Here is a 44,239-nt window from a genome sequence, read left to right as displayed (position 1 = left end):
CCCCTGCTCCCCCGCCCGCGCCGCCTCCACCGCAGCATTCAGCGCAAGAATATTCGTCTGAAACGAGATACTGTCGATCATCACGATAATCTCGGAGATCCGCTGCGACGCGTTGCTGATCTGCGCCATCGTACTCACGACCTCACCCACCACCTGCCCACCACGCGCCGCCGTATCCGAAGCGCCATTGATCATCTTCGCAGCCGTCGTCGCCGTCTCGGTGTTATTCCGCACCACGGCCGTGATCTCTTCCATCGACGAAGCCGTCCGCTCCAGGTTGCTCGACTGCCCTTCCGTACGTTCGCTCAGATCCGCATTCCCCGAAGCAATCTGCGCCGACCCGGTCGCTATCGACGCGGAAGCCGCCCGAATCCGATGTACGAGCGTCGACAACGACGACACGAACCGGTTGAACGCATCCGACAACTGCCCGATCTCGTCCTGGCTCTCGACCGTCATTCGGCGCGTCAGATCACCCTGGCCGCTCGCAATCTCCGACAGCAGCGTCGCCGCACGCCGAATCGGCGCGGCAATCGCACGCCCGACCAGCCAGATCACGATCAGCGCAACCCCAAGCCCCACCACCGCCGCCACCAGCGCCGCACTACGAATCGCGCGCGTCACCGGCCCGAGCAGTTCCGCCTGCGGCACCTCGACGACGACATACGCATTCAGCTCCGGAATGAACGACGTCGCGATGAAGCGCGCGCCGCCGTCGCTGTTGTAGCTCAGGTACGCATACGGCTTGCCGGCCAGCAGCGTCGCCGACGCATCGTCAGGCAGCCCATGCTGATCCTTCAGAAAATGCTTGCCGTCGATCAGCGACGTATCGCGATGCATCATGATCGCGCCGTCGGGACGCACGAGATACGCGAACCCGGTCTCGCCGATCCGGTATGCGGAGATGCCCTTCGCGAGCGCATCGACGGACAGGCTCATGCTCGCCGCGCCGATCGGCACGCCGTCGAGTTCCACGCGGCTGTTGATGAACATCATGTAGCCGCCGACGGTCACCTCGCGATCCATGTTCACGTCGAACGCCTTACCGGACGACAGGAAGCTGGTCAGCCACTGATCCTTGTCGGTGACCTTCCGCTGCAGGCCGGCTTCGTTGTAGTAGTTGCCGCTCTTCACCGACACCCACTGCACGGACGCGGCCTTCTGCTCGTCCTTCACGTTCTTCGCGAGCTGGATCCAGTTGCGCGTGCCGGTGTCGGGTTCGCCGTCGGCTTCCCATTGCAGCAGGAACGCATCGCGCGCGAGAATGCGCGACGCGGCGATCGGCCCGGCCATCTGCCGCTGTACGTCGGCGCGGATGCCGTTCACGGCCGTCGGCAACTCTTCGCGGACGACGCGATCGCGCACCGCATTGCCGATCAGGCGAATGCTCAGCCCGCTCGAAATCGCGACGAACACGAGCAGGCAACTCGTCATGCTGAGAATCAGCTTGTTCTGAATGGAAAGCTTGCGCCAGAAATGCATGGGAACCCTCGGTAACCGCTCGGTCTGAGCCAGTTTGAGTTATCGGCATGCACGCACAGAAGCGCATCGCTGATTTCAGATATCTATCATTCGAAATTCGTTATGTCGTTGACAGGCGGGCATATGCGGCCGCCTATACGCGCAGGATCAGCGCAAATCAATACGCAACGAAGATCGTCACGCGCCGGTTCCGCGCCCGCGCAGCGGCATCGTCGCCCGCCACGAGCGGCTGCGTATCGGCCCGCCCGATCGCCGCGAGCCGATGCGGCGCCACGCCGCGTTCGGTCAGGTAGCGCACGACGCTCCCCGCGCGCGCCGACGAAAGCTCCCAGTTCGATTCGTATTTCGCGTTTGCGATCGGCACGCTGTCCGTATGCCCTTCGACGAGAATGTCGCCGGTCGCGTGCTCGCTCAGTGCCTGCGCGATCTGGTTCAGCACGGGCGACGAATCGGGCAGCAAGCGCGCATCGCCGACGTTGAACAGGATCTTCGCGTCGATGCCGATCTCGACGCCGTGCGGCGCCTTCACCAGCGAAATCCGGCCGTTCGTCTTCAACTTATCGAGCAACGCGAGCCAGGCCGGCGCGCGTTCGGGCACGGCAGCAGTACTCGCAGCGCCACCGGTGTGTCGCGCGAGCGTCTGGTATCGCGCATCGAGCGCGTTGTATTTCGCGAGCTGGAGCACGTACAGCGCGAGAAACAGCACCATCAGCGTCGTGATGAGATCCGCGTACGAAATCAGCCAGCGTCCGGACTGCGTGCCTTCGAGTTCGTGGTCATCGCGATCCGCGGCGGTCGTACCGTCAGCTCGGGCTGTCATACCGAAGCTCCCTGTTTGTCGTACCGCATACGCAGCACATCACGCGAGCGACTCGGCCGCACGCCCACGCACATCACCGGTCAGCCGCGTTTCGATCGTATGCGGCGACTCCTTGCGCGAGATCGCGAGCAAACCATCGAGATACAACTTGCGGAACCGCAGCTCGCTGTCGATCTGCGCGCGCAGCTTGCCGTAAAGCGGCAGAAACATGAGATTCGCAAACGCCAGCCCGTACAGCGTCGCGATGAACGCAACCGCGATGCCCGGCCCGAGCTGCGCCGGTTCGAGAATATGGCTCGTCACCTGCACGAGCCCGAGCACCGATCCGAGAATGCCGAACGTCGGCGCATAACCGCCCGCCTGCTGCCATACGCGCACGGCGGCCAGGCGGCTGCGCTCGTATGCGTCGAGTTCGCGCTGCAATGCATCCTCGAGCACGGCGGTCGACACGCCGTTCGCCAGCAGTTCGAGCCCGCGGCGCGCGAACGGATGGATGCCGCTCACGTCCATCGATTCGAACGCGAGCAGCCCGTCGAGCTTCGCGCGATCGCCCCATTCGAGCAGGTCGGACAGGTGCTTGCGATCGACCTCTCTCGCACGCACGAACGCGAGCCGCAACTGCTTCACCGCGTCGAAGAACCGCGCCCAGGTGTTCTGGATCATCACCGCGCCGAGCGTGCCGCCGAGCACGATGACGAGCGCCTCGAACTGGAACAGCATCGAAAAATGCCCGCCTTCCAGCGCGAAACCGAACACGATCGCCGCGCCGCCCAGCACCACACCGGCCAAGGTCAACAGATCCATACGCCTCCCCGTGTCACGCATCCGGCGCACCGGACGGCGCACCCGTCGCAGGCGCCTTGGCCGCTCTAACGGCATCCAGCACGCGCTGTTCGATATCCTCGATCTCGATCGGATCGAGCTTGAGCTCGCGACGCATCACCCACGACACCTCGTTGCGCCGCGCCTCGGTCATCACGGAAAACAGCTTGTCGGCCACCGCGCGATCGTCAAGGTTCGCGATCAGCTTCGCGAGATCGTACGTATCGAACGCGCTGATCACGTCGAACAGCGTGCGCTGGTCGACCCACACGAGATCCTCCAGCGCGCGCACGTCGCCACCGCGACGTCCGTTGCGTCGCGAGAAATACGCGACGCCCTTTTGCTCGACGTAACTGAGTACCTTCGATTTGCGGAACGCAAACACTTCGTCGGCAATCTCGCCGTTCGACAGCTTGTTGAGCAACAGCGTCTTCTCGACGCCGATCAGCGCTTCGAGATCGGCCAGCTCGATGAGCTCGAGTTCGCTGTTGATCGACAAGTCGAGATCGTGATCGGCAACCTGCTGCGCGCGATCGATCACGCGCGCGGCATCGAACGTGACGACCTGGCGCGCATCCGACGAAGCCGCATAGTCGGCTGCACCGCCGACATGGTCGGCCTGCGCGGCTTCGATCGTGACGAGGTTGAGCTTCTCCATGCGTCGCAGCATCGCGAGCACGTGCGGCCGCGAATGGCCGGCAATCGCGCGGCATTTGCGGATCACTTCGGCGAGCGGCACCGAGGTTTCGGTCGCATGGGCCTGCATCGGCCTGCGCGCCCACCCGTCGCCGGATTCGCGCGCATCGGCGCCGGCCATCAGCGACAGCACATGCGCATAAGACAGCACGCCGGGCATGAAGTCCGCATGCGTGTAGGTCGCGAGCTGGTCGTCCTTGCGCTTCACGCGCCGGATCATCGTTCGGACGATATGGCGCAGCAGCGCGGACACGCGCTCGATTTCTTCATCGAGCATGCCGGCCGGCACGACCGTGAGCTGACAGAATGAAAGCGCCTTCGCGGTATGGGCGCGAGGCTCGGCGGCAAGCAGCGCCGATTCGCCGAAGAACTCGCCGCGGCCGAGCGTCGCGACGATGACGCGCTTGTCGTCGCACCGCGTGGACAGCTCGACCTTGCCGTCGGTGATCAGAAAGATCACGGGCTCGCCCGCGAAGCCCTCCGAGTAAATGATTTCTCCGGGCGCCGCTGTACGCGTCCACGATTGCTGACGATTCACGTCGATTCCCCTGCTGCGCTGAATATTGCAGACTGCGCGCCGCACGTCGAAAGCATGCGTGTCGCGAGTCGTCCCCGTGACTCGTTTACGTCATCGGGCTCAACATCCTTTAGGGAATTCGCACTCGGTTTAACTCGAAATCAAGGTGAAACGTTTGCGGGCTGCACAGTCACATCGGGAATTTCATTTCTGTGCAGGCGCACGTAGTGCAATTGAAAGCACGCTGCGATGATGCGCATCAAAACTCCATGTCGAGTTCGTCGATGTCTTCCTGCTCCGCCTTCGCCGCGTCGATCCACTCGGCGACGAACGGATGCGCGAGCACGCGCATGCAGTACTCGGCGATTTCCGGCTCCAGCTTCACGTCGTAGGTCAGGAAGCGCGTGACGACCGGCGCATACATCGCGTCGGCGACGCCGATCTCCGCGCCGAACAGCCAGGGCCCGCCATACGCGGCCAGGCACTCGTGCCAGATCGTCACGATCCGCTGGATGTCGTGCTGCGCGCGCGACCAGATCCGGAAGCCGGGGAAATGCGCGCGCAGGTTCATCGGCAGCGCGGAGCGCAGCGCACTGAAACCGGAATGCATCTCGCCGCAGATCGACCGGCAATGCGCGCGCGCACGCCGGCCTTCAGGCAGCAGCCGCGCCTGCGGCCGGATTTCGTTCAGGTATTCGGCGATCGCGAGGGTATCCCACACCTTGTTGCCGTCGTGCGTCAGGCACGGCACGAGAATCGACGGCGACAGCAGCAGCAACTCCGCGCGCGATGCGGCATCGATCGGCACGCTGACGGTCTCGAACGGAAGCCCGCTAAGCTTCGTGAGCAGCCAGCCGCGCATCGACCACGACGAGTAATTGCGGCTGCTGATGGTCAGTGTCGTCTGTCCGGTTGATTCCATGTCGCTCCCCTGCTGAAAGCCGTTCGTGCCCCTGCACCGAAAGCGGACGCCGCACCCGTCACCCGCACCACGCCTGTGCGACGCATTCGCCGAACTGGCGCGGCGCCGCACCCTGTCGCGGCACGCGACGCTCGCGAGACCGGCGCGGCAACGCGTCGCGTTCGGCTGCCGGTCGTCGCGTGCCGCCTGAACCGCTGCACTCCCGAACCACGTGCAACGCGCGTGCCAGCTACGTGCTGGCACACGCCTTGCCTCGTTCAATGCAACGCAGCGCAACGAGCGATGGCCATGAACCTGCTTGCCTATCCGTTTTACCAATGGTCTGCCGAATGCCTGCGCCCGGCGCGCGCATGGGCTGCGACCACGCGCGCGACGATGTCGCTGTGGCCCCCGTCTACGTCAACGCCGACGGGCCGCATGCTCGACGCACTGTGCGAACTGCTCGAATGCTGCGCGTTCTCGCATCGGCGTCCGCCGTTCGGGATCGCGTCGATCGCCGTCGACGGGGAAACGGTGCCGATCGTCGAGGAAGCGGCAGCAGCCACGCCGTTCGGCACGCTGCTGCATTTCCGCAAGGCGCGGCCGGTCGCGCGCCAGCCGCGCGTGCTGATCGTCGCGCCGATGTCCGGGCATTTCGCGACACTGTTGCGCGGCACGGTGAACACGATGCTGGCCGACCACGACGTGTACATCACCGACTGGCACAACCCGCGCGACATCCCGCTGACGGCCGGGCGCTTCGGTTTCGACGAATACGTCACGCACGTGATCGACTTCATCCGCCAGATCGGCCCGGACACGCATGTGCTCGCAATCTGCCAGCCGACCGTCGCCGCGCTCGCGGCGGTCGCGCTGATGGCCGCCGGCGGCGATCCGGCGCAGCCCGCGAGCCTGACGCTGATGGCGGGCCCGATCGACTGCCGCGTGAATCCGACGAAGGTCAACACGCTCGCCACCAGCCAGCCGATCGAATGGTTCGCGAAGAACCTGATCAGCGTGGTGCCGGCCGGTTTCGTCGGCGCGCAGCGGTGCGTGTATCCGGGCTTCGTGCAGGTCGGCGCGTTCATGTCGATGAACCCCGACCGGCATGCGGCGTCGTTCGCCGACCTGTATTACGAGCGCGCAAAAGGCGACCCCTCGAAAGCGGACACGCTGCGGCACTTCTACGACGAATACTTCGCGACGGCCGACCTCACCGCGGAGTTCTATCTGGAAACGGTCGAGAAGGTGTTCCAGCAATACGCGCTCGCGCGCGGCGAACTGACGGTGGGCGACAGGCTCGTCGAACCGGCGGCGATTCACCGCACCGCGCTGCTGACGATCGAAGGCGAGAAGGACGATATCTGCGCAGTGGGCCAGACGGTGGCCGCGCAGGAGCTGTGTTCGGGGTTGCCGCCGTATCTGAAGACGCACCATGTGCAGACGGGCGCAGGCCACTACGGCGTGTTCAACGGCAGCCGCTGGGAAACGCAGATCTATCCGATCGTGCGCGCGACGATCCACGACAACGAACCGTACGATCGCACCGCGGATGCGGAAGGCAATGCGAGCGGCACGCACTACGTCACGCTGCGCGCGCTGCTCGATGCGCGCGCAACCGAACACGATGCGGGGACCGTCGAACCCTCATCGCATCACGCCCACTGAATCCGGGCAACGACGCAACGACCGGCATTGCAAATGAATCGCCCCGCCGGGATGGCGGGGCGTGATTTCCAGCAGCCTTCAAACGACGCGCGAGCGAATGAACCCGCGCGCCCGGCTTGCGTTACGAACAGGCCTTGCCGTGCGACGCGTGGTAGCCCTTGGCCTTCGCATCCGCTTCCGACATGTAGCTGCCGTGCTTCGTCTTGCCGTAGTACTTGTCGGTCGAGCAGTGATAGACCTTCGTGCTGTCGTTGGCCCACACCTTGCCCGCGCCGCCGCCCGGCGCAGCAGCGGTGGTCGTCGCAGACGCGCTCTTTGCGGGCGCGGCAGCGGACGCAGCGGCAGCGGAAGCCGCCGTTGCCGGCGCCATCGCGGCCGGCGCGCTGGCTGCTGCCGCCGACGATGCGCCGTACCAGGTCTTCACGCCCTTATGGCCCGCACACGCGCCCTTCTTCGATGCGCCCGAGTAGAACGAACCGTCCTTGCACAGACCGGTCGTGCCGGCCGGCGCGCTGGCCGGAACCTGCGCGAACGCACCGATCGACACACCCATGCCGGCGACCAGCGCGGCGATCAACATCGTCTTTTTCATATTCCTCTCCTGATTTGCCTGAATGATCAATGCGTCTCGGGCGTACCCGAGGGAAATCCCGGTTACCGCACCCAGCGGCACACGCGATGGTGGTGATGGTCGTAGTGGCATACACGGTGCGAATGAGCTTCGGCAAGCGCCGGAGCGAGAACGGCGCATGCCACTGCGGTGGCCGTCAGGATCTTCGCGATGCGCTTCATGGATTTCTCCCGGGTAGGTCAGCCGGTGATCCGGCTGGTACCTCCTTAACGCCCGCCGTCGACAGGCCGTGCACCGCGCAGCCCGTAATTGACGATCTTTGACACCGCGTAACAATCCGTCACGCGAAGCTGACGAATATCTTTCCTTTCTTTCCGGATCTTCAGCTTCGCGACCATTCGGAATTCGAATGAACGGATCGAAGGGGAAAGCTGGCCCGCTGGTGTCAGCGGAGCACGCGGAAACTTCCGGAAAGGATCAACAAAAAACCGCCCGAAGGCGGTTTGTCGCGAACGTGCGCACGATGCACGTCGGCCGGCGCATGCGCACCTCGGGAAATCGGGCAGCTACGCGCCCGTCTCGCCCCACGGCGTCGGCGCGGGCACGGCGCACGGCCCTTCGACGTCGATCGACTTGAAATCGGCGGGCCCGACGATCTCCAGATACTCCATGTCCGGCGAGTAGTCGAACAGGTAATGAACGATCCCCGGCGCCTGATGCACGCAGTCGCCGGCGGACACCAGCGTTTCCTGCTCGCCGTACATGAAGCGCGCCCAACCCTTCAGCATGTACACGATATGGAACTCGGCCTCGTGACGGTGCCAGCCGGTGCCCGCCGTCGGTGCATGATTCGCCCTGACGAGTTGCGCGACGACCTTGCCGTTCGTCGCGGCCGCGATGCCGAGATCGCGATACAGGAAGAAGTCGCGCAGGCCCTCGCCTTGATACGCGGTGTCCTGCGGCTTCACGTGGGAAAAACGGGTCGTTGTCGGCGTGCTCATCGCGGCGCTCCCTCATCGAAAGGATCACGCGTGACAAGCATTTAGCGTTCCAGCGCGTGGGGATCGACGGGGGCGAGCCCGAGCGCGGGACGCGACAATCTCGTGCGTGTCGCGCAGCGCGCCTTTGACGGACGCGCTCTCGCAACAGTAGGCGCTCTTCAACTCGCACACAACCCGCGACGCCGTTGCAGCGTGACGGGCGGTGTACAACGCCGACGGCTTACTTCAACCGCCCCGACAAGAACTGCCCGAGCCGTTCGCTCTTGGGATTCACGAGAATCTCCTGCGGATTCCCTTCCTCCTCGATCTTCCCCTGATGCAGGAAGATCACGTGATTCGACACGTTGCGCGCGAAACCCATCTCGTGCGTGACGACGACCATCGTGCGGCCCTCCTCGGCGAGCTTCTGCATCACCTTCAGCACTTCGCCGACGAGTTCCGGATCGAGCGCCGACGTCGGCTCGTCGAACAGCATCACTTCCGGCTCCATCGCGAGTGCTCGTGCAATTGCAACACGCTGCTGCTGGCCGCCCGACAGGTGCGACGGATACATGCCCTCGACGCGCGGCGCGAGGCCGACCTTCTCCAGATACTTGCGCGCCCGCGCGATCGCTTCATCCTTGCCGATCCCGAGCACGGCCATCGGCGCCTCGATCACGTTCTCCAGCACCGTCATGTGTGCCCACAGGTTGAAGTGCTGGAACACCATCGACAGCTTCGTGCGCATCCGCTGCAGCTGCTTCTGGTCGGCCACGCGCAGTGCCCCGTTGCGGTCGCGCGTGGTCTGGATCGGCTCGCTGCCGATCGTGATCTGCCCCGAGCACGGCTGCTCGAGGAAGTTGATGCAGCGCAGGAACGTGCTCTTGCCGGAGCCGCTCGAGCCGATGATGCTGATCACGTCGCCGGCCTTCGCCTTCATCGACACGCCCTTCAACACCTCGTTGTCGCCGAATTTCTTGTGCAGGTTGTCAACGGTGAGCTTGTACATGCTTGGTCCTTCGTTGCGAATGCATTAATGGCCGCGCGGCGAGAGGTACGCGAGCCAGCGCGTCTCGAGCTTGCGGAACGCCCAGATGAGCGCGAACACGACGGCGGCGTACAGCACGGCTGCGATGCCGTAGGCCTGGAACGACATGTACGTCGCCGAATTGACGTCGCGCGTGACCTTCAGGATGTCGGGCACGGTCGCGGTGAATGCGAGCGTGGTCGCGTGCAGCATCAGGATCACCTCGTTGCTGTAGCTCGGCAGCGAGCGGCGCAGCGCGGAAGGCACGATGATCCGCGTATAGAGCTTGAAGCGCGACATCCCGTACGCGAGCCCGGCCTCGATCTCACCGGCCGACGTGGCCTTGATCGCGCCCGCGAAGATCTCCGTCGCATACGCGCATTCGTTCAGCACGAACGCGAGCAGCGTACAGTTCATCGCGTTGCGGAAGAACGTATCGAGCAGCACGTGGTTGTGCACGACCTGCAGGCTGTAGATACCCGTGTAGCACATCAGCAGCTGCACGTAGAGCGGCGTGCCGCGGAACACATACGTATAGAGCCACACGGGGCCCGAGATCCAGCGGTTCGACGATGCGCGCGCGATCGCGAGCGGCACGGCGAGCGCGAAACCGAGCGCGATCGACACGACCAGCAGCCACAGCGTGATCGCGAGGCCGCTGAAGCGGTAGCCGTCGGTATACAGATAGCTTTGCCAGTACTGGCTGACGAGTTCGATCACAGTGCGAGCCTCCGGACGCCGACGGAATAACGCTTCTCGAGGTGATGCAGCACGACGTTGGACACCGTCGTGATCGCGAGGTAGATCGCGCCTGCGGCCAGCGTGAAGAAGAAGAAATCGAGCGTGCTCTTGCCCGCGTCCTGCGACGCCTTCACGACGTCGGCCAGGCCGATGATCGACACGAGCGCGGTGGCTTTCACGAGCACCTGCCAGTTGTTGCCGATGCCGGGCAGCGCAAAGCGCATCATCTGCGGGAACAGGATGCGGCGAAACACGCGCCAGCCGCCCATTCCGTACGCGAAGCCTGCTTCGAGCTGGCCGCGCGGCACCGCGAGGAACGCGCCGCGGAACGTCTCGGTGAAATACGCGCCGTAGATGAAGCCGAGCGTCACGACGCCGGCCACGAATGGGTCGATGTCGATCTGGTCCCAGCCGATCAGGTCGGTCACGTTGTTCAGCAGGATCTGGATCCCGTAGAACAGCAGCAGCATCAGCACGAGATCCGGCACCGCGCGGATCAGCGTCGTATAGAAGGTGCCGATCGACTTGAGCACGCGGTTGGTCGACAGTTTCGCGCCCGCACCGGCGAGCCCCAGCACGAGCGACGCGGCAAGCGACAGCACCGCGAGCTTCACGGTCTCGACCGTGCCGGCCCACAGCAGCGGGCCAAATCCTTGGAAGATCATATAAGGGATCCAGAACGATGTGGCTGGATTGTTAATAGCCATTAACCGCGCATCAAACGATATCTACGCACTACCTGATGCAACCTGCTCATCAAGCCCGACGCATCCAGTGACGCGGGCGGCGCCCGGCAACAGACGCGGCGCGCACCGCATCCGATGCGCGCCGCATGGACGGTCAGCCGCCGTAGACGTCGAACGCGAAGTACTTCTTCTCGAGCTTCTTGTACGTGCCGTCCTTGATGATGTCGGCGATCGCGTGGTCGATCTTCGCCTTCAGCTCGGCATCGTCCTTGCGCAGGCCGATGCCCGCGCCATTGCCCAGCGTCTTCGGATCGTCGATGTCCTTGCCGGCGAAATCGAAGTTCGCGCCGCGCGGCGTCTTCAGGAAACCGATGTCGGCCTGCACCGCGTCCTGCAGCGCCGCGTCGAGGCGGCCGGACATCAGGTCCTGGTACACGCCGTCCTGGTTCTGGTAAGGCACGACCTGCACGCCCTTCGGCGCCCAGTACGCCTTCGCGTAGGTTTCCTGAATGGTGCCCTGCTCGACGCCGACCGACTTGCCCTTCAGCGATTCAGCCGTCGGCTGCAGGTTCGCGCCTTTCTTCGCGACGAGGCGCGTCGGTGTGTTGAACAGCTTGTCGGAGAACGCGATCTGCTCGGCGCGCGCCGGCGTCATCGACATCGACGACAGCACGCCGTCGAACTTCTTCGCCTTCAGCGCCGGAATCATCCCGTCGAAGTCGTTCTCGATCCACACGCATTTCGCCTTCAGGCGAGCGCAGATCTCGTTGCCGAGATCGACGTCGAAGCCGACGACCTTGCCGCTTGCGTCCTTCGATTCGAACGGCGGATAGCTGGCGTCGACGCCGAACCGGATCGTCGACCAATCCTTGGCGTGGGCACCGACCGCGATGCAGGCAAGGGCAATACTGAGCGCGAGTTTCTTCATGGTGTTCCTGTCAGAGGCAAACTGGGCAGGGGTCCCGTCGGGCGGCCCGTACCGGCGATGCCGGCACGGCGAACTCCGCCGCGACCCCTTCCAACCCGGGAATCGCGCTGTCTAGCGACGCTCCAAGTTGTACATACAACTTTGCCTTTTCAGGGGTATCGCCAGCAATCCGTGTTTATCTCTAATTGTCGGACGATTAGGGTCGTTGGCCGTGAATTTCCTTAAATTTCAATTAATTATGGATTACGCGATGCTGAATTCCGGCTTTCTCGATGCGTACGCGAGCGGCCGGACGGCAAGCGTCACCTGTCTAGACCTCACGAGTCGCGCCGACCGTTTCCAGTCCGACCAGCCGGTAGCCGAACTGCAGTTCCGTCAGCAGGTGCCGTGGCCTCGCCGGCACGGGTTCGAGCTTCTGCCGCAGGTTCGTCATGTACACGCGCACGTAGTGCGCGCGATCCGCGTCGTGAACGCCCCAGACCTCGGCCAGCAGTTGCCGCGCGGCAATCACGCCGCCGCGCGCACGGATCAGCGCGGCGAGCAGCCGGAATTCGAGGCGCGTCAGATGGACGGGCTCGCCGCCGCGCACGACTTCATGCCGGCCGAGATCGACGGTCACGTCGCCGAACCGCACGATCGACGACGCTTGCCCGTCGGCCGACACGAACGCCGCGCGCCGCAACAGCGCACGCGCCCGCGCGAGCAGTTCGGGCACGCCGAACGGCTTCGCGAGGTAATCGTCCGCGCCCGCGTCGAGCGCCGCGACCTTCTCCACTTCCTGCTGCCGCGCCGACAGCACGATCACGGGCACCGTCGACCACTCGCGCAGTTCGCGAATGAACGCCTTGCCGTCGTCGTCCGGCAATCCGAGATCGACGATCACGAGATCGGGCTTGCTGCTCGACGCATACATTCGCGCCTCGCGGGCCGTGGACGCCTCGCAGGTGTCGAGCCCTTCCTGTTCCAGCGCCATCCGGACGAAACGGCGAATATCCGCTTCGTCTTCAACGATAAGTACGCGCGATCTGATCATGTCCGGCTCTCGTGTTCGATATCGGGCGGCGCACCCAATGGCAGGCGAATCTCGAACCGCGCGCCGTGCGGATCGAGCGGCACCGCGCGGATCGAACCGCCGTGCGCGTTGACGATGCTGCGGCACAGTGCGAGGCCGAGCCCCACGCCGCTGATCGACGATTCCTTGCGTTCGCGCTCGAACGGCTCGAACAACGGCTCGGTGTTGCGCGCGACGAAGCCGGGCCCGTCGTCCTCGACGAACACATACAGCGTTTCGCCGAACACGCGGGCCCGCACCGACACGGCCGCGTCCGCGCCCGCGTACTTCGCGGCGTTGTCGAGCAGGTTCATCAGCACGCGCTCGATCAGCAGCGCGTCGACGTCGATCAGCGGCAGGTCGGCGGGCAAGTCGGCACTTACGTCGCGGCCGGCCAGCACGCCGGCCGAATGCGCGAGCGCGCTGCCGACGATCTCGTCGAGCATGTGCCACTCGCGATTCAGCCGCACGCCTTCGCTCTGCATCCGCGCAAGGTCGAGCAGGTTCACGACGAGCCCGTGCAGCGCCTCGGCCTGGTTGCGAATGCCGCGCGCGAGCGCGGCCGGTTGCCCGTCCGCCAGACGTTCCGGACGCTCCAGCGTCTCGGCAAGCCCTCGAATCGCCGTCAACGGCGTCTTCAGGTCGTGCGACACGGCGGCCAGCAGCGCATTGCGCAACCGCTCGCCTTCGATCCGGACGAGCGTGTGCTGCGCGACGTCGACGTAGTGCACGCGTTCGAGCGCCATCGCGATCGACGAGCATAGCGCGTCGATCAGGCGGCGATCGTCGGGGTCCGTCGGCACCGGCTGCGCGTCGCCGAACAGCACGAGCACGCCGCGCACGCGCATCGGTGCCTTCAGCGGCAGGTATTGCGCGGCCGCGCGCTCGAACGGCGCCATCCCGCACCCGGCGCCGCGCGCCTGCTCGTACGCCCAGCGCGCGATCGGCGTTTCCACGAAGCCTGCGTGTTGTGTCGGCATCAGCCTGTCGTTCTCGTCGGGCAGTACGAGCGCAACGCGCACGCCGAGCAGCGGCGCAATCGTGCCGGTGCAGATCAATGCGATCTGCTCGGTCTCGATCGCCGCCGACAGATCGTGCGCGACCCGCGCGAGCGCGGCCGAGCGTTTCTCGTTCGCACGCGCGGCGCGCGCCTCCGCGCGCAGGCGCGCCGCGAGCTGGCCGATCGCGAGCGCGACGGCCAGCATCAGCGCGAACGTGAACACGTACTGCGTATCGGACACCGCGAACGACAGCCGCGGCTCGACGAAGAAAAAGTCGAAGCAGCCGACGCAGACGAACGCGGCCCACGCGCCGGCCAGCCTGCCGAGCCGCAGCGCGATCAGCACGACGGTCATCAGGAACAGCATTACGACGTTCGACAAATCGAACACGCGCAGCAGCGCGCTCGCCGCGAGCGTCGCCAGCGCGCAGACGAGCGTGGCCCACAGCAGCGGCACCGCGTACTGCGATACCCATACGTGCGTGCGCGAGTGCGCTTCCCGCACAGCGAGCCCCGGCCGCGTGTCGGGCCCGGCGCCCGCGATGCGTTCGGCGATGCCCGCGCACGCATGCAGCACGCGCCGCCAGCGGTCGCGGCCTGATGCGGTTTCCAGCGGCACCCTCGCCCGCCGATTCGCTTCGTTCACGTTCGCATTCACATCCATGATCGCTTCCGGCAATTGAAACGCCGAACGGCCCCGCGCACGCCGCGAGGGCGTGAGCGGGGCCGCAACGGCGCGTTCGGTCAGATAAACGGCGTCAGCAGCATGTCGATCAGCTTGATGCCGATGAACGGCGCGACGATCCCGCCCACCCCGTAAATCAGCAGGTTGCGCCCGAGCAGCTTCCCGGCGGGCTCCGCGCGATACTTCACGCCCTTCAGCGCGAGCGGAATCAGCGCGACGATGATCAGCGCATTGAAGATCACCGCCGACAGGATCGCCGACGTCGGGCTGTGCAGCCTCATCACGTTCAGCGCGCCGAGCGCCGGATACGTCGCGACGAACGCGGCCGGGATGATCGCGAAATACTTCGCGAGATCGTTGGCAACGCTGAACGTGGTCAGTGCGCCGCGCGTCATGATCATCTGCTTGCCGACTTCGACCACCTGCATCAGCTTCGTCGGGTTGCTGTCGAGGTCGACCATGTTGGCCGCTTCCTTCGCCGCCTGCGTGCCGCTGTGCATCGCGACGGCCACGTCGGCCTGCGCCAGCGCGGGCGCGTCGTTGGTGCCGTCGCCCGTCATCGCGACGAGATGTCCCTTCGCCTGGTGCTCGCGGATCAGCCACAGCTTGTCCTCGGGTGTCGCTTCGGCAAGGTAGTCGTCGACACCGGCTTCCGCCGCGATCGCGGCCGCGGTCAGCCGGTTGTCGCCGGTGATCATCACCGTCTTCACGCCGACCTTGCGCAGCTCCGCGAAGCGCGCGCCGATCCCGTGCTTGACGATGTCCTTCAGCTCGATCGTGCCGAGCACGCGCAAGCCGTCGGCGACGACGAGCGGCGTGCCGCCGCGCCGCGCGATGTCGTTCACGGCCGTCTCGACCGCGTGCGGAAACGCGCCGCCGAGCGCATCGACATGCGCACGGATCGCGGACGCCGCGCCCTTGCGCACCTGCCGTTCGCCGATATCGAGGCCGCTCATCCGCGTACGCGCGCTGAACGGCACCGCGATGCCGCCGTCGATCGCGGCAACCTCCAGCGAGAAGCGCTGCTTCGCGAGCGCGACGATCGAGCGCCCTTCGGGCGTCTCGTCGGCCAGCGACGACAGTTGCGCGGCCTCGGCCAGCGCGCGCTCGTCCACGCCGGGCGCCGGCCGAAACTGCACGGCCTCGCGATTGCCGAGGGTGATCGTGCCGGTCTTGTCGAGCAGCAGCACGTCGACGTCGCCGGCCGCCTCGATCGCGCGGCCCGACGTCGCGAGCACGTTCGCGCGCATCATGCGGCTCATCCCGGCGATGCCGATCGCCGACAACAGCGCGCCGATCGTCGTCGGAATCAGGCAAACGAGCAGCGCGATCAGCACGGTCAGGCTCACGGCCGCGCCCGACGCGTTCAGCAGCACGCTGAATTGCGAGAACGGCAGCAGCGTCACGCACACGAGCAGGAAGATGATCGTCAGCGCGACGAGCAGGATCGTCAGCGCGATCTCGTTCGGCGTCTTGCCGCGCTTCGCGCCTTCGACCATCGCGATCATCCGGTCGAGGAACGCTTCGCCGGGTTGCGCGGTGATCTTCACGACGATCCAGTCGGACAGCACGCGCGTGCCGCCCGTCACCGACGAGAAATCGCCGCCCGACTCGCGGATCACCGGCGCCGATTCGCCGGTGATCGCCGATTCGTCGACCGACGCGACGCCGTCGATCACTTCGCCGTCGGCCGGAATCGTGTCGCCGGCCTCGACGAGCACGATGCTGCCGGCGGCGAGCTCGTCGCTCGGCACGCGATGGCTGGTGCTGCCGTATTGCTTCGGCTCGTCGAGCACCTTCGCGTACACGCGCTTGCGCGCCGCGCGCAGCGCATCGGCCTGCGCCTTGCCGCGCCCTTCGGCCAGCGCCTCCGCCGCGTTCGCGAACAGCACGGTGAACCACAGCCAGCACGCGACCGCGAAGATGAAGCCGGCCGGCGCGTCAGCGGTGCCGGTCAGCGCCTGCAGCCACAGCGCGGTCGTGACGATGCTGCCGAGATAGACGACGAACATCACCGGGTTTTTGAGCTGCACCCGCGGTGCGAGCTTGCGGAACGCCTCGCGCAGCACGGCCGTCCAGCGCATCGGCGGCACGCCGCCGATCGGCATGGCCGCGTGGTTGATCGGGGTTTCGATATGGGACATGAGTGGCTCCGTTATTCCTGCTCTTTCTGAGCGCCGGCTGCGTGGCCGAATGCGCGGTCGAGCGCGAGATTCAGGTCGAGCACGCGCACGCGCGGTTCGCCGAGCACGCCGAGCTGGCGCGGCGATGCGATACGGTCGACCAGGGCCGCGACCTGCGCGGCATCGACGCCGCGCGCATGGGCGACCCGCGCCGCCTGCAGCCGCGCGTTCGCGACCGAGATCTCCGGATCGAGCCCCGACGCGGACGCGGTGACGGCATCCGCCGGCACCGGCGTCCCGTTGGCGAGCGCGTTCTCCTGCCGGTACGCACGCACGCGCTGCGCGATGTCCGCGAGCAGCTTCTTGCTGGTCGCGCCCTGGTTGCTCGCGCCGCTACCGGCCGCGTTGTACGGCTGGTCGACCGTCTTCGACGGATCGGCCGGATCGGTGCCGACCGTTGCGCTCGGACGCGCATGGAAGTAGCCGGCGCGCGTGAAGTGCTGCCCGATTACCGCCGAGCCGATCGTCACGCCGTTACGCTCGACGAGACTGCCGCGCGCCTGCGCCGGGAACAGCACGTTCGCGACGCCCGTCGTGAGTAGCGGATACGCGATGCCCGCGACGAGCATGAACAGCACCGACGATGCGATCACGGGCCGCACGAGGCCGCGCGTCGCCGCGCCGAACGAAGAACCGGGTGCCGGCGCGGCGACGGCCGCTGCCTGGTGATTGCGTTGAATCATGATGTTTCCCTCAGAACAGTTGGCCGCCCGACATCATCAGGTGCTCGACGACCGGGCCAAGCGCGAGCGCGGGCAGGAACGTGAGACCGCCGACGACGAGGATCACGAAGATCAGCAGGCCGGCGAACAGGCTCGTCGACGTCGACAGCGTGCCGGCGCTTTCGGGCACGCTCTTCTTCGCGGCGAGGCTGCCCGCGACCGCAAGCATCGGCAGCAGCGTCAGGTAGCGGCCGATCAGCATCGCGAAGCCGATCGTCGTGTTGAAGAACGGCGTGTTCGCATTCAGGCCCGCGAATGCGGAGCCGTTGTTGGCCGTGCCCGACGTGTACGCGTACAGCACTTCGCTGAAGCCGTGCGGCCCGAGGTTCGCGAGGCTGTCCATCGTCGAATGCAGCATCGCGGCCAGCGCGGTGAAGCCGAGGATGCTGAACGGATGCGCGAGCACCGCGAGCATCACGAGCTTCATCTCCCGCGCCTCGATCTTCTTGCCGAGAAACTCCGGCGTGCGGCCGATCATCATCCCGACAAGGAACACCGTGAGGATCGCGAACGTGAACAGGTTGATCAGCCCGACGCCGTCGCCGCCGAACACGTTGTTCAGCATCATCTGCGCGATCGGCACGAGCCCGCCGAGCGGCGTCAACGAGTCGTGCATCGCATCGACCGAGCCGGTGGTCGCGGCCGTCGTGACGGTCGCGAACAGGCTCGTCTGCGCGATGCCGAAGCGCATTTCCTTGCCTTCCATGTTGCCGCCCGGCTGCACGGCGCTCATCCGCTGGTCGACGCCGAGCCCGGTCAGCAGCGGGTTGCCGTGCTGCTCGGCCTGATAGATCACGGCCAGGAAGCCGACGAACATCACGACGAACGCACCGAGGATCACCCAGCCCTGGCGGCGCCGGCCGATCATCGTGCCGAGCGTATAGGTCAGCGCGGACGGAATCAGCAGCATCGACAGCATGTGCAGCGTGTTGGTGAGCGGCGTCGGGTTCTCGAACGGATGCGCGGCATTCATGCTGAAGAAGCCACCGCCGTTCGTGCCGATGTGCTTGATCGATTCGAGGCTCGCGACGGGCCCCATCACGATCTGCTGGCGCGCGCCCTCGAGCGTGGTCGCCCATGCGTCGGACGCGAGCGTCTGCGGCATGCCCTGCCATACGTACACGATCGCCATCGCGAAGCTGAGCGGCAGCAGCACGCGATACGTCACGCGCGTGAAATCGACCCAGTAATTGCCGATGTCGGCCGCGCTCTTGCGGCTCAGCCCGCGGATGAAGCCGCCCGCGGCCGCGATGCCGGTTGCGGCGCTGACCACCATCAGGAACGTGATGACGGCCATCTGCGAGAAGTTCGACAGGCTGCTCTCGCCCGCATACGCCTGCCAGTTCGTGTTCGTGATGAACGACGCGGCCGTGTTGAACGCGAGATCGGGGCTTTGCGCCGCGCGCTGCAGCGCATCGAACGGCAGCGCGTCCTGGATGCGCAGCAGCAGATAGCCGAGCAGCATCATCCCGGCATTGCTGAGCAGCAGCACCATCCCGTAGCGCTGCCACGACATCGCTTCGTCGGGATTCACGCCGAGCAGCGCATAGGTGCGGCGTTCGACCCACGCGTGGCGCGGGCTCGTGAAGGCGTGCGCAAGCCATTTCCCGACGACGGGCACCAGCGCCAGCATGATCGCGAGAACGATCGCGAATTGAATGAGATTGTTGAACATGTCGACGCTCGCTCAGATCCGGTCGAGGCCGGTGATGAAACCGGCCGTCAACGCAAAAAACGCAAGCGTGAACAGTACGAAAAGCAGATCGCTCATGACATTCACCGATATTTTCGAATTCCTGTTGAATCGAGCCGATCAATACTGCTCAGGCTTGATCAACGCATGAAACAGATAGATAAAGAGCGCGATCGATAACGCGCCGGTGATCCACAACATGGCTTTCCCCTTTGTTCGTATGCGCGGAATATCCACGCGATCATCGGCGTTCCGGGCGTTGCCGTGTCGGCGCGGGCCCGGATGACGCCCCCATGCTCATCTGGCGAATGGGATGCGACAGTGTAGAAATCCGCGTATCAAAGCGGTGTTCAATTTCCTTACGGGGAATAAAAAAGCTGTAAAGACGAAAGGCCGGCGGGCGTGATGTTTTTATGCGTTCTTTTCAGGGCCGGTGCGAGTCTATACACCGTATCGTCACGGCGATTCCTAGAATGGGCGCCATGTCCAATACGAGCTCTCCGCGGTGCGGGGCACGATGCGAAACGGGGATGAACGCATGAAACCGACCAGAACCGAATCCGCTGCTTCACGCGATCTACCGCCTGCTCGTTCGCGGCGCCGGTGCCCCGCGGACGACCTCGTGCTGCTGTCGATCCGCGTCGAATCGGACAACCTCGCTGTCGTGCGGCGCCTGCTGCATCAGGCCGTCGGCGCCGCGCTCAATTTCTATACGGCCGCGATCGACAAGCGCACAGGGCGCGCGTGCATCGAGCTCGAAGTCGCGCGGTCGCACGCGTCGCCGGCCATCATGGCAATCCTTCGCCTGCTGCCGGCCGCCGAGTTCGGCACGATCCGCCTGTTGCAGCACTAGCCGGCGTTCGCCGCGACCGCGCACGACACGCGTCAGGCAGCCCCCTTTCATCGATTCGAACGCACACGTCCGGCACGAACGAGCGCGGTTCTTCACGAACCGTGCGCGTCCGCCGCCGGCGCGCGCGACGGATCGTCGTTCCCGTCGTTACGGGCCTTTCCAGGAAGCACACTCAATGAAAAAAGCAGTCGTCGGTACTCTCTCCCTCGCGTTCTTTGGCGCCGCCGCGCATGCGCAAAGCAGCGTCACGCTCTACGGGATGCTGGATGCCGGTATCGCCTATACGAACAATCAGTCGGGCAAGAGCGTGTGGCAGCAAGGCAGCGGCCTGCTGTCGAACACGGTGTTCGGCCTGAGCGGCAACGAGGATCTCGGCGGCGGCCTGCACGCGCTGTTCCGCCTCGAGAACGGCTTCAACCTGAACAACGGCACGCAGTCCTACCGGAACACGATGTTCGGGCGCCGCGCATACGTCGGCCTGCAGAGCGACCAATACGGCACGCTGACGCTCGGCCGCCAGTACGACTCCGTCGTCGACTATCTCGGCCCGCTCGCGATGGCCAACAACGGTGACGGCAACAACCTCGCATCGCATCCGTTCGACAACGACAACATCGACGATTCGTTCTACATCGACAACGCGGTGAAATACACGAGCCCGACGCTCGCAGGCTGGCAGTTCGGCGGCCTGTACGGGTTCAGCAACGCGGCCGGCGGATTTGCGAACAACCGCGCGTACAGCGCGGGCGTGTCGTATGCGAACGGACCGGTCAACTTCGGCGCCGCTTACCTGCAGCTCAACCGCGGCGGGTTGACGGACGGCGGCGCACTGTCGACGAACGACGCGCCGAACTTCCCGGCCGTGCGCCAGCGCGTGATGGGCGCCGGCGGCAGCTATGCGTTCGACCGGCTGACGGTCGGCGCGCTGTGGACGCATTCGATGTTCGACGAAACGGCCGCGTCATCGCTGCCCGGTGCACTGAACGCGCTGCGCTTCGACAACTACGAGATCAACGCGCGCTATGCGCTGACGCCGGCGGTCTCGTTCGCGGGCGCCTATACGTTCACCGAAGGCCGCTACGACGACGCAACCGGCAGCCACCGGCCGAAATGGCACCAGGTGACGCTGATGGCCGACTACGCGCTGAGCAAGCGCACCGACGTGTATGCGGAAACCGTGTACCAGCACCAGTTCGGCGTGCCGTCGGGCGCGCCGCTCGGGTTCGCGAACGTCACGGGGCTCGCGGCTTCGTCGACGAACACGCAGGTGGTCGCGACGGTCGGCATCCGGCATCGGTTCTGACCGCGCGCAGGCCATCGAAAGCCGGCCGCTCTGTGCAATCCCGCATGGACGCGCGCCGGCCGAACAGGGATCATTCGGGGAATCCGGGCCCGCGCGCCCACGAAACCGGTACACTCGGCGCCGGGCGCGCGCCGGATCGGCATTCGGCGGCGGGCCGCTGCCGACTCTCGAATCCCGATCCCATGACCACACCGATCTATCAGGAAATCAAGGACTTCATCCTCGCGCGCATTCATGCCGGCGAGTGGGCGGAAGGCGACCAGGTGCCGTCGGAGAACGAACTCGCGCGCGAATTCAACGTCGCGCGGATGACCGTCAACCGCGCACTGCGCGAGCTGACGGCCGAACAGGTGCTCACGCGCACGCGCGGCTCGGGCACGTACGTCGCATCGCCGAAGTACGAATCGACGCTCGTCGCGATCCGCAGCATCTCGGACGAAGTCGCCGCGCGCGGCCACGGCTATCGCGCGCAGGTGCTGCAGGTCGGCGCGGCCGTCGCCGATGCGAAGCTCGCCGACGAGCTGCAGCTCGACACCGGCAGCCCGATCTTCCATTCGCGCGTGCTGCACTTCGAGAACGACACGCCCGTGCAGCTCGAGGAGCGCTGGGTCAATCCGGCCTGCGCGCCCGAATACGCGTTGCAGGACTTCACGACGACGACGCCGAACCAGTACCTGACGCGCGTCGCGCCGTTGCAGCGCGTGGAATACCGGATCGAGGCCGCGATGCCCGACGCCGAAACGCGCCGCCATCTGACGATGGACGACCGCGAGCCGTGCCTGCTGCTGCATCGGCGCACGTGGTCGCAAGGGCTGGTCGCGTCGGTCGCCAATCTGTGGCACCCGGGCAGCCGCTACCGGTTCACCGGGCATTTCTGACGCGCGGCCTCACCGCGCGCCAGAGCGCGCCCATCGCTCGATCGCGCCGACCGCCAGCTTCGAGCCGTCCTCTTGAGCGATTCGCTCGCCGAGTTCCGTTGCACGCGCGTTCGTGTCGCCACGCTCGGCAAACGCGATCGCTCGCGCAAGCGCGGCAGCGTCCACGCGCCGCCCCGCGACCGGCGCATCCGCGACGCCGAGCCGCTGCAACCGGTTCGCCCAGAAGAACTGATCGCCCGCGAACGGCACGACGATCGACGGAATGCCGGCCCGCGCGGCCGAATGCGTGGTACCCGATCCGCCGTGATGGATCGCCATCGACACGCGCGGGAACAGCCAGTCGTGCGGCGTGTCGCCGATCACGCGTACGTGCGCCGGCAGCAGCGACGCATCGATGCCGCTCCAGCCCGGATAGAACAGCGCGCGCCGGCCGCCGAGCGCACGCACCAACGCGTCGGCCATCGCCGCGCGGTCGAAGCCGGCCATGCTGCCGAAGCCGATGTATACGGGCGGATCGCCCGATTCGAGAAAGGCGGAAAGTTCAGGCGGCGGTGCCCATGCGCGCGCATCGATACGCCACTGGCCGCATGCGAGCACCTGCGACGGCCAATCCGCCGGGCCGGACAGCAGCGCCGGCGACACGCCGTACAGCATCGGATGATCGGTCCACACCTGCTTGCGCGGCGGCAGCGCGCACACGCTTGCGCGCGCCGCATTCGTCGCTTTCCTGAACGCCTGCCACAGCAGTGCGTTGACGAACCGGTGGCTCGCGCGGTTCAGCCAGTGCGGCAGCTTGCCCGGCGGCAGGAACGGCGACGCGAATTCGGCGGTCGGCGTGATCGGGATCATGCCGGTGCCGATCGCCGGCACGCGGCAATATTCGGCGACCGACAACCCGACGAACGACGCGAGCCCCGATACGAGGATCGCGTCGCAACCGGCCGATGCGTCCGCGATTTCGCGCATCCATGCGGCCGTGTTCGCATTCGCGATCGCCGCGAGCGCCTTCGACGTGTCGTTGAAACCGCCGCGCCCGCGCACCGCGTCCGACAACGCGCCGTCCGGTGCGATCGCGCGGCGGATATCGCCGGACAACCGCGCCGACGGCACGCCGAGTGCGTCGGCCGAGCCGAGCGTCGCGGCATCGGCCAGCAGCCGGACATCGTGGCCGGCATCCATCAGCGTGCGGCCGAGCGCCGCGAGCGGGCGCGTGTCTCCTTCGGTGCCGTAGGTGGCGACGACAAGCTTCATGCGTGACTCCTCGTTCCCGTCGACGGGAACAGATGGATCTTAAAAAATGCACGTCGTATACTAATGCAATTCGTGCACTTTAAGTCGATCCTCCTGCCATGCCGATTCCGACCGACGATCCGGGCCGCCGCGCGCGCAAGCGCATCCAGATGCTCGCGCATCTCGCCGCCACCGGCGCGCGCCTGTTCGACGCGCACGGCTACGAAGCCGTCACGATGGAGCAGATCGCCGCGCAGGCCGATGTCGCGAAGCGCACGCTGTACAACCATTTTCCGACCAAGGAAGCCGTGCTCGCGCACTGGCTCGAAGGCGAGCTCGCGCGTGACCTCGCGCATCTGCAGCGCGACGTCGCGCGGCGCAAGACCTTTGCGTCGCGCATCGGCTGTGTGCTCGACGCGTCGGCCGCGTGGTGCGAGCAGCATCCGGTGTACCTGCTCGCGTATCTGCGGCACCGCTTCCTGAGCATCGGTGCGGTCGATCCGGAAAACGGCGGGGAGAACGGCAGCGATATCGCGCTGGTGTGGCAGCAACTGATCGCCGCGGGCCAGCAGTCAGGCGAACTGAACGCAACGCTGCGGGCCGACCAGCTTGCGACGTGGTTCCATCACCTGTATCTCGCAGCGATGCTGCGCTGGCTGACCGTGCCGGGGCTGTCGCTGAAACGGGAGTTTCAGTCGGTCGCGAAATTGTTTGTCGAAGGCGCCGAAGCGAAAAGCTGAGCGCATTGGCCGGCGATCTGGAGCAGCATCCGGAGTGGTTGCTGCCGAATGCGTCGGGCGCTGTGCAACCGGCCGACATGCCGCATCCGGCGAGTGCCGCACGTTGAATGCGTCGCGCAGCGCATACGGTTTTTCACGACGAATGCACGCATCGCATGCCAAATTTGCCGTGCAGCAGTATGCTGGTGTCGAACGGCTGCGCACGGTGCATCGGGTAATCCCGTAATTCGCACGTTGTCGCGCCGCCGTCGCGACCGCAATCATGCGTTGCAAGGAGGGATTCGCGATGACCACCACGCATCAGCACTTCCACCTCGAACTACGGCACGCCACCGCGCCGACCTATTTCATCAGCTACCTGTTTCCCGCCTTGCTGTTCATTTACGAATTGCTGCGCGTCGGCCAGTGGATTCGCGATCACGGGATGCAATTCGCCGCGTTCAAGCAGATGGGTTACGAGTATCTGCTGATGCTGCTGTTCGTCGGGCTGCAGATCGTCGTCGAGGCGATCTTTCTGCTCGGTGCCGCGATGCGTCGCGATCGCGACTTCGAGCATCGGCTGCCGAATGTGATCCTCGGCATCGGCTGCTCGATCGCGCTGCTCGCGATCGATCTCGCGATCCAGCTGGCGTTCTGACGGCCGGCGGGCACACGCCCGCCGGTTGTCGGACGCTCAAGCGCCCGCGTCGCGCAGGAACGCCGCCACGGCGGCCAGCACGTCGTCCGTCCGCTCGCGGTGCGGCATGTGCCCGCATCCGGCAAGCAACAGGAACGACGACGGCCCCGCGACGCGCGCGGCGATCCGCTTCGGATGCACGTCGGATCCGTATTCGTCGTCTTCGCCGTGAATCGCGAGCGTCGCGCATTGCACGCGCGGCAACTCGTCGTCGAGATTCCAGTCGCGAAACGCCGGCGACAGCCACGTATCGACCCACGCGCGCAGTACCCATCCGGCCTTGTCGCCGTGATAACGCGCGAGCCGGTCGAGCTGGCCCGGTTCGTCGAACTGCAGCGCCGCGTCGCGAATGCCGGCCAGCGTGCGATCCTCGACGAACGCCTGCGCGGCGACCGTCACGAGCGCGCGGCAACGCTCCGGATGCACGGCTGCGCAGCCGACCGCCATTCCGCCGCCGACGCTGTGCCCGAACGCGACGAACGCATCGACGCCGAGTTGCTCGAGCACGGCTTCGAACGCGTGACCGGCCTCGTCGCGCACGAACGTCGTGCCGAGCTTCCCCGGATGACGATCCGAACGGCCGAAACCGAGGCGGTCGTAGGCAATCACGTCGCGTTGCGTGGCGTTTGCGAGCAAGGCGGGAAAGTCGCGCCACAGGTCGACGCAGCCGAGCGAATCGTGCAGCAAAATGATCGGTGCAGCCGGCCCGGATGCGCCCGCCGCGTCTTGCACCGGACGAGCACGCCAGCGTTTCGCAAAGAGACGCCCTTGCGGCGTCTCGACGATTGTCTCCTCGGTCAGGCTATCGGTCATGTGTCGGTCGTCTGCGTGAAAGCGGCCGCACGTCGGCGGCCCCATTGGATGCCGCATGTTGTCCCGCCGGCGCGCGCGGCGTCAAGCAAGCCCCCACCGCCCGCGCGCTCATTCGGGCTGCGGCGGCAGATACTCCATCTGCGCTTCGTCGTACAGCCGGTAGATCAGCGCCTGCATCGCGCGGATGTCCTCCGATTCGTCGAGCATCCGCATGCTCATGATGATCGGCGACACGAGGTTCGGATCGTCGAGCGGCTTGTAGCTGATGTCGTCGCGCTTCAGCCCGTACACGCTGTGCGGCACGACCGACACGCCCTCGCCCATTGCGACGAGGCCGAGCGCGATCTGCAGTTCGCGCGTCTCGTAGATCCGCCGCGGCTGCAACGCGCGATCGTGAAAGGCCGCGAGCACCTGGTCCGCATAGCTCGGGCGCGGCGCCTTCGGGAAGATGATCAGCGTGTCGTTCACGAGATCGTGCAGCGACAGCACGGGCTTCGCGCCGTCGAGCGGATGGCCGACCGGCAGCGCGACGATCATCCGCTCCTCGCGCAGCACGACGCGCCGCACGCTCGGATCTTCATGGCGGATGCGCCCGAACCCGACGTCGATGCGCCCTTCCTTCAACGCCTTGATCTGGTCCATCGTCGACATCTCGTGCAGGCTCAGCTCGACGGCCGGATATTCGCTGCGAAAGCGCCGGATGATCTTCGGCAGCATCCCGTACAACGTCGAGCCGACGAAGCCGACCGACATGCTGCGTTCGATCTTGCCGACCCGCTTCGTCATCGATTCGAGCTCGGTGGTCTGCGCGAGCAACTGCACCGCGTGCGAATAGAAGAAGCGCCCTGCGTCGGTCAGTTTCAGCGGCCGCGCGTTGCGCTCGAACAGCGGCACGCCGAGCGCCTCCTCGAGCTGCTGGATCTGCCGGCTCAGCGGCGGCTGCGCGATATGCAGCCGTTCGGCCGCACGCGTGAAATTCCGCTCCTCGGCAACCGCGACGAAGTAGCGGAGGTGTCTCAACTCCATTTCGATGCCTCCCGGACAGCGATCCGACGTCAAACCACGGCCGGACGATGTCATCACGATACCGCAGGCGGCGCAAACCTCCACGCACACCGCCACGCGCCGCCCAAAGCAAAACGGGAAGCCCTCGAGCTTCCCGTTTCCGATCGACGCCGCCGTGTCGCGGCAGCGTCACGACCGCCCATCACACCTCGGTCGCGTACAGCGCGTCACGCTGCTCGTTGCTCAGCGTATCGAGCGGCACATCCGGCAGCCGATAGCAGATCATCGTGCCGTACAGCTCGGCGAGGCAATTGCTGCCGGCGTCGAGCGCGTAGCCGTCCTCGCCGTCCGGTGCCGGCGGGTACACTTCGCGCCACGCGTTGATCGCGGCTTCGATTCGCACGATGGAAACGGGTCCGGCCTTCCGCTCGGCGGGTGATGCGCTCATGGATTCCTCTGGGTTGCGCGCTCCGCGGGCCATGCCGGCCCGGATGGAACGATGAAAACGCCGGGCGCCGCCGGCCGCCGCGCGCCGTGCGCGCCGGATGCCGATCCGCGCTGCGCCTGTCGCGCCGGCCGGGCCGTGGCCCGGTAGGGTCGGGCAATATAACCGGCTTTGACCCCGTGCAGGCAAAAGCCGGGCAAAAAAAACGGGAAGCCCGACGCTTCCCGTTTCATCACACGTCGCGCGGCCGCCTGCCGCACGCGCGTCAGCCCGTGGTTTCGCGGTTCACCACCAACTGCCGCTGCGCGCCGCGGCTCGCGGCGACCCAAGGCGCGATCTCCATGTCCTCGTAGCGCACGAAACGGCTCTTGTTCAGGAACCGGAAGCCGAGCCACACGACGAGGAACAGCGGAATGCCGACATAGGTCGCGGTGACGCCGGCCCAGTCGATCCGGTTCGCGAGGAACGCCTGGTAATCCTGCCCGAGCGCGATCACGAGGCACAGCACGAACGCGAACAGCGGGCCGAACGGGAACCACTTCGACTGGTACGGCAACTGGTCGAGCGCATAACCCTGCTTCACGTAGCCCTTGCGGAACCGGTAGTGACTGACCGCGATGCCGAGCCATGCGATGAAGCCGGTCATCCCCGACGTGTTCAGCAGCCACAGGTACACGGTCTTGTCGCCGTACAGCGACGTGAAGAAGCACAGCGCGCCGACGGCCGTCGTCGCATACAGCGCATTGCGCGGCACGCCGCCCGGCGACAGTTTCGCGAACACCTTCGGCGCGCGGCCTTCGGTCGCGAGGTTGTAGAGCATCCGCGTCGACGCGTACATGCCCGAGTTGCCGGCCGACAGCACGGCCGTCAGGATCACCGCGTTCATCACGCCGGCCGCGAATGCAAGGCCCGCGTGGCGGAACACGAGCGTAAACGGGCTCACGCCGATGTCGGTCACGTCCGTCTTCAGCAGGTTCGGGTCGGTGTAAGGAATCAGCACGCCGATCACGAAGATCGCGAACACGTAGAACAGCAGGATCCGCCAGAAGATCTGCTTTACCGCGCGCGGGATCGTCGTGCGCGGGTGCTCCGATTCGCCGGCCGCGACGCCGATCAGCTCGGTGCCCTGGAACGAGAAGCCCGCGATCATCGCGACGCCCATCAGCGCGGGCAGGCCGCCCGCGAACGGCGCGTCGCCGATCGTCAGGTTGCCCCAGCCGTTGCCCGGCGCACCCTTCAGAATGCCGAAGATCATCAGCAGGCCGACGCCGATGAACGCAACCACGGTGACGACCTTGATCAGCGCGAACCAGTATTCGGCTTCGCCAAAGCCGCGCACGGTGAGCGCGTTGAGCAGGAACATCACGCCGAGGAAGGCCGCGCTCCACCACACGCCCGGCACGTCCGGAAACCAGTAATGCATCACGAGCTGCGCGGCGACGAGCTCCACCGCGATCGTCACGGCCCAGTTGTACCAGTAGTTCCAGCCGAGCGCGAAGCCGAAGCCTTCGTCCACGTATTTCGCGCCGTAGGTCGCGAACGAACCCGACACGGGCATGAACGCGGCCATCTCGCCGAGGCTCGTCATCAGGAAGTAGACCATCAGGCCGATCAGCATGTACGCGACCATCGCGCCGCCGGGGCCGGCCTGAGAGATCGACGCGCCGGACGCGACGAACAGGCCCGTGCCGATCGAGCCGCCGATGGCGATCATCGTCAGGTGGCGCGCCTTCAGCGCGCGATGAAGCTTGGGTGGGTTCGTGGGTGGGTTCGCGGACGAACCGGGTTGGTCGGAATTCGGAAGTGCGGACATAAACGAGACGAACGTTGAGCGGGCCGGCATCCGTAGCCGGCGCATGCGGAATCGGAGCGCGGTGCGCGTCCTGCGATGCATTCGATGCGACCCCGATACGCGTTGCGCGGCGGGCGCCTGCGGCGAAGCGCGGATTCTACCCGATTCGTCAGGGGGAACTCAGGTGCACACGCCTGCGGCGGCCGGGGAGATTTCGCAGAATCAACGAGTTGGCTGCGCCGGCGCGGCCGCAGCCGCATGCCGGCGCAAAAACCATATCTGATTCGTGGTTATTCGGCTTTTCATTCCGCCCGGCAAGCGCGCAATCCTGTTTCAATCCGCCAAATACCGCGCCGATATGAAAAATCGACCGATCAGAACATCATTAATCAGACAAAACGACCGAAACTGATAATTGATTCAAATCAAATTGCCCGCGCGCAATGCGGTAACGATGCGTAATCGTTTCGAATCGCGACTTCCACATGCATGTTTTGCATGTACACACGAATTGCAGGAATTCGCGAGATAATGCGGGCTAATTCGAAATAATCAGCGCGCGGAACCGTAGACCAAGCGAATATCCGCCGCCCTGCCCCGTCCCGAGGATGAAGTCATTCCTGCTGCCCGCCGCACTGCGCCGCCATACCGCGTCGATCGTGGCACGCATTCTGTCGCCCCGCGGCGTGCTCGTCGCGGGCATTGTCCTGCTGATGTTCAGTTGGGGACTTTCCACATCGCTTTTAATCGAGGCGCGACGCGACGCGCATGACCATGCGGTCGAAAATGCGCGCAACCTCATGCTGCTGATCGAACGCGATATCTCGCGCAATATCGAACTCTACGATTTGTCGCTGCAAAACGTCGTCGACGGTGTGACCGATCCTGAACTGATGACATTGCCGCCGCGCCAGCGCCACCGGCTGCTGTTCGACCGCGCGGCGACCGGCGCGTATCTCGGGTCGCTTTTCGTGATGGATGCGCACGGCAATATCGTGATCGATTCGAGCGCGTCGCCCGCGCGGCAAGGCAACTATGCGGACCGCGACTATTTCACCGTGCACCGCAACGGGCTCGCGCAGGGCCTCTACATCAGCCGGCCCTATGCGTCCCGGCTGCGCGGCGGCGCGCTGACGATCGCGCTCAGCCGCCGGATCACGCTGTCCGACGGCACGTTCGGCGGCATCGTCGTCGGCACGCTCAGCATCGACTACTTCCGCGCTCTGCTCGACGGCCTCGCGGTCGGCAAGCACGGTAGCGCGGCGATCGCCGAGCTCAACGGCATGCTCGTGAGCCGCCTGCCTTACGACGCGCGCGTGGTCGGCCTCGACCTGCGCAATTCGCCGCTGTTCATCGCGGCGCTGCGCAGCCGCGAAGGCGTGCTGGCGGGCACCGGCAGCATCGACGGCGTGCGGCGCATCTATGTTTACAAGCATCTCCCCGGCCTGCCGCTGATCGTCGACGTCGCACCGGCCGAGATCGACGTCTACGCGTCGTGGCACCACCGCGCAATCTGGACCGTCGTGCTGATGTGCCTGTTCACCGGGTTCATCGCGTGGGGCTCGCTGGCGCTATCGCGCGAACTGCGGCGCCGGCAGATCGCCGAATCGAAGCTGTACCGGCTCGCGCACACCGATTCGCTGACGGGCCTCGACAACCGCGGCACGTTCGACACGGTGCTCGCGAAGGAGGCGCAGCGTGCGGCGCGCAGCGGCCGCCCGCTGTCGGTGCTGTTTGTCGACGTCGATCACTTCAAGGCGTTCAACGACTACTACGGCCACCCGGCCGGCGACGACGTACTGCGCCGCGTCGCGCAATCCGCATCGCGCTGCCTGCGCCGCGAAGGCGACCACGTCGCGCGCTACGGCGGCGAGGAATTCGTCGTCACGCTGCCCGACACCGACGCGCAAGGCGCGGCGACCGTTGCCGAAGGCATCCGGCTAGCAATCGCGGAGCTCGGCATCGAGCACGTGAAGAGCCCGTACGGGAACGTCACGGCCAGCATCGGCACGGCGACCGCCGCCGACGGCCGCACCAACGCCGCAACGCTGCTGCGGCGCGCCGACGAGGCGCTGTACCGCGCGAAGTCCGGCGGACGCAACCGCGTGTCGGACGCGCAGCCGAACTCCGCCGACGCATGGCGTGACATGGCGTGACGTGTCGTCGCGACACGATGCGGCAGCCGGCCGCGCCGGACAGCAGCGCCGTGGACAGCCCGCGCGCGTTCGGCTAGCGTTACGGCTGCTGCGCATGCGGCGCGGCGCCGCCCCGCGCAAGCCGCCGTGCGCGTTCCGGCCACTCCAGCTCCGTCATGACCGCCCCGCTCCCTACCCGGCTCCCCTCCCTCTTGCGCCACGCGCTCCGCCCGCTGCTCGATCCGTACCGTCGCTATCGGCACGCGAAGCTGATTCATGCCGCGCGCGTCGCGCTCGCGATTCTCGTGTCGATCGGCCTGTCCACCGGCCTGCGCGTGCCGCACGGCGAGTGGTCCACGATCACGGTGCTGATCGTCGTCGGCGGGCTGCAGCATCACGGCAACATCCGCAAGAAGGCGGCCGAGCGCGCGCTCGGCACGTCGATCGGCGCGCTCGCGGGGCTCGGGCTGATCCTGCTGTATTCCGCCGCGCACGCACCGCTCGCGATCTACGTGCTGATGGCGGTTGCCTGCGGCATCTGCGCGTATCACGCGATCGGCAAGGCCGGCTATATCGCGCTGCTGTCGGCGATCACGATGGTGATCGTCGCCGGGCACGGCGACAACGAGATCGTCGACGGCCTGTGGCGCGCGGTGAACGTGCTGATCGGCATCGCGATCGCGCTGGCGTTCTCGTTCGCGCTGCCGCTCTATGCGACCTATTCGTGGCGCTACAAGCTCGCCGACGCGCTGCGCGCGTGCGCGGCCGTGCATGCGCGGGTCGCCGGCGACCGCCAGGTCGGCGACGACGCGCACCTGAAGGAAATGGCCGCGCTGAGCGCGCTGCTCGTGCAGTTGCGTTCGCTGATGCCGTCGGTGTCGAAGGAATGCGAAACGTCGATGGCGCAGCTCGAGGCGATCCAGCGCAGCCTGCGCCTGTGCATCGGCTATCTGGAGATCCTGTCGAGCGCGGTGCCGGCCCGCGACGACGTGGCGGCCCGCGAATACATGCGCGTCGGGATGAAGGCCGTGAACCGGCGCATCCGCGACACGCTGGTCGGCGCGAGCCGCGCGCTCAAGTTCGGCAAGCCGAGCCGGCTCGCGCCGCGCCGCCGGCCGGCCGACCCGCCGCACGACGCACCGCCGCCGCAGCTGTCCGGCTACGTGTCGATCACGGCCAAGCTGGCCGGCGAAGTCGATCAGTTGCGCGAGAAGCTGCTCGACACCGCGCAGTCGTGGAATATCTGAGGTTCGCGGGATTCCGGGCTTCACACGCCAGCCTTTCATATGCCTTTCGAGTTGACGGACCGCTATCCTGACGGCGGCAGCCCCGCCGTTCGGCCGATCCGGCCCCGGAAGCACGGCCGGCGACGACGCTCGTCCGAGCCCGTTTGGGCCGCCATTCAGCGCCAGTTCGCGCCGCGTTCTCCGCCTGGTTAACCGGCTGCCGGGCCCGCCGCGACAGGCCGGACGACGCATCCGCGCGAAAATCAGCCCTTGCCCCAACTTCCCGGACAGCCGATACTCGCATATTCCGCGAAATACGATCCCACCGGACCCAATCCACGGTAATTCCTATGAGCACGATTCTCGAAAGCCTCCCGACCGGCCAGAAGGTCGGTATCGCCTTCTCCGGCGGCCTGGACACCAGCGCCGCGCTGCACTGGATGAAACTGAAGGGCGCCGTCCCGTACGCATACACGGCGAACCTCGGCCAGCCCGACGAAGACGATTACGACGCGATCCCGAAGCGTGCGATCGAATACGGCGCAGCCGGCGCCCGCCTGATCGACTGCCGCGCGCAGCTCGTCGCCGAAGGCATCGCGGCGCTGCAAAGCGGCGCATTCCACATCACGACGGCCGGCGTCACGTACTTCAACACGACGCCGATCGGCCGCGCCGTGACGGGCACGATGCTCGTCGCCGCGATGAAGGAAGACGGCGTCAACATCTGGGGCGACGGCAGCACGTACAAGGGCAACGACATCGAGCGCTTCTACCGCTACGGCCTGCTCGTGAACCCGGATCTGAAGATCTACAAGCCGTGGCTCGACCAGACGTTCATCGACGAGCTCGGCGGCCGCGCCGAAATGTCCGAATTCATGCGCCAGGCGGGCTTTGCGTACAAGATGTCGGCCGAGAAGGCGTATTCGACCGATTCGAACCTGCTCGGCGCGACGCATGAGGCGAAGGATCTCGAAAGCCTCGAAAGCGGCATCAAGATCGTGAACCCGATCATGGGCGTCGCGTTCTGGCGCGACGACGTGAAGATCGCCGCGGAAGAAGTGACGGTGCGCTTCGAAGCCGGCCAGCCGGTCGCGCTGAACGGCGTCGAGTTCAAGGATCAGGTCGAGCTGCTGCTGGAAGCGAACCGCATCGGCGGCCGCCACGGCCTCGGCATGAGCGACCAGATCGAGAACCGGATCATCGAGGCGAAGAGCCGCGGCATCTACGAAGCCCCGGGCCTCGCGCTGCTGTACATCGCGTACGAGCGTCTCGTCACCGGCATCCACAACGAAGACACGATCGAGCAGTACCGCGAGAACGGCCGCCGTCTCGGCCGCCTGCTGTACCAGGGCCGCTGGTTCGACCCGCAGGCGATCATGCTGCGCGAAACGGCGCAGCGCTGGGTCGCCCGCGCGATCACCGGCGAAGTGAAGATCGAACTGCGCCGCGGCAACGACTACTCGATCCTGAGCACGAAGTCGCCGAACCTCACGTACCAGCCGGAACGCCTGTCGATGGAGAAGGTGGCATCGACGTTCTCGCCGCGCGACCGGATCGGCCAGCTGACGATGCGCAACCTCGACATCACCGATACGCGCGACAAGCTGCGCGTTTATACGCAAGTCGGCTTGCTCACGCCGGGTGAATCGTCGGCGTTGCCGCAAATCAAGGGCGACGACAAGTAAGTCGCTTCGTTCGACGCCGTGCCGCATCGCTGAATGCGGCACGGCCGGGCAGGCTGCGTGCGTGACGATCGGCACACGCAGCCTGCCCGCTCCTTCCGCCTCCCCCCGCTTTTTTCCTTCCCTCCGCAATCGCATCACGCGGTGCCTCGCGCAAACGGCACTGCAACGCCGCACCGGTCATGACAAGCTGCGAGTCGTTCGACTTCCGCCTTTCCTTATGACTGCCCTTACCGTCACCCACCTGAACGGCCCGATCAACAGCGGCAAGACGACGATCGGCCGCGCACTCGCACGCGCACTGCCCGACGCGCGCTTCATCGACGGCGACGATCACGATGCGCCCGAAGATGCACCGTTCGACGTGCAGTGGGCGATCGCGCTGGAGCGTCTCGTCACGCAGATCGCGAATGCGCGCGAACGCCATCTGGTGATCGCCTATCCGATCGGCGAAGCGGAATTCGAACGGTTGCGCGCCGCCTGCGACGCACGCGCTGCGCGCCTGTTCGTCGTGACGCTCGCGCCGCCCGAAGCGGTCGCGGCTTCGAATCGCGACACGCGCGCACTGACGGATTGGGAGCGGCAGCGTATCGCCGAGATGTATCGGGAGGGGTATGCAACGCGCGCGTTCAGCGATTGCGTGATCGATACGTCGAAGGCATCGGCCGATGCGTGTGCGGAGGAGATTGCTCGCCGCACGGCGCTTCCAGCACATTGACGCTGCCGCTTCGGCCGCGCACCGTCGCGACGAACCTCGCCGCAGTCCCGTGTATCCTCGGGACTTTTCGCCAACCGGGAACGACACCGGAGACAACATGACGACACGATGCGGCTCTATCATCGCGTGGATCGCGGTCATTGAAATCATCGCGATGGTGATGTGCTACGGCTACGCCAACTCGATGACCGATCCCTATGCGGGCGTCGGCGTTCTCGGCTTCGGCCTGCGAAGCATGGCCGCCGTCTCCGTCCTGGCGCTTGCCGTCGGCATCGGTTGCCTCACGGCCGACGCGTCGAAACCGGACCAACCTCCACGAGCATCGTTCCGCGTCGCGATCCCGCTGCACCTTCTGCTCTGCATTCCGGGCTTGTGGTTCTGGCTCCATGCGTAAGCAATGCCCCGGCCGGTGAATCCGCGCGCGCTCACCGTCGCGACCGCGCAGCGTGCGCGTCCGAATGCATGATCGCGGACGCGCGCCGCCTTCAATGATGCGGCCGCGCCCCCGCCACGACCTGCTCCCGCGCCCCCTTCCGGCTCAGCATCAGCGTGACGACCGCCGACACCGCGAGCGTGCCCGCCACCACATAAAACCCCGCCGCATACCCGCCCGTCACGTGCTTCAGCCAGCCGATCGCGAACGGCCCGACGAAGCCGCCGAGATTGCCGATCGAGTTGATCATCGCGATCCCCGCGGCCGCGCCGGCGCCCGACAGGAACGCGCTCGGCATCGCCCACAGCGGCGCCTTCGCGGCGCTGATCCCGATGTTGACGACGACCAGCGCGAGCACGGTCAAGAGCGCGGTGCTCGCCTGCCCCGCGAACACGAAGCCGATGCACGCGAGCACGCACGGAATCACCACGTGCCACGTACGCTCGCCGGTGCGATCCGAATGCCGCGCCCACCCGATCATCGCGACGACCGCGGCGACGCTCGGGATGCCGGTCAGCAGGCCCGTCTGCAATGCGGTGAAGCCGAACTGCTTGACCATCAGCGGCGCCCACAGCCCGAGCGTATACAGCCCCGCCGACGTGCCGAAGTAGATCAGCGCGAGCGCCAGCACGCGCGGATCGCGCAGCGCCTGCCACGCGCCCGCCGTATGCCCGGCATGCGTGTGGAGCACCTCGGCTTCGGCCTTCAGCTTCGCGATCAGCCAGTCGCGCTCGTCCGGCTGCAGCCACGCGGCCTTCGACGGCGCATCGGTCAGGCACTTCAACACGACGAAGCCAAGCACGACCGCCGGCAGCGCTTCGACGATGTACAGCATCTGCCAGTCGGCGAGCCCGAACATCGGCGGCATCTGCATGATCGCGCCGGACAGCGGCGAGCCGATCGCGGTCGAGATCGGCGCGGCCGCCATGAACCACGCGGCGGCCACCGCGCGCTGCTTCGCGGGGAACCACAGGCTGAGATACAGGATGATGCCGGGGAAGAACCCGGCTTCGGCCACGCCGAGCAGGAAGCGCAGCACGTAGAAGCTCGTCGGCCCGGCCGCAAAAGCGGACACTGCCGACACGAGGCCCCACGTGATCATCACGCGCGCGATCCAGATGCGTGCGCCGACACGATGGAGGATCAGGTTGGACGGCACCTCGAACAGGAAGTAGCCGATGAAGAACAGGCCGCCGCCGAACCCGAACGCGGTCGGCGACAGGCCGATCGCCTTGTTCATCGTCATCGCGGCAAAGCCGACGTTGACGCGATCGAGAAAGCTGACGAAGTAAAGCAGCATCACGAACGGAATGATGCACCACATCAGTTTCCGCGCGACGCGGGTTTCCAGATCCGCTTGCATGTGTCTCCTCCTTCGAGGTCGAGCCGTGCTCTGTTCGTGAATACTCGCCGGCGCCACGACGAAGCGCGCGGGCCCGCGCCCGGCTCGCGTCGGATGCGCGAGTCGCGGGCATCAAAAACCGGTAGGATGACGAACTGGCGGCGGCCGGCTACCGGTTGCGCATGCGCGCCGCCGCTACATCAAAGCGCGCATGCGCAGCGCCGCCTCGATCGTCAGGCCGCGACCGCCGCGTTCGCGACGCGCTCGCACACGGCCGCCGTCACCTGCGCGGTTGTCGCGCGTCCGCCGAGGTCGCGCGTATGCAGCGACGGGTCGGCCGTCACGGCCTCGATCGCCTGCATCACGCGCGCGGCGGCTTCCGCCTCGCCGAGATGCTCGAGCAGCATCACGACCGACCAGAACGTGCCGACCGGATTCGCGAGCCCCTGGCCCATGATGTCGAACGCGGAGCCGTGGATCGGCTCGAACATCGACGGATAACGGCGCTCGGGATCGATGTTGCCGGTCGGCGCGATGCCGAGGCTGCCGGCGAGCGCGGCGGCGAGATCGCTGAGGATGTCCGCGTGCAGGTTGGTCGCGACGATCGTGTCGAGCGACGCCGGCCGGTTGACCATGCGCGCGGTCGCCGCGTCGACGAGTTCCTTGTCCCACGTGACGTCGGGGAATTCCTGCGCGACCTGCTTCGCGATCTCGTCCCACATCACCATTGCGTGCCGCTGCGCGTTGCTCTTCGTGATCACGGTCAGCAGCTTGCGCGGACGCGACTGCGCTAGCCGGAACGCGAAGCGCATGATGCGTTCGACGCCGGTGCGCGTGAGGATCGACACGTCGGTCGCGGCTTCGATCGGATGGCCCTGGTGCACGCGGCCGCCGACGCCCGCGTACTCGCCCTCGGAGTTCTCGCGGACGATGACCCAGTTCAGGTCGTCCGGCCCGCAGCGCTTCAGCGGCGCGTCGATGCCGGGCAGGATGCGCGTCGGGCGCACGTTCGCGTACTGGTCGAAGCCCTGGCAGATCTTCAGGCGCAGCCCCCACAGCGTGACGTGATCGGGCACGTCGGGGTCGCCCGCCGAGCCGAACAGGATCGCGTCCTTGCCGCGCAGCGCGTCGAGACCGTCGGCCGGCATCATCGCGCCATGCAGGCGGTAGTAATCGGCGCCCCAGTCGAAATCCTCGAACTCGAACGCGAAACGATCGCTGCCGCGGGCCAGCGCTTCCAGCACCTGCTTGCCGGCCGGCACCACTTCCTTGCCGATGCCGTCGCCGGGAATCGTTGCGATACGGTAGGTCTTCATGCGGACATCCTCGATTGATCGTGAGCGTGAACGCACTTTACCGAACCAGGAGTGCAGGAACCGGCGCTAGAATCAAAGCATCTTTAACTTCGATTCATGAATCCCGTCATGGCGGATACTGTCCAGCCGGCCGATCTCGGCTTCTTCTCGACGCTGGCCGCGTCGGGCAGCCTGAGCGCGGCCGCGCGCGAACTCGGGCTGACCGCGGCGGCCGTCAGCAAGCGGCTCACGCAGATGGAGCGGCGCGCGGGCGTCACGCTCGTCAACCGCACGACGCGGCGGATGATGCTGACGCCCGAAGGCGCCGTGTATCTCGACTACGCGCGCCGGATCCTCGACCAGATGGACGAACTCGGCGAGCTGCTCGGCAGCGCGAAGCAGCGCCCGAAGGGGCTGCTGCGCGTGAACGCAACGCTCGGCTTCGGGCGCAGCCACGTCGGCCCCGCGATCTCGCGTTTCGTCGCGTGCTATCCGGAGGTGTCGGTGCAGTTGCAGTTGTCGGTGATGCCGCCGCCGCTCACCGACGACGCGTTCGACGTGTGCATCCGCTTCGGCGAGCCGCCCGACACGCGCGTCGTCGCGCGGCGGCTCGCGCCGAACCGCCGGCTGCTGTGCGCGGCGCCCGCGTATCTCGCGCGGCACGGGACGCCCGGCACGCCGCACGACCTGACGCGACACAACTGCATCGGCATCCGGCAAGGTGACGAGGGCTATGGCGTGTGGCGCCTGACGAGCGGACGCGGCGCGGCACGCCACACGGAAGCCGTGCGGATCAACGGCAACCTGACGACGAACGACGGCGAGATCGCCGTGAAGTGGGCGCTCGACGGGCATGGCATTCTGATGCGCGCGGAATGGGACCTCCGCGACTATCTCGCCGACGGCCGCCTCGTCGTCGTGCTGCCCGACCATGAAACGCCGAGCGCGGATATCTATGCGGTGTACGCGCAACGTCACCAGATGTCCGCGCGGATTCGTGCGTTCGTCGATTTTCTGGCGGACGAATTGGGGCGATTGAGGACGGTGTAGGGAAAACCGCAAGGCTGGGACAAGCCGCCGTCACTACATGCGTCCGGCCCGGACAACGCTCGACGGCCGAATCGCTCTGTACCTGGTCACGCTTCGCTCCGGATGCACACGGGCTTGCCTCGCCTGGGCAGTTATCAGAATGAAAATATTCTGGCGAAACATCGCGAATAATCGCCAGAATATTTACATCCTGCGACGCGACTCGCGCTGCCTGCCCGCGAGCAGGAGCGAATGGCCGGCGCGTTCCATCTCGCGAACGATTGACCGCCCCTCGTTCAGCGCTCCTCGTTCAGCGCCTCTCGTTCACGCCAGCGCCACCTGACTGCCCTCGCGATCGTTCATCTCGACGGCTTCCGGCACCGGCTGTCGCGCCATGGGCCCCGCGACGACCACACCTTCCCGGTCCTGCGCAAACCGCTCCGCGATCCAGTCGACGAACGCGCGCACGCCGGGCGACACATGCGGGCGCTTCACGTAGACGGCCGACACGGCCACCGCATCGGGCCGCCAGCGCGACAGCACTTCCCGCAATCGTCCCGCGTCGATCAACGGCTGCGCGGCGACACGCGGCGGCTGGATCAGGCCGAGGCCGTGCAAGCCGCACGCGAGATATGCGTGCTCGTCGTCCACGCTGACGATGCCGTCGAACCGGACCTTGCGCACCGCGCCATCCACCGTGAAATCGAGTTCGGCCGTGCGCTGACCGGAAACGGACGCCACGCCGACCGCGCGATGCGCGGCGAGATCGTCGAGCGTGCTCGGGACTCCTAGGCGGTCGAGATAGGCAGGGCTCGCGCACGTCACGCGCTCGAGCATGCCGAGCCGGCGCGCGACAAGCGACGAATCGGGTAGCGCGCCAAGCCGGAGGCTGCAGTCGACCGCGTCGCCGACCATGTCGGCCGCGCGACCGGACACGCCGAGCATCAGCACGAGATCGGGATGCCGTGCATGAAATTCCCCGAGCGCGGGCAACACGATCGCGCTCGCCACCGATCCCGGCAATTCGACGCGCAGCGGCCCGCTCGGATGCAGCGCGGCGCCGCGGATGCTGGCCTCGAGCTCGTCGACGTCCGCCGTGATGCGCAGGCAGCGCCGGTAATACGCGTCGCCTTCGGGCGTCGCACGCAGCGCGCGCGTCGTGCGCACCAGCAGCGGCATGCCGAGCGCCGCTTCGAGCTCCTGCACGGTCCGCGTCGCGGTCGCGCGCGAAATGCCGAGCGCCTGCGCGGCGCGCGTAAAGCTGTTCATTTCGACGATGCGCGTGAAGATGCGCATCGCGCGGATCGGATTGTCCACCGGACACCCCTGCGTGGTTGCAGCATGCCGCGGCGCGCATTCGTGCGCCGTGCATGCATGTCGAGTCGAGGAAAGCCGCGCCGCCGGCGCGGCGGCCGGTTCAGCCGGTTCAGCCGTTCGCTGCCGCGGCGCCGCGCGCCGGTTCGTCGAGCAGCCGTTGCGCCAGCGCGAGCGCATCGTCGCGGGTCGCCGCGGCGTTCAACGGGTAGCCCCAGACTTTCTCGAACGCGCCCGAGAACGCGTCGAGCGCCACGCGCCGCGCCGCGTCGGGCTCGATCGCGATCATCGCGGGGATCCATTCGCGCGACTGCGCGCGGTTGGCCTTGCTCCACTTCGCGAGCTGCTTGCGCATTTCGTGATCGCCGGCGCCGCGATCGTCGCCGGATGGCGCGTCGTCGGTCAGAAGAACGAAGCGTTCGCGGCGCGCCAGCAACGCGTCGAGTTCGACGAACAGGTGGGCGGGGTCGGTGTGCGTCGAACCGCTGTAACGCAACCAGACAAACGGAAATTCAGTCGTGACGATCTGCATGTCGACCTCCAGATGAGAACGATTCTCATTTTATGGATCGAGGCCAACCGCGTCATTTTTCATCCCGGCCAACCGCTTTTTCATTCCGGCCAAACGTGCGCGCACCGGCCGTTCAGCGTTGCCGGTCGGTCAGGAATTGCGTCGGCGGCTTGCCGGTCGCCTTGCGGAACATCGTCACGAAGCTGCTCGCGCTCTCGTAGCCGAGATCGATCGCGATCTGGTGCACGCGGCGGCCGGTCGTCAGCATCCGCAGCGACAGCGCGACGTGCAGCCGCCGGCGCCAGTCGCCGAGGCTCATCCCGAGCTCCTTCGTCGCGAGCCGCGTCAGGCTGCGTTCGCTGACGCCCGCGCGCCGCGCGAGTTCGGGCAGCGACGACTTGTCGGCCGGATCGTCGAGCAGATGGTCGATCAGCTTGCGCAGCCGGCGGTCGGCCGGCATCGGCAGGTACAGATCCTCGACCGGCGCCGCGACGAGTTCGTCGAGCAGCGTCGCCACCAGCCGCCCTTGCGGGCCGTCGACGTCGTACAGGTTCGGGAAGCTCGCCGCCTTCAGCAGCAGCTCGCGCAACAGCGGCGACATCGACAGCGTGCAGCAGCGCGCGGGCAAATCCAGCGCGGCATCGGGTTCGACCAGCACCGCATAGAAGGTCGCGCCGGCCGAACCGCGCGCCGCATGCGGGACGTCGCCGGGAATCCACACCGTGCATTGCGGCGGCGCACTCCACACACCGCCGTCGATCTCGCAATAGATGACGCCGCTCAGCGTGTAGAGCAATTGCGCCTGGCGATGGCTGTGCCGCTCGAGCCGCCACTCGGGCTCGACGACCGAGCCGCCGAACACGACGAGCGGACGCGGCACGTGGTAGACGTCGGCGTCCGCTGGGGGATCGGTAGTCGGTGGAAGCTTGCGCATGAAACGATAGGGGGTGGTGGAAACCGGACGCCGTGCCCGCGCGTCGTTTCGTGCTTATACCAGAAAGGTACCGGTGCCGCCGGGCGGTTCGCGGGCTGCGTCTGCGGCTGCGCGCCGAACCGAATACAATGCGTCGATCCCCCGCCGCTGCGCCAACCTGCCGGAGCCGCCATGTTCGACCTGACCACGCTGACGACCTTCACGGCCGTCGTTCTGGGCCTGTTCCTGATCCCCGGCCCCGCCGTGCTGCTCGTGCTGAGCCGCACCGTGCAGGGCGGCCGCAAGACCGGCATCCTGACCGGCCTTGGCGTCGCAAGCGGCGACTTCGTGCATACGCTGTTCGCGGCCGTCGGGCTGTCCGCGCTGCTGATGACGTCGGCGCTCACATTCAACGTCGTGAAGCTGGTCGGCGCCGCATACCTGATCTATCTCGGCGTGCGCGCGCTGCTCGACAAACCGTCCGACCCGTCGCTGCCGACGGTGCCGCCCGTCACGCCGCTCAACGCGTACCTGCAGGCGATTCCCGCCGAAGTGCTGAATCCGAAGACCGCGCTGTTCTTCCTCGCGTTCATGCCGCAGTTCGTGCATCCGGAACGCGGTTCGACGTTCGTGCAGTTCGCGGTGCTCGGGCTGATCTTCGTCGTGCTCAGCTCGCTTTATACGTCGCTGATCGCATGCTCGATCCGCCCGCTCGGCCGCATCGTGAAGCGGCTCACATGGCTCACGCGCTGGCAGGGGAAGATCATCGGCTCGATCTTCATCGCGCTCGGGCTGCGCGTGGCCGTGCAGCAGCGCTGATGCACGCGGCCGCATGACGTCCCGCGCGGCGCCCGCCGACGAAGCCCTCTACACCGACCCGCGCCTCGTCGCGGTCTACGACCTGTTCAACGCGGGCGATCGCGACTTCGCGTTCTACGCATCCGTGATCGGCGCCGCGCGGCAACGCATTCTCGATCTCGGCTGCGGCACCGGCACGTTCGCGCGCCGGCTCGCGTCGGCCGGGCACGACGTCGTCGCGATCGATCCCGCGCCGGCGATGATCGATTACGCACGACGCCAGCCGGGCGCCGACGCGGTACGCTGGATCGCGTGCGATCTGGTCGGCCTGCCGCCCGGCGCGTCGTTCGATGCGGTCGTGATGACCGGGCACGCATTCCAGTGCCTGCTGACCGACGACGACATCGACGCGACGTTGCGCGGCGTGCGACGCGTGCTCGCCGACGGCGGCCGCTTCCTGTTCGATACCCGCAACCCGCGCGTCGAGCCGTGGCGCGCATGGACGCCCGAGCATTCGGCACATAGCGTCGAGTCGCGCGAATCCGGCGTCGTCGATCTCCATCATGCGGTGCGCGCGGTAGACGGCGCGATCGTGACGTTCGACACGTACTACCGCTTCCGCCGCGACGACATGTTGCTGAAGAACACGAGCCGGCTGCGCTTCATCGCGCAACCCGAATTGCAGGCGCGCGTAGCCGCGGCCGGATTCTCGTCGGCCGACTGGTGCGGCGACTGGCAACACGCACCGTTCGACGACGCAACCAGCGCGGAGATCATCGCGATCTGCCGCGCGTGAGTGCGCGTTCGATCACGTCAACCCGCAACCGGCAGCGCGGCCACCGCATACGCATGCCGGAGCGTGCTGCCCGATAACCCGATACTGGAGACTCGACCATGCCCTTCCCGCTTCATCCCGCGCAGGTTCGCGCGCTGCTCGAATGCTATCTGCGCGCGAAGGACCTGAACCGGCCCGCGTTGATCGCCGACTGTTTCGCGGCCGATGCCGAGCTGAGCTTTTCGCTCGCGAACGACGACATCGATTTTCCGCCGCGCGTGACGGGCGCGGCGGCCATTGCGCGCACGCTGGTCGAGGAATTCGGCGAGCGGTTCGAGCGGTGCCGGACCTATTACGTCTGCGCGGAACCCTCAGTCGACGAACACGGCGTAAGCGCAATGCCGTGGCTCGTCGTGATGCGGCAGAAGGACAACGGCGCGTTGCGGAGCGGGCACGGCACGTATCGCTGGCAGTTCGCGTGCGATGGCGAAGGCGTTGCGCGGGTTGCCGCGCTGCACATTCATATCGCGCGGATGGATACGATCGACGATCCGCAGTCGGTGAAACTCGATGCGCTGCACGCGGCATTCGGCTATCCGTGGCTGCCGGTCCAGGCGTTCGCGTGCGGGTTGGCGGATGTGGCGGCGGCGCAGCCGGATTGGGCGTTCATCGCGCCGTTCCGGGAGGCGGCAGCGGCAGCGGCGTGACCGAACCCGCCCGCGTGCGCGCGGGGCCATTCGGCTCCGCGCGGCATCCGTGCCGCCGCCGCGCTCACCGCGCCGCTTCGAGCGCCAGCCGCCCCCCTCCCAATCCAGCCCGAACCGCGCGAGATACTTGCGCAGCCGATCCGCATCGTTCGGCTGCTTCTTGCTCTGCCGCGACACCACGAACAGCGTGCGCCCGGCTTCCGACAGGCTCGCCGACACGCGGCACACGTCGAGCACGCGGTAACGCCGCGATCCGCACGATGCGCGTCACCCAGCGGCCATCGAAGAAAAGGACAAGAATATGTGGAAGCGTCATGCCCTGGTATGCCGCGCCGCACGAATGAACGAATCAGGTGAAGCAAATGGCTGACATGGATTATCAACTGATGGAACTGGCGAACGGCAAGCCGGTGAAGATGTGGACGCAAGGCGTCGCCGTCGAGGACGAAGCGC

The 44,239-nt window shown here is 66.4% G+C and carries 44 protein-coding genes (1 of these 44 cut by a window edge); 16 read left to right on the top strand and 28 right to left on the bottom strand.

All coding sequences use genetic code 11. From position 1 onward, the window contains the following. The 5 genes from GD429_RS29020 to GD429_RS29000 all read right to left on the bottom strand — a co-directional run. Positions 1–1,482, bottom strand: a 1,482-nt coding sequence (locus GD429_RS29020; protein ID WP_152862160.1) for a methyl-accepting chemotaxis protein, incomplete at its 3' end; no start/stop codon positions are given. A gap of 157 nt (positions 1,483–1,639) precedes the next feature. Beyond that, the gene (locus tag GD429_RS29015; RefSeq protein WP_152862158.1) at positions 1,640–2,302 is read right to left on the bottom strand and encodes a flagellar motor protein MotB; all 663 of its coding nucleotides are present in this window, start codon (positions 2,300–2,302) and stop codon (positions 1,640–1,642) included. A gap of 39 nt (positions 2,303–2,341) precedes the next feature. Further along, the gene (locus GD429_RS29010; protein WP_152862156.1) at positions 2,342–3,106 is read right to left on the bottom strand and encodes a flagellar motor protein; all 765 of its coding nucleotides are present in this window, start codon (positions 3,104–3,106) and stop codon (positions 2,342–2,344) included. A gap of 13 nt (positions 3,107–3,119) precedes the next feature. Next, positions 3,120–4,358, bottom strand: coding sequence for a cyclic nucleotide-binding domain-containing protein (locus tag GD429_RS29005; RefSeq protein WP_321574949.1), 1,239 nt, complete (start codon positions 4,356–4,358; stop codon positions 3,120–3,122). Between the two features lie 238 nt (positions 4,359–4,596). Continuing rightward, positions 4,597–5,259 carry a glutathione S-transferase family protein gene (locus GD429_RS29000; protein ID WP_152862154.1) on the bottom strand — a complete coding sequence of 221 codons (663 nt, stop codon included), beginning with the start codon at positions 5,257–5,259 and terminating at the stop codon, positions 4,597–4,599. 288 nt (positions 5,260–5,547) lie between these two features. Between GD429_RS29000 and GD429_RS28995 the strand changes: the two genes are divergently transcribed. Continuing rightward, entirely contained in the window at positions 5,548–6,906 is a 1,359-nt protein-coding gene (locus tag GD429_RS28995) for a polyhydroxyalkanoate depolymerase (protein ID WP_152862152.1), read from the top strand. 121 nt (positions 6,907–7,027) lie between these two features. Here the strand turns inward: GD429_RS28995 and GD429_RS28990 are convergent, their stop codons facing one another. From GD429_RS28990 to kdpF, 13 genes are all read right to left on the bottom strand, one after another. After that, positions 7,028–7,498 carry a DUF3761 domain-containing protein gene (locus GD429_RS28990; protein WP_152862150.1) on the bottom strand — a complete coding sequence of 157 codons (471 nt, stop codon included), beginning with the start codon at positions 7,496–7,498 and terminating at the stop codon, positions 7,028–7,030. 62 nt (positions 7,499–7,560) lie between these two features. Next, on the bottom strand, positions 7,561–7,698 hold the full coding sequence (locus GD429_RS40710; protein WP_175917578.1) for an HHHH-motif protein: 138 nt from the start codon (positions 7,696–7,698) through the stop codon (positions 7,561–7,563). Positions 7,699–8,043: 345 nt separating this feature from the next. Next, positions 8,044–8,478: a cupin domain-containing protein gene (locus GD429_RS28985; RefSeq protein WP_152862148.1), complete on the bottom strand. Its 435-nt coding sequence runs from the start codon at positions 8,476–8,478 to the stop codon at positions 8,044–8,046. A 220-nt stretch (positions 8,479–8,698) separates the two neighbouring features. After that, complete coding sequence (locus tag GD429_RS28980) at positions 8,699–9,466, bottom strand: ABC transporter ATP-binding protein (RefSeq protein ID WP_152862146.1); 768 nt, start codon at positions 9,464–9,466, stop codon at positions 8,699–8,701. A gap of 24 nt (positions 9,467–9,490) precedes the next feature. Continuing rightward, on the bottom strand, positions 9,491–10,204 hold the full coding sequence (locus GD429_RS28975; protein WP_258283195.1) for an ABC transporter permease: 714 nt from the start codon (positions 10,202–10,204) through the stop codon (positions 9,491–9,493). After that, entirely contained in the window at positions 10,201–10,890 is a 690-nt protein-coding gene (locus GD429_RS28970; RefSeq protein ID WP_111019723.1) for an ABC transporter permease, read from the bottom strand. Before GD429_RS28970 ends, GD429_RS28975 begins: the two co-directional genes overlap by 4 nt. 175 nt (positions 10,891–11,065) lie before the next feature. After that, the gene (locus GD429_RS28965; RefSeq protein ID WP_152862144.1) at positions 11,066–11,839 is read right to left on the bottom strand and encodes an ABC transporter substrate-binding protein; all 774 of its coding nucleotides are present in this window, start codon (positions 11,837–11,839) and stop codon (positions 11,066–11,068) included. A gap of 310 nt (positions 11,840–12,149) precedes the next feature. Beyond that, a complete protein-coding gene (locus GD429_RS28960) occupies positions 12,150–12,872 on the bottom strand; it encodes a response regulator (protein ID WP_152862142.1) in 723 nt (240 codons plus the stop codon). Then, positions 12,869–14,554, bottom strand: coding sequence for a DUF4118 domain-containing protein (locus GD429_RS28955; protein WP_152862140.1), 1,686 nt, complete (start codon positions 14,552–14,554; stop codon positions 12,869–12,871). Before GD429_RS28955 ends, GD429_RS28960 begins: the two co-directional genes overlap by 4 nt. 80 nt (positions 14,555–14,634) lie before the next feature. Further along, entirely contained in the window at positions 14,635–16,683 is a 2,049-nt protein-coding gene (gene kdpB / locus GD429_RS28950) for a potassium-transporting ATPase subunit KdpB (protein WP_152862170.1), read from the bottom strand. A 47-nt stretch (positions 16,684–16,730) separates the two neighbouring features. Then, positions 16,731–17,441, bottom strand: coding sequence for a potassium-transporting ATPase subunit KdpC (gene kdpC / locus GD429_RS28945; RefSeq protein WP_152862138.1), 711 nt, complete (start codon positions 17,439–17,441; stop codon positions 16,731–16,733). Positions 17,442–17,451: 10 nt separating this feature from the next. Then, complete coding sequence (gene kdpA / locus GD429_RS28940; protein ID WP_152862136.1) at positions 17,452–19,155, bottom strand: potassium-transporting ATPase subunit KdpA; 1,704 nt, start codon at positions 19,153–19,155, stop codon at positions 17,452–17,454. Positions 19,156–19,293: 138 nt separating this feature from the next. Next, positions 19,294–19,374, bottom strand: a complete 81-nt coding sequence (gene kdpF, locus GD429_RS42145) for a K(+)-transporting ATPase subunit F (RefSeq protein WP_152862168.1) — start codon at positions 19,372–19,374, stop codon at positions 19,294–19,296. Between the two features lie 337 nt (positions 19,375–19,711). Between kdpF and GD429_RS28930 the strand changes: the two genes are divergently transcribed. From GD429_RS28930 to hutC, 3 genes are all read left to right on the top strand, one after another. After that, entirely contained in the window at positions 19,712–20,026 is a 315-nt protein-coding gene (locus GD429_RS28930) for a hypothetical protein (protein ID WP_152862134.1), read from the top strand. Positions 20,027–20,201: 175 nt separating this feature from the next. Beyond that, positions 20,202–21,329, top strand: a complete 1,128-nt coding sequence (locus GD429_RS28925) for a porin (protein ID WP_152862132.1) — start codon at positions 20,202–20,204, stop codon at positions 21,327–21,329. Between the two features lie 182 nt (positions 21,330–21,511). Next, complete coding sequence (gene hutC, locus GD429_RS28920) at positions 21,512–22,207, top strand: histidine utilization repressor (RefSeq protein WP_011548284.1); 696 nt, start codon at positions 21,512–21,514, stop codon at positions 22,205–22,207. 9 nt (positions 22,208–22,216) lie between these two features. Here the strand turns inward: hutC and GD429_RS28915 are convergent, their stop codons facing one another. After that, a complete protein-coding gene (locus tag GD429_RS28915; RefSeq protein ID WP_152862130.1) occupies positions 22,217–23,458 on the bottom strand; it encodes a glycosyltransferase in 1,242 nt (413 codons plus the stop codon). A gap of 98 nt (positions 23,459–23,556) precedes the next feature. Between GD429_RS28915 and GD429_RS28910 the strand changes: the two genes are divergently transcribed. Next, positions 23,557–24,177, top strand: coding sequence for a TetR/AcrR family transcriptional regulator (locus GD429_RS28910; RefSeq protein WP_152862128.1), 621 nt, complete (start codon positions 23,557–23,559; stop codon positions 24,175–24,177). A gap of 286 nt (positions 24,178–24,463) precedes the next feature. After that, positions 24,464–24,814 (top strand): hypothetical protein, encoded by a 351-nt coding sequence (locus GD429_RS28900; RefSeq protein ID WP_152862124.1) that lies wholly within the window; start codon positions 24,464–24,466, stop codon positions 24,812–24,814. A 36-nt stretch (positions 24,815–24,850) separates the two neighbouring features. Here the strand turns inward: GD429_RS28900 and GD429_RS28895 are convergent, their stop codons facing one another. From GD429_RS28895 to GD429_RS28880, 4 genes are all read right to left on the bottom strand, one after another. Then, entirely contained in the window at positions 24,851–25,666 is an 816-nt protein-coding gene (locus tag GD429_RS28895) for an alpha/beta fold hydrolase (RefSeq protein WP_152862122.1), read from the bottom strand. A gap of 108 nt (positions 25,667–25,774) precedes the next feature. Further along, a complete protein-coding gene (locus tag GD429_RS28890; RefSeq protein ID WP_096474968.1) occupies positions 25,775–26,692 on the bottom strand; it encodes a LysR family transcriptional regulator in 918 nt (305 codons plus the stop codon). 181 nt (positions 26,693–26,873) lie between these two features. Next, a complete protein-coding gene (locus GD429_RS28885; protein ID WP_096474969.1) occupies positions 26,874–27,119 on the bottom strand; it encodes a DUF3717 domain-containing protein in 246 nt (81 codons plus the stop codon). A 262-nt stretch (positions 27,120–27,381) separates the two neighbouring features. Further along, positions 27,382–28,929: an amino acid permease gene (locus GD429_RS28880; RefSeq protein ID WP_152862120.1), complete on the bottom strand. Its 1,548-nt coding sequence runs from the start codon at positions 28,927–28,929 to the stop codon at positions 27,382–27,384. A 587-nt stretch (positions 28,930–29,516) separates the two neighbouring features. On the opposite strand from GD429_RS28880, the gene GD429_RS28875 reads away from it, so the two are divergent. The 5 genes from GD429_RS28875 (at position 29,517) to GD429_RS28855 (ending at position 35,063) form a co-directional block, all read left to right on the top strand. Further along, positions 29,517–31,064 carry a sensor domain-containing diguanylate cyclase gene (locus tag GD429_RS28875; RefSeq protein ID WP_152862118.1) on the top strand — a complete coding sequence of 516 codons (1,548 nt, stop codon included), beginning with the start codon at positions 29,517–29,519 and terminating at the stop codon, positions 31,062–31,064. A gap of 155 nt (positions 31,065–31,219) precedes the next feature. Continuing rightward, positions 31,220–32,290, top strand: coding sequence for an FUSC family protein (locus GD429_RS28870; RefSeq protein ID WP_152862108.1), 1,071 nt, complete (start codon positions 31,220–31,222; stop codon positions 32,288–32,290). Positions 32,291–32,619: 329 nt separating this feature from the next. Beyond that, the gene (argG, locus tag GD429_RS28865) at positions 32,620–33,954 is read left to right on the top strand and encodes an argininosuccinate synthase (RefSeq protein WP_105389664.1); all 1,335 of its coding nucleotides are present in this window, start codon (positions 32,620–32,622) and stop codon (positions 33,952–33,954) included. A gap of 217 nt (positions 33,955–34,171) precedes the next feature. Further along, entirely contained in the window at positions 34,172–34,669 is a 498-nt protein-coding gene (locus tag GD429_RS28860; protein ID WP_152862106.1) for a shikimate kinase, read from the top strand. Positions 34,670–34,766: 97 nt separating this feature from the next. Continuing rightward, positions 34,767–35,063 carry a hypothetical protein gene (locus GD429_RS28855; RefSeq protein WP_152862104.1) on the top strand — a complete coding sequence of 99 codons (297 nt, stop codon included), beginning with the start codon at positions 34,767–34,769 and terminating at the stop codon, positions 35,061–35,063. 91 nt (positions 35,064–35,154) lie between these two features. Here the strand turns inward: GD429_RS28855 and GD429_RS28850 are convergent, their stop codons facing one another. After that, complete coding sequence (locus tag GD429_RS28850; RefSeq protein ID WP_152862102.1) at positions 35,155–36,465, bottom strand: MFS transporter; 1,311 nt, start codon at positions 36,463–36,465, stop codon at positions 35,155–35,157. A 212-nt stretch (positions 36,466–36,677) separates the two neighbouring features. Further along, on the bottom strand, positions 36,678–37,760 hold the full coding sequence (locus GD429_RS28845; protein ID WP_152862100.1) for a tartrate dehydrogenase: 1,083 nt from the start codon (positions 37,758–37,760) through the stop codon (positions 36,678–36,680). A gap of 108 nt (positions 37,761–37,868) precedes the next feature. Here GD429_RS28845 and GD429_RS28840 point away from each other — a divergent pair, with 108 nt between their 5' ends. Beyond that, positions 37,869–38,789: a LysR substrate-binding domain-containing protein gene (locus GD429_RS28840; protein ID WP_152862098.1), complete on the top strand. Its 921-nt coding sequence runs from the start codon at positions 37,869–37,871 to the stop codon at positions 38,787–38,789. A 303-nt stretch (positions 38,790–39,092) separates the two neighbouring features. Here GD429_RS28840 and GD429_RS28835 read toward each other — a convergent pair whose 3' ends face one another. The 3 genes from GD429_RS28835 to GD429_RS28825 all read right to left on the bottom strand — a co-directional run bounded on the left by GD429_RS28835 (position 39,093) and on the right by GD429_RS28825 (position 41,527). After that, positions 39,093–40,085: a LysR family transcriptional regulator gene (locus GD429_RS28835; protein ID WP_321574946.1), complete on the bottom strand. Its 993-nt coding sequence runs from the start codon at positions 40,083–40,085 to the stop codon at positions 39,093–39,095. A gap of 109 nt (positions 40,086–40,194) precedes the next feature. Beyond that, positions 40,195–40,614, bottom strand: coding sequence for an ATP--cob(I)alamin adenosyltransferase (locus GD429_RS28830; RefSeq protein ID WP_152862096.1), 420 nt, complete (start codon positions 40,612–40,614; stop codon positions 40,195–40,197). A gap of 112 nt (positions 40,615–40,726) precedes the next feature. Beyond that, the gene (locus tag GD429_RS28825) at positions 40,727–41,527 is read right to left on the bottom strand and encodes an AraC family transcriptional regulator (RefSeq protein WP_152862094.1); all 801 of its coding nucleotides are present in this window, start codon (positions 41,525–41,527) and stop codon (positions 40,727–40,729) included. 171 nt (positions 41,528–41,698) lie between these two features. On the opposite strand from GD429_RS28825, the gene GD429_RS28820 reads away from it, so the two are divergent. From GD429_RS28820 to GD429_RS28800, 4 genes are all read left to right on the top strand, one after another. Then, entirely contained in the window at positions 41,699–42,325 is a 627-nt protein-coding gene (locus GD429_RS28820) for a LysE family translocator (RefSeq protein ID WP_152862092.1), read from the top strand. 13 nt (positions 42,326–42,338) lie between these two features. Beyond that, positions 42,339–43,100, top strand: a complete 762-nt coding sequence (locus GD429_RS28815; protein ID WP_152862090.1) for a class I SAM-dependent methyltransferase — start codon at positions 42,339–42,341, stop codon at positions 43,098–43,100. A 98-nt stretch (positions 43,101–43,198) separates the two neighbouring features. Continuing rightward, positions 43,199–43,786: a nuclear transport factor 2 family protein gene (locus GD429_RS28810; protein ID WP_152862088.1), complete on the top strand. Its 588-nt coding sequence runs from the start codon at positions 43,199–43,201 to the stop codon at positions 43,784–43,786. Between the two features lie 362 nt (positions 43,787–44,148). Then, on the top strand, positions 44,149–44,239 hold the beginning of the coding sequence (locus GD429_RS28800; RefSeq protein ID WP_152862086.1) for an RtcB family protein. 1,133 nt of this gene lie beyond the right edge of the window; 91 of the gene's 1,224 nt are visible here — the first part of the coding sequence; it begins with the start codon at positions 44,149–44,151; the stop codon falls past the right edge of the window.

Source organism: Burkholderia sp. BE17 (assembly GCF_009362305.1).
GTDB lineage: Bacteria > Pseudomonadota > Gammaproteobacteria > Burkholderiales > Burkholderiaceae > Burkholderia > Burkholderia pyrrocinia_C.
This window is presented reverse-complemented; position numbering and strand designations above follow the sequence as displayed.

Excerpts from the sequence above, each read along its gene's own strand:
- GD429_RS29015 (WP_152862158.1), bottom strand. The coding sequence starts at position 2,302 with ATGACAGCCCGAGCTGACGGTACGACCGCCGCGGATCGCGATGACCAC.
- GD429_RS29010 (WP_152862156.1), bottom strand. The coding sequence starts at position 3,106 with ATGGATCTGTTGACCTTGGCCGGTGTGGTGCTGGGCGGCGCGGCGATC.
- GD429_RS29000 (WP_152862154.1), bottom strand. The coding sequence starts at position 5,259 with ATGGAATCAACCGGACAGACGACACTGACCATCAGCAGCCGCAATTAC.
- GD429_RS28995 (WP_152862152.1), top strand. The coding sequence starts at position 5,548 with ATGAACCTGCTTGCCTATCCGTTTTACCAATGGTCTGCCGAATGCCTG.
- GD429_RS28990 (WP_152862150.1), bottom strand. The coding sequence starts at position 7,498 with ATGAAAAAGACGATGTTGATCGCCGCGCTGGTCGCCGGCATGGGTGTG.
- GD429_RS40710 (WP_175917578.1), bottom strand. The coding sequence starts at position 7,698 with ATGAAGCGCATCGCGAAGATCCTGACGGCCACCGCAGTGGCATGCGCC.
- GD429_RS28985 (WP_152862148.1), bottom strand. The coding sequence starts at position 8,478 with ATGAGCACGCCGACAACGACCCGTTTTTCCCACGTGAAGCCGCAGGAC.
- GD429_RS28980 (WP_152862146.1), bottom strand. The coding sequence starts at position 9,466 with ATGTACAAGCTCACCGTTGACAACCTGCACAAGAAATTCGGCGACAAC.
- GD429_RS28970 (WP_111019723.1), bottom strand. The coding sequence starts at position 10,890 with ATGATCTTCCAAGGATTTGGCCCGCTGCTGTGGGCCGGCACGGTCGAG.
- GD429_RS28965 (WP_152862144.1), bottom strand. The coding sequence starts at position 11,839 with ATGAAGAAACTCGCGCTCAGTATTGCCCTTGCCTGCATCGCGGTCGGT.
- GD429_RS28960 (WP_152862142.1), bottom strand. The coding sequence starts at position 12,872 with ATGATCAGATCGCGCGTACTTATCGTTGAAGACGAAGCGGATATTCGC.
- GD429_RS28955 (WP_152862140.1), bottom strand. The coding sequence starts at position 14,554 with ATGGATGTGAATGCGAACGTGAACGAAGCGAATCGGCGGGCGAGGGTG.
- kdpB (WP_152862170.1), bottom strand. The coding sequence starts at position 16,683 with ATGCCGATCGGCGGCGTGCCGCCGATGCGCTGGACGGCCGTGCTGCGC.
- kdpC (WP_152862138.1), bottom strand. The coding sequence starts at position 17,441 with ATGATTCAACGCAATCACCAGGCAGCGGCCGTCGCCGCGCCGGCACCC.
- kdpA (WP_152862136.1), bottom strand. The coding sequence starts at position 19,155 with ATGTTCAACAATCTCATTCAATTCGCGATCGTTCTCGCGATCATGCTG.
- kdpF (WP_152862168.1), bottom strand. The coding sequence starts at position 19,374 with ATGTTGTGGATCACCGGCGCGTTATCGATCGCGCTCTTTATCTATCTG.
- GD429_RS28930 (WP_152862134.1), top strand. The coding sequence starts at position 19,712 with ATGAAACCGACCAGAACCGAATCCGCTGCTTCACGCGATCTACCGCCT.
- GD429_RS28925 (WP_152862132.1), top strand. The coding sequence starts at position 20,202 with ATGAAAAAAGCAGTCGTCGGTACTCTCTCCCTCGCGTTCTTTGGCGCC.
- hutC (WP_011548284.1), top strand. The coding sequence starts at position 21,512 with ATGACCACACCGATCTATCAGGAAATCAAGGACTTCATCCTCGCGCGC.
- GD429_RS28915 (WP_152862130.1), bottom strand. The coding sequence starts at position 23,458 with ATGAAGCTTGTCGTCGCCACCTACGGCACCGAAGGAGACACGCGCCCG.
- GD429_RS28910 (WP_152862128.1), top strand. The coding sequence starts at position 23,557 with ATGCCGATTCCGACCGACGATCCGGGCCGCCGCGCGCGCAAGCGCATC.
- GD429_RS28900 (WP_152862124.1), top strand. The coding sequence starts at position 24,464 with ATGACCACCACGCATCAGCACTTCCACCTCGAACTACGGCACGCCACC.
- GD429_RS28895 (WP_152862122.1), bottom strand. The coding sequence starts at position 25,666 with ATGACCGATAGCCTGACCGAGGAGACAATCGTCGAGACGCCGCAAGGG.
- GD429_RS28890 (WP_096474968.1), bottom strand. The coding sequence starts at position 26,692 with ATGGAGTTGAGACACCTCCGCTACTTCGTCGCGGTTGCCGAGGAGCGG.
- GD429_RS28885 (WP_096474969.1), bottom strand. The coding sequence starts at position 27,119 with ATGAGCGCATCACCCGCCGAGCGGAAGGCCGGACCCGTTTCCATCGTG.
- GD429_RS28880 (WP_152862120.1), bottom strand. The coding sequence starts at position 28,929 with ATGTCCGCACTTCCGAATTCCGACCAACCCGGTTCGTCCGCGAACCCA.
- GD429_RS28875 (WP_152862118.1), top strand. The coding sequence starts at position 29,517 with ATGAAGTCATTCCTGCTGCCCGCCGCACTGCGCCGCCATACCGCGTCG.
- GD429_RS28870 (WP_152862108.1), top strand. The coding sequence starts at position 31,220 with ATGACCGCCCCGCTCCCTACCCGGCTCCCCTCCCTCTTGCGCCACGCG.
- argG (WP_105389664.1), top strand. The coding sequence starts at position 32,620 with ATGAGCACGATTCTCGAAAGCCTCCCGACCGGCCAGAAGGTCGGTATC.
- GD429_RS28860 (WP_152862106.1), top strand. The coding sequence starts at position 34,172 with ATGACTGCCCTTACCGTCACCCACCTGAACGGCCCGATCAACAGCGGC.
- GD429_RS28855 (WP_152862104.1), top strand. The coding sequence starts at position 34,767 with ATGACGACACGATGCGGCTCTATCATCGCGTGGATCGCGGTCATTGAA.
- GD429_RS28850 (WP_152862102.1), bottom strand. The coding sequence starts at position 36,465 with ATGCAAGCGGATCTGGAAACCCGCGTCGCGCGGAAACTGATGTGGTGC.
- GD429_RS28845 (WP_152862100.1), bottom strand. The coding sequence starts at position 37,760 with ATGAAGACCTACCGTATCGCAACGATTCCCGGCGACGGCATCGGCAAG.
- GD429_RS28840 (WP_152862098.1), top strand. The coding sequence starts at position 37,869 with ATGGCGGATACTGTCCAGCCGGCCGATCTCGGCTTCTTCTCGACGCTG.
- GD429_RS28830 (WP_152862096.1), bottom strand. The coding sequence starts at position 40,614 with ATGCAGATCGTCACGACTGAATTTCCGTTTGTCTGGTTGCGTTACAGC.
- GD429_RS28825 (WP_152862094.1), bottom strand. The coding sequence starts at position 41,527 with ATGCGCAAGCTTCCACCGACTACCGATCCCCCAGCGGACGCCGACGTC.
- GD429_RS28820 (WP_152862092.1), top strand. The coding sequence starts at position 41,699 with ATGTTCGACCTGACCACGCTGACGACCTTCACGGCCGTCGTTCTGGGC.
- GD429_RS28815 (WP_152862090.1), top strand. The coding sequence starts at position 42,339 with ATGACGTCCCGCGCGGCGCCCGCCGACGAAGCCCTCTACACCGACCCG.
- GD429_RS28810 (WP_152862088.1), top strand. The coding sequence starts at position 43,199 with ATGCCCTTCCCGCTTCATCCCGCGCAGGTTCGCGCGCTGCTCGAATGC.